Origin of the sequence: Pseudomonas sp. B7, from assembly GCF_016735645.1 — a bacterium.
Lineage (GTDB): Bacteria > Pseudomonadota > Gammaproteobacteria > Pseudomonadales > Pseudomonadaceae > Aquipseudomonas > Aquipseudomonas glycinae.
The window spans coordinates 287323-344993 of record NZ_JAERRE010000008.1 but is presented as its reverse complement, the minus strand read 5'-3'; the positions used below and the strand labels follow the sequence as shown (position 1 = coordinate 344993).

Below are 57671 nucleotides of genomic sequence, written 5' to 3'. Positions count from 1 at the left end.
ATTTGCCGGAACCCGACGGGCCGCACAGCACGATACGCTCACCCTGACGCACGTTGAGGTTGATGTCTTTCAGCACGTGGAACTGGCCGTACCACTTGTTCACGCCCTGCATCTGAATGATGCCTTCAGGGCCCACTGGCTTTTTGATTGCTTCGCTCATCGAAAAAACTCCTAACGCTTGTGGCCAGTGTCGAGCTTGCGTTCCAGGTGCATGGAATAGCGCGACATACCAAAACAGAAAATCCAGAACACCAGGGCGGCGAACACGTAGCCTTCGGTGGCCATGCCCAGCCATTTCGGATCGGCAGCGGCTTGCTTGACGCTGTTGAGCAGGTCAAAGAGGCCGATGATGATCACCAGGCTGGTGTCCTTGAACAGCGCGATGAAGGTGTTGACGATGCCGGGAATCACCAGCTTCAGGGCTTGCGGCAGAATCACCAGGCCCATGGCGCGCCAGTAACCGAGGCCCATCGCGGCCGCGGCTTCGTACTGGCCTTTGGGGATCGCTTGCAGACCGCCGCGCACCACCTCGGCGACGTACGCCGACTGGAACAGGATCACGCCGATCAGCGCCCGCAGCAGCTTGTCGAAGTTCATGCCTTCGGGCAGGAACAGCGGCAGCATCACCGAGGACATGAACAGCACCGTGATCAACGGCACGCCGCGCCAGAACTCGATGAAGGTCACGCAGACCACACGAATCGCCGGCATGTTCGAACGCCGGCCCAGCGCCAGGACAATCCCCAGCGGCAACGCACCGGCGATGCCGACAGTGGCGATCACAAGGGTCAGCATCAGACCGCCCCACTGGCTGGTCGCCACGGTGTCGAGGCCGAAGACGCCGCCATGCAGCAGGCACCAGGCAACAATCGGGTAGACCACCAGGAAGCTCAGGCCGTACACCGCCTTGTGCGCCACGCGCTTGATGAACAGTGGCGCCACGCCGATGACCGCCAGCCACACGGTCAGGTCCACGCGCCAGCGCAGTTCCGGCGGGTAGTAGCCGTACATGAACTGGCCGAAACGCTGCTGGATGAAGACCCAGCAGGCGCCTTCCTTGGTGCAGTCGGCGCGGGTGGTGCCGACCCAGTTGGCATCGAGGATCGCCCAGCTGAGGATCGGCGGCACCACCAGGTAGATCAGGTAGAACGCAAACAGGGTCAGCAGCGTATTGAGCCAGCTGGAGAACATGTTCGCGCGGATCCACGCCATCGGGCCGAAGACCTTGGCCGGCGGTGGCATATCGGGTTTGAAAGTATGAGTACTCATGCGCTATTCCTTACCGCTCGATCAGCGCGATGCGCTTGTTGTACCAGTTCATCAGCAGGGAAATGCTGATACTGATCGCCAGGTACACGCTCATGGTGATGGCAATGACTTCGATCGCCTGACCGGTCTGGTTCAGCACGGTGCCGGCGAACAGCGAAACCATCTCCGGATAACCGATACCGGCCGCCAGCGAGGAGTTCTTCGCCAGGTTCAGGTATTGGCTGGTCAGCGGCGGGATGATGACCCGCAGCGCTTGCGGAATGATCACCTTGCGCAGGGTCGGGCCGTTGCGCAGGCCGAGCGAATGCGCCGCCTCGGTCTGGCCATGGCTGACCGACTTGATGCCCGAACGCACGATCTCGGCGATGAACGCTGCGGTGTACACCGTCAACGCCAGGGTCAAGGCCAGCAGTTCCGGAATCAGCACCCAGCCACCGACGAAGTTGAAGCCTTGCAGCTTCGGCATTTCCCAGTGCACAGGTGCACCGAAGATCAGCGCGCACAGCGCCGGGATCACCAGGAACAGCGCCAGGCCTGCCCAGAACTTGTGGAATGGCTCGCCAGTGGCCTCAAAGCGCTTGTTGGCCCAGCGGCTCATCAGCACGATGGCGACGATGGCCACCACGATGCTGACCACGAACGCCCAGAAGCCGTCGGCCATTTGCGCGGCCGGCATGTTCAGGCCACGGCTGCTGACGAAGAAGGTATCGCCGAAGTTGTGGCTGTTGCGCGGCCCCGGCATGGTCAGGAACACCGCGAAGTACCAGAACAGGATCTGCAGCAGTGGCGGGATGTTACGGAAAACCTCCACGTACACCGTTGCCAGTTTGGAAATGATCCAGTTCTTCGACAGACGTGCCACGCCGACGATGAAGCCGAGGATCGTGGCCAGGATCACACCGATGAACGTCACCAGCAGCGTGTTGAGCAGGCCGATGACGAAAACCCGGGCATAACTGTCCGCTTCGGTGTAGGAGATCAGGTGTTGAGCGATGCCGAACCCGGCACTGCGCTCGAGAAAGTCGAACCCCGAAGTGATACCCCGGTGTTGCAGGTTGGTCTGGGTGTTATCGAACAGATACCAGCCCAGGGAGACCACCGCCACGATGGTGATGATCTGAAATACCCACGCACGCACTCGTGGATCGCTGAGGCTGAGCCTCTGCTTTGGTGCGCCGATTGAATTTTGCATGAAGTGCCCCGGAAATAATGGAACAGAACGTCACCCGGCAGTTGGCCTGCCGGGTGACAGAACCATCAGCGCACTGGTGGTGCGTATTGAATGCCGCCGTTGTTCCACAGCGCGTTCAGGCCGCGGTCGATTTCCAGCGGAGTGCTCTTGCCGAGGTTTTTCTCGAAGATTTCGCCGTAGTTGCCGACTTGCTTGACGATCTGTACGACCCAGTCCTTCGGCAGTTTCAGGTCTTTGCCGTATTCGCCGTCTGCGCCGAGCATACGAGCGACATCCGGGTTCTTGGTGGATTTGGCTTCAGCTTCGACGTTCTTCGAAGAGATGCCGGCTTCTTCGGTGTTCAGCAGCGCGTAGCCAACCCAACGCACGATGGCCAGCCACTCGTCGTCGCCGTTACGCACGACCGGGCCCAGGGGTTCCTTGGAAATGGTTTCCGGCAGAACCACGTAGTCCTTCGGCGAAGCCAGCTTGCTGCGCTGGGCGAACAGCTGGGACTTGTCGGAGGTCAGCACGTCGCAACGACCGGATTCCAGCGACTTGGCGCTTTCATCGGAGGTGTCGAAAGTGATCGGGGTGTATTTCAGACCGTTGCCGCGGAAGTAGTCGGAAACGTTCAGCTCGGTGGTGGTACCGGCCTGGATGCAGATGGTTGCACCGTCCAGCTCTTTGGCACTCTTCACGCCCAGCTTGTTGTTTACCAGGAAGCCAATGCCGTCGTAGTAGGTAATGAAGCCCGGGAATTTCAGGCCCATGCCCGCGTCACGGGAGCTGGTCATGGTGGTGTTGCGCGACAGAATGTCGATCTCGCCCGACTGCAGCGCGGTGAAACGCTCCTTGGCGTTCAGCTGACTGAACTTGACCTTGGTCGCGTCGCCGAACACGGCAGCGGCCACGGCGCGGCAGACGTCAGCATCGATACCCACGATCTTGCCGGTGGAATCCGGAACCGAGAAGCCTGGCAAGCCATCGCTGACGCCGCACTGCACGAATCCTTTCTTCTTCACTGCATCCAGGGTTGCACCCGCCTGAGCGAACCCGCTGACACCCAGTACTGCAGCAGCAGTCACGATCGCCAGCGTGGATTTCAACATCTTCATTCAAACCTCCAGTTTTGCTCTTGTTGTGTCGGAGCTTGAGTCCAGTCGCACCCTTTTGAGGCGTTGTTGACCCGTGTTGGCTTTTTTTGGGGTCAACCGACGCAGGACCTTCGCTATGAGTCTAGTAGGAGACAATCCACATCATGGACAACTCACTTCTCACCAGTCGGCCGAACGGGCGGTAGCCCTTTCACGTTCGCTAAGCCCGTTGCGGCCATTGGCGAACATCCATCACCGGATTCTTTGCTATCCCGTCGCCAGGCGTTCACTGATAGTGTTACCGCCAGGCGCGAGATCGATTGCACGACTACCTCATAGCAAAGCCCGTACCACACCGGCTGCTGAAGCGATTGAGTGACAGGTCAATAGCAAAACTTGCAGCCTTGCGACATCTTCTTAACGGATCAACCGGGCGCGCACGCAAATCACGCACTCAATGAGAGCGCCCGCACACAATTGGAGCAGCCATGACCGAGCCCTTGATTCTTCAGCCTGTTAAGCCCGCAGACGCCTGCGTGATCTGGCTGCACGGCCTCGGCGCCGACCGCTACGACTTCCTGCCGGTGGCCGAAGCGCTTCAGGAAAGCCTGCTGAGCACGCGTTTCGTCCTGCCCCAGGCGCCGACCCGTCCGGTGACGATAAATGGCGGATATGCCATGCCGAGCTGGTACGACATCAAGGCGATGAGCCCGGCCCGGGCGATCGACCGCGATGAGCTGGAAGCGTCTGCCGATCGCATCATCGAATTGATCGAAGAACAGCGAAGCAGCGGAATAGACGCCTCGCGGATTTTCCTCGCCGGTTTTTCCCAGGGCGGCGCCGTGGTCTATCACACCGCATTCCTGAAGTGGCAAGGGCCATTGGGTGGGGTACTGGCACTATCGACATACGCGCCGACCTTCAGTGATGAACTGGAGTTGTCCGCCAGCCAGCAGCGGATTCCGGTGCTGGCGCTGCACGGCCAGTTCGACAACGTGGTGCAGAACTCGATGGGACGCACGGCTTATGAGTATCTCAAGGCCCATGGTGTCACCGTGACATGGCAGGAATACCCAATGGAGCACGAAGTGTTACCCGAAGAAATTCGCGACATCGGCACATGGTTGAGCGAACGCCTGCGCTGACAATTGCGACAGGGGTCGCCCTTTGATCATCCCACTACGCCGCGCCCGTTTCTTGCATTACACTGGCCGGCGTACATTCCTTAACCAATTGATGAGATGACCGTGCTCAAAGCACTCAAGAAAATGTTCGGTAAAAGCGAGGCTGAGCAGCTCGCGCCAGTCCCCACTGCGCCGTCGCACGCCGCCGGTCATCGCAACGATGCCAGCAAGGCCGACCGCCAGACGCCCGCCACGCCCCCAAAGCAAGAACCGAAACCCGCTCCAGCTGCCGCGCCCGCCACCGAGCCGGCCCGCAGCGAAACACCGAAACCGGCCAGACCACGTCGCGAACCCAAGCCCAAGGCGCCGGTGATTCCCTGGAAACTCGAAGACTTCGTCGTCGAGCCCCAGGAAGGCAAGACCCGCTTCCACGATTTCAAACTCGCCCCGGAACTGATGCACGCCATCCACGACCTGGGTTTCCCGTATTGCACACCGATCCAGGCCCAGGTGCTGGGTTATACCCTCGCCGGCAAAGACGCCATCGGCCGCGCACAGACCGGCACCGGCAAGACCGCCGCGTTCCTGATCTCGATCATCACCCAGCTGCTGCAGACCCCGCCGCCGAAAGAGCGCTACATGGGCGAACCACGGGCGCTGATCATCGCGCCGACCCGCGAGCTGGTGGTGCAGATCGCCAAGGACGCCGCCGACCTGACCAAGTACACCGGTCTCAATGTCATGACCTTCGTCGGCGGGATGGACTTCGACAAGCAGCTCAAGCACCTCGAAGCGCGCCATTGCGACATCCTCGTCGCGACCCCGGGCCGCCTGCTTGACTTCAACCAGCGCGGTGACGTGCACCTGGACATGGTCGAAGTGATGGTGCTGGACGAAGCCGACCGCATGCTCGACATGGGCTTCATCCCGCAGGTCCGGCAGATCATTCGCCAGACCCCGCCGAAAAGCGAACGCCAGACTCTGCTGTTCTCCGCGACCTTCACCGATGACGTGATGAACCTCGCCAAGCAGTGGACCACCGATCCTGCGATCGTCGAAATCGAAGTCACCAACGTGGCCAACGAAAACGTCGAGCAGCACATCTACGCGGTGGCCGGTGCCGACAAATACAAACTGCTGTTCAACCTGGTCAACGACAACGGCTGGGAGCGGGTCATCGTGTTCGCCAACCGCAAGGACGAAGTGCGCCGCATCGAGGAACGCCTGGTGCGTGACGGCATCAACGCCGCGCAACTGTCCGGCGACGTGCCGCAGCACAAGCGGATCAAGACGCTGGAAGGCTTCCGCGAAGGCAAGATCCGGGTGCTGGTCGCCACCGACGTGGCCGGTCGCGGTATCCACATCGACGGCATCAGCCACGTGATCAACTTCACTCTGCCGGAAGTCCCGGACGACTACGTGCACCGCATCGGCCGTACCGGTCGCGCTGGCGCCGACGGTGTGTCGATCAGCTTCGCCGGTGAGGACGACTCCTATCAGTTGCCGTCCATCGAAGAAAAACTCGGTCGCAAGATCAGCTGTGAAACACCGCCGACCCATCTATTGCGGGCGGTTGAGCGCAAGCGTCCACAGTAAGCGCCGCCAAAACTAGAAGCGCAGCCGGCAACGGACTGCGCTTTTTTTTCGCCCGGATATTGTTCAATAATACTAAAAGTCCATAATAGACAAATTAGTTTATAAACAGTCTTCGGAGTCCGGCATGTCCAGTACGCCTTACGTGATCGACCAAACCCAGGCCCGCGAGCTGTTGGCCCGGATCGATGTGCCGCAGATCCTGCGCAAGCTGTTCCGTGATCTGGCGGCCGGGCATGCGGTGCAACCGGCGCAGCAACTGGTGGAATTTCCTCAGGGTGCCGGGGACTTCATCAACTATCTGGGCGTGCTGGCGGAAGACGGCGTGTACGGGGTCAAGACTTCGCCTTACATCGTTCGCGAACAAGGCCCGCTGGTGACGGCGTGGACATTGCTGATGTCGATGCAGACCGGCCAGCCGTTGCTGCTCTGCGATGCCCGCGAACTGACCACCGCCCGAACCGCTGCGACCACGGCCGTGGCGGTCGATGCCCTCGCCCCGTTGAACGCCACGCGTCTGGCAATCATCGGCAGCGGCAAGGTCGCCCAGGCGCACCTGCATTACGTCAAGATGTTGCGCGACTGGCAGAACATCAGCGTGTACTCGCCTACCTTGAGCGAAGACCCGGCAACCATCCGCCAACTGCAAGCCCTCGATCCACGTGTGACCATTGCCGACAGCCGTGAAGCCGCCATCGCCGAGGCCGACGTGATCATGCTCTGCACCTCGTCCGCAGGGCCTGTGATCGACCCGGCAAACTTGAGCAAACCGGCGCTGATCACCTCGATCAGCACCAACGCACCGCGCGCCCATGAAGTGCCACCGCAAAGCCTCAACGACATGCAGGTGTTCTGCGACTATCGTCTGACCACCCCGGGCTCGGCCGGCGAGATGCTGATCGCCAGCGAGCGACATGACTGGGACAGCGGCGCGATCCTCGGTGACCTGGCGGATCTGCTCAGCGGAAAAGTGCAGCGCCCCGATTACCACCGCCACGTGTTTTTCCGCTCCATCGGTCTGGGCCTGGAAGACATCGCCCTGGCCAACGCCGTCTATCAATTGCAGCGCTGACACCGGAGATTTTCATGAGTCATGCAGATTTCATCATCATCGGCGGCGGGATTGCCGGTGCTTCCACCGGTTTCTGGCTGTCGCAGCACGGCAAGGTCGTGGTGCTGGAACGCGAGTCGCACCCGGCCTATCACTCGACCGGGCGCTCGGCTGCGCTGTTCACCGCTGCTTATGGCACAGCGCAGGTTCGGGCGCTGACCCAGGCCAGCCGGGAATTCTTCGACCATCCGCCCAGCGGCTTCTGCGAACACCCGCTGCTGACTCCACGCGGAGAAATGACTGTCGACTTCACGGGTGACGCCGCCGAGCTGAACAATCAGTACCTCAGCGCCAAAGCCACGGTGCCGGAAATGCAGCTTCTCAGCGCGGATGAAGCCTGCGCGCGGCTGCCGATCCTGCGCCGGGAAAAAGTCCATGGCGCGATCTACGACCCGACCGCCAGCGACATCGACACCGACGCCCTGCATCAGGGTTATCTGCGCGGCATCCGTCGCAACAACGGCCAGGTGCAGACCGATTGCGAAGTGCTCGGACTGAGCCGGGACGCCGACGGCATCTGGCACGTGCAGACCAACGGCCAGACCTTCAGCGCGCACATCGTGATCAACGCAGCAGGCGCCTGGGCCGACAAGATCGGTGCCCTCGCCGGCGCCAAGCCGCTGGGCCTGCAACCGAAACGCCGCGCGGCGTTCATCTTCGCCGGCCCGGAAGGCGTGGACATTCATCACTGGCCGATGCTGGTCAGCCTCGACGAATCCTTCTACATGAAGCCCGACGCCGGGATGTTCCTCGGCTCCCCGGCCAACGCCGACCCGGTGGAGCCCCACGACGTGCAGCCGGAAGAACTGGACATCGCCATGGGCATTTACCAGATCGAGGAAGCGACGACCGTGACCATCCGCCGCCCGACCCGCACCTGGGCCGGGCTGCGCAGTTTCGTCGCCGACGGTGATTTGCTGTCCGGGTTCGATCCGCAGGTGCCGGGGCTGTTCTGGGTCGCGGCCCAGGGCGGTTACGGTATCCAGACCTCACCGGCCATGGGCATGGCCAGCGCGGCGTTGGTGCGTGGCGAATCGCTGCCCGACCATCTCAAGCAGTTCGGCCTGACAGCCGCCATGCTCGCCCCTGCCCGCCTGGCCTGACCGTCCACCCGGATGACGCGCCCGACGGATTGCGGCACACTCGCAACGCCCCTGGATCACGGGGGCGTTGACGTTGCCTGGAGCTACACAGTTATGACCGCCCCCGAACACACGCCCGAGTTGCATGACGCCGCGCTGGATAACTACCACGCCATCGCCGATGCCATCGCTACGCTGTTCTTTCCCCACGCCGAAGTGGTGCTGCACGACCTGCGCACGCAGAAGGTCGACTACATCGCCAATAACCTGTCGAAACGGGTGATCGGCGATGAATCATCGCTGGAAGACATGCTCAGCGACGACGTCAGCGAACGGAACATCGGCCCGTACGAAAAGCTCAATTGGGACGGTCAGAAGATTCGCAGCCTGAGCACCGTGCTGCGCGACAGCGAAGGTCATCCGCTGGCGGTGCTGTGCATCAACCTGAATATTTCGCTGTTCGAGAATGCCAAGGCTGCGCTAGACCTGTTCCTCTCGCCGAGCAAACTGATCCCGCAACCGGACTCGCTGTTTCGCGATGACTGGCAGGAGCGCATCAACACTTTCCTGCACGCCTGGCTACGCGAGCGGCAACTGAGCCTGAACCTGCTGACCCGCGATCACAAACGCGAACTGGTATTGGCGCTGCACGCCGAGGGGGCGTTCAAGGGCAAGAGCGCCTCGAACTATGTGGCCAATGTACTGAACATGGGGCGGGCCACGGTGTACAAGCATTTGAAGGAATTGAAGGGCTGAAACCGTGCAGCCTGCGAAGGCTGCACGGTTTTCAGATTCAGTCGCCGTAGATATCGGACTTGAAGTACTTCTCGGAAATCTTCTGGTACTCGCCACTGGCGCGAATACCGTCGATGGCAGTGTTCAACTGGCTGACCAGTTCTGTGTTGCCCTTGCGCACCGCAATCCCCGCGCCCTCGCCCACGTACTTCGGATCCTTCAGCTCAGGCCCGACAAACGCGTAACCCTTGCCGCGCGGCATCGACAGGAAGTCGGTCAACGGGATGGTGTCGGCGAAGATCGCATCGAGACGCCCGGCCGCCAGGTCCATGTAGATTTCTTCGTTGTTGCCGTAACGCTTGACGTTGATGCCCTTGGGCTCGAACACCTCGGTGGCGTAACGGTCGGTGGTGGTCGCACGCTGCACGCCGACGGTTTTGCCCTTGAGGCTGGCGTACTGGTCATCGACGCTCGCGCCCTCCTTCATCACCAGCCGCGACGAGGTGAAATAGTACTTGTGGGTGAAGTCCACCGACTTCTTGCGGTCTTCATTGATGGTCATGGACGACAGCGCCATGTCGATTTTCTTCACTTTCAGGGAAGGAATCAGACCGTCGAACTCACCCTCGACCCACACGCACTTGACCTGCATTTGCGCGCACAGGGCATTGCCGATGTCGTAGTCAAAACCGACGATTTCACCCTTGTCGGTTTTCGAGGCGAAGGGCGGATACGCCGCTTCGATACCGATACGCAGGGTTTTCTCGGCGGCGAACGCGCTGCTGCACGCCAACAGGCTCAGCGCCAGACCGGTAATGAGGGGGAATTTCTTCATGTTCGTTCTCTCGCGGGTTGTTGTTGGTTTGGCAAGACAGAAGAAAAAGCTGAAACGGGAACAGGCCTTTTTTGTACTTGTAAATCCATACTGGACTTTTACGTACAAGCCGTCAATTGAACAAACACCATCGGCGTCAGCCGATGGTCGGGAGTCGAGGGGAGATTGATCGGGGGGAGGAATTACTGCTTCCAGCGATCCGCCGCCGCATGATCGCTGTCACGGCCTTCGACCCAGCGCGGGCCGTCGCTGGTGTTCTCTTTCTTCCAGAACGGCGCGCGGGTTTTCAGGTAATCCATGACGAAGGCGCAGGCGTCGAACGCCGCCTGGCGGTGGGCACTGGCGGCGGCGACAAACACGATCGGTTCACCCGGTTCCAGCGCGCCGATGCGGTGCAGCACTTCCAGCTTCAACAGCGGCCAGCGCTGCTCGGCCTCCAAGGCGATCTTGCCGAGGGCCTTTTCGGTCATGCCCGGATAGTGTTCGAGGAACATCCCGGCGACATCGAGGCCATCGTTGAAGTCGCGCACGTAGCCGACAAAACTCACCACCGCGCCGACGCCGACATTCGCCGCGTGCATCGCGTTGACTTCAGCGCCAGGATCGAACGGTTCGGACTGCACCCGAATGCCCATGGCTCAGCCTCCGGTCACGGTGGGAAAAAACGCCACTTCGTCGCCGTCCACCACCGGCTCGTCGAGCTGGCAGAGGTCTTCGTTGCGTGCGCACATCAGGTTCTGTTCGCTCAGCACCTCGGCGCCCTCACGCTGCGCCAGCAACGCACGAACATCATCGACGGTGGCGAAATCACCCTCGACCGTCACCGAATCCACGCCCAGCGCTTCGCGGTAACGGGCAAAAAACTTCACGGTCAGGTTCATGGCTGCTCCGCCTGGAAATGCCCGCTCTTGCCGCCGACTTTCTCCAGCAGGCGCACACTTTCGATGGTCATGCCGCGATCCACGGCCTTGCACATGTCGTAGATCGTCAGCGCGGCGACGCTGGCGGCGGTCAGCGCTTCCATCTCCACACCGGTCTGCCCGGACAATTTGCAGCGAGCCACGATGCGCACCGCGTCGTCACCTTCGGCACTGAGCTCGACCTTGACGCCGGTCAGCATCAACGGATGGCACAGGGGAATCAGGTCACTGGTTTTTTTCGCCGCCTGAATGCCGGCAATGCGCGCCACGGCGAACACGTCGCCCTTGGGATGGCCGCCGCTGACGATCATCTGCAGGGTGTCGGGCAGCATGCGCACCAGCGCTTGGGCCGTCGCTTCACGGAACGTCACGGCTTTTTCGGTGACGTCGACCATGTTGGCGCGACCTTGGGAATCGAGATGAGTCAGCACGGGATTACTCCTGATCAGGAGCACCGATTGTAAACCTGGGGGTCAGAATTGCGCACATAAAAAACCGGGCGACTTTGCAGTCGCCCGGTTCGGTTTGACGGTTACAGATGCGATTCGGCGTATTCGGCCAGGATCGAGCGAGGCACCCCTTGCAGGGTGATATGCACCCCGTTGGGGAAATCCTTGAAGCGTTCGGTCAGGTAGGTCAGCCCGGAGCTGGTCGCGGACAGGTAAGGGGTGTCGATCTGTGCCAGGTTGCCCAGGCACACCACTTTGGAACCGGCGCCGGCCCGGGTGATGATGGTTTTCATCTGGTGCGGCGTGAGGTTCTGGCATTCGTCGATCAGGATCAGGCTCTGCTGGAAGCTGCGACCGCGAATGTAGTTGAGCGATTTGAACTGCAACGGCACTTTGCTGAGGATGTAGTCGACGCTGCCATGGGTGTTTTCGTCATCCATGTGCAAGGCTTCGAGGTTGTCGGTGATGGCGCCCAGCCAAGGCTCCATTTTTTCCGCTTCGGTGCCGGGCAGGAAGCCGATTTCCTGGTCCAGGCCCTGCACGCTGCGGGTGGCGATGATGCGGCGATAACGCTTGCTGACCATGGTCTGCTCGATCGCAGCGGCCAGCGCCAGAATGGTTTTACCCGAGCCGGCGGCGCCGGACAGGTTGACCAGGTGAATGTCCGGATCCAGCAGCGCGTACAGCGCCAGGCTCTGATAGATGTCCCGTGGCTTGAGGCCCCAGGCTTCCTGATGCAACAGCGGTTCCTGGTGCAGGTCGAGGATCAGCAGCTTGTCTTCTTCGATTTCCTTGATCCAGCCGACGAAGCCCTGCTCATCAATGATGAACTCGTTGATGTGCACGGCGGGCAGGTTGTCGATCAGTTGGACCTGATGCCAGGTGCGGCCGTGGTCCTGACGGGTTTCGACCTTGCTCACACGGTCCCAGAAAGAGCCGGTCATGTTGTGATAGCCGTTGGGCAGCAGGGACACGTCGTCGACCAGTTGGTCGGTGCTGTAGTCCTCGGCGTCGATCCCGCAGGCGCGCGCCTTGAGGCGCATGTTGATGTCTTTGGTGACCAGCACCACCGGTTTGCTCGGTTCGCGGGTGTGCAGGTCGATCAGCTGGTTGATGATTTTGTTGTCGTTCAGATGCTCGGGCAGAATCAGGTTCGATTCGGCCTGCTTGCTCATCAGAATTGACAGCAAGCCCTTCGGGCCGCCCTTGCCGCGCTGGATCGGCACGCCCTGTTCGACATCATCGGGTGAGGCATCGCCCAGGGTCTTGTCGATCAGCCGGATAGCCTGACGGCATTCGGCGGCCACGCTGTGATGCCCGCTCTTGAGCTTGTCCAGCTCTTCAAGCACGGTCATCGGGATCGCGACGTGGTGTTCTTCGAAATTCAGCAGGGCGTTTGGATCGTGAATCAGTACGTTGGTATCGAGTACATAAAGGATTGGCTGGTTGGAGGAAGGGCTACGTCCGTGATCATCCATACTCGGTCACCTTTGTGGGAGCCATTCGACGCAATACCTCGGCGGTGCTGCGCCTCGAAGTGACTGCCGAATCCACCTGCACAGCTTTTGTCGGGATAGCAGGTGAACCGCACACAAAATGGGTCTTGGAAGACGCCACCTGTGTTGCAGGTTTCGGCGGTCTGACTTCGTAATACTCCAAAACCCGTGACAGAAAAAAGCACTTTGACGCTTTTTTGAAGTTTATTTTGCAAAGTGACGAAAAGCCCTTGGCGGACCGCCCTGCCCCCGTTAGAGTCGGAAGTCCGCCTGCATCAAATTCCGCAAAAAAATCACCCCAAGCCCAATGTTTCCGGGCTCTTGCCGTTTTTCAGCGAAACGCGTCCTGACAGTCTTCCCAGCCGATACCGCTTTGCGCGGTTTGTGTGATCAGCCACGGCAACGCGGTCTTCACTGCATCCTGTTTCATGTTGAAATTGATCACCCCGTGCCGCCACAGCAGCATCAGGGTCAGCACCCGCTGCGCGCTCGGAGCGCCCTTGAGCTTGCCGGCGCCGTCCTGGGCATCGATGTCCCACAGCGCCACTTGCAGGCCCTGACTGTTGAAGAAACTACGGGCATCGCTGCGTCGTTGGCCTTCCGGCGGACGGAACAGCGGCACGTAGTTTTCCGGCAGCTTGTTGCGGACCAGATCGGCACTGCGCCGCACCGAATCCTGCCAGTCCTGCCAGTGGCTGTGGGAGCGGAACTCCCAGCCCTGCACACCGACGCACTGCTGCGAAAACGCCGCTTGCAGACTGCTGACGGAACGATCGGCCAGCCGCGCCTGAACATCCTTGCCCAGCATGAAAAAGGTGCCGCTCAGGTTCGACTTGCGCAGGTACTCGGCGAGCCAGTCGGTGTTGTCCGGTTGCAGGTTGGCGGCACTGTCGAAACTCAGCAGAAACAAGCGATCGTGCATGTCGTCGCCGTTGCGCTCGTAGTCTCCGAAATGATCGAGTTCGCTGCTGGTCTGCGGCGACAGCGCAGCCTTGCGCATCAGCTCATCAAGGTATTGCAGGTGGAAGATCCGGCTCGGTTCGGCCCACCTGGTGTAATAGCTTTCGTCGCTGACCACGAATTTGGCAGCCTGCTCGCGCAGGGTCGGCAGGTCTTCGACGAGGAAGCAGAACGAGGCATCCTGATCGCAGCTTTGTTGGGCAAAGTTGTAGTTGGCGAGCAGACGCTGCCACAGGCGCTCGCGCAGGCTGTTGATGGCATCCAGATTGACCGTGCGCAGCCCCAGACGCTGGGCCAGCGCCGCTTCGTCCAGCGCTTCGGTACCGAGCAGGCCGCGGGCGAACATCAGGATTTCCGCCCGCGAGGCGACGTCGAACAGGGTCGGATTGTCGAGTTTTTCCGGCCAGGTGCTGCGATCCAGCGTCGCGATATCGCCCGGCGCCGCTACGGCACCGACGCTCAACAGCCACGCGGTGAAGAAAAGAACAATGCGCAAAGGGTGTCTCCATAACAAAACCCGCGCCGCACTATAGCCGATCCGGCTGGCAAACCGCCGATCACCTATGGACGCGATAGCTGGAGTCATCCGCCCCAACCCCCTAGAATCGCCCCCACGATTAAAGGAGACGACTTCATGCTGATGGTGATTTCCCCCGCCAAAACCCTCGATTACGAAACACCGCCGGCGACCCAGCGCTTCACCCAGCCGCAATACCTCGACCATTCCCAGGAACTGATCCAGCAACTGCGCGAACTGAGCCCGGCGCAGATCAGCGAACTGATGCACGTGTCCGACAAGATCGGCGGTCTCAACGCCGCGCGTTTCGGCAGCTGGACACCGGCGTTCACGCCGGAAAACGCCAAACAGGCACTGCTGGCCTTCAAGGGCGACGTCTACACCGGGCTCGATGCCCAGTCGTTCAGCGAAGCCGATTTCGACTACGCGCAACAGCACCTGCGCATGCTCTCCGGCCTTTACGGCCTGCTGCGGCCGCTCGACCTGATGCAGCCGTATCGCCTGGAGATGGGCACCAAACTGGCCAACGCCCGTGGCAAGGACTTGTACGCCTTCTGGGGCACGCGCATAAGCGAATGGCTGAATGAAGCGCTGGCCGACCAGGGCGACGACGTGCTGTTGAACCTGGCGTCCAACGAGTACTTCTCGGCGGTCAAGCGCACGGCCCTGAACGCGCGGATCATCAACACCGAATTCAAGGATCAGAAGAACGGCCAATACAAGATCATCAGCTTCTACGCGAAAAAGGCCCGAGGCCTGATGAGCCGTTTCGTGATCCAGGAAAAAATCAATGATCCGGCCCTGCTCAAACAGTTCGATGTGCAGGGTTATCGCTACAGCGCCGAGCAATCGAAACCGGATAATCTGGTTTTTCTACGCGATCACGCCCCCGAATAAAGCATGCCTAATGCACGACTCTTTATATGAAGAGTCGTGCAGCTCGCACGATGTCAAAAAACCCTCGCCACATTTCGCCATTTTACTGGCGCCAGAAAAACCTCCCTGTCTTTTCTAAGATTAGTTTCACTCGACACTGATCATTTTTTTCAGTAGTGGCACCTAAATTTTTTCACCGTAGTGGCACAAAACTATCTAACGTGATTTTTCGCCTGTTATTAAAGGTCGAAAACGAAATTGCTATCAAATTGATACTGGTGCCATCTCTGACAATATTTCAAGAAATTTCAGATTTCGCGATGAGCGGACAGGAACTTCGTCCGAATGCATAGCTCATACCACCGGTAACGATTCTCGCCGAGTTTGTACGAGATAACTTACGCGGAGCAGATAGCCATGTAACCAAGTTGTCACAGCAACTTGCCTAGATGACTAACTAGTCTCAAAACAGACGATGGACAGGAGATACGCACCATTAATATCCCCTACAAAGGCCATGGCCGCGCCCTTATAAACGTGCTCGCCTGAGCACCCAACCGCTTGATTTACGGGACTTTAATCCTGACATCGAGCGCGCAAGACGATTGCACAAGAGTCTTCTCCAAAGAAGATCGGCTGCATAACAGGGCACGTCATAATAACAAGGCCTGGTTACGCACATCTTGAGTGCACTTATTTAGACACTCGAAACTTAGTATGCCTGCACACGGCATTGTGGCGCCTGTATGCCGCACTTTCGAGTGCACTAATGAACGCTGAACACCATTAACTCCGGCCCTCTAAGGCCTGATATATACAGAGGTAATTGCGATGCGCATCAGCATATTTGGTTTGGGTTACGTTGGCGCAGTATGTGCCGGTTGCCTGTCTGCTCGGGGCCACGACGTGGTGGGCGTCGATGTTGCCAAAGACAAGATCGACATGATCAACGCTGGCAAATCTCCCATTGTTGAACCGGGCCTGGGTGAGTTGCTCGCACAAGGTATCCAGACCGGTCGTCTGCGCGGTACGACCAACTTCGCCGAAGCGATTCGCGACACCGACCTGTCGATGATCTGCGTCGGTACGCCGAGCAAGAAGAACGGCGACCTGGAACTGAACTACATCGAAGCGGTATGCCGCGAGATCGGTTTTGTCCTGCGTGAAAAGTCCACCCGTCACACCATCGTCGTGCGCAGCACCGTACTGCCGGGCACCGTGGCAAACGTTGTCATCCCGATTCTCGAAGACTGCTCCGGCAAGAAAGCCGGCGTCGATTTCGGCGTGGCGGTCAACCCAGAGTTCCTGCGTGAATCCACCGCGATCGCCGACTACGACCTGCCACCGATGACCGTCATCGGCGAGTTCGACAAGGCGTCGGGTGACGTTCTGCAATCGCTGTACGAAGAACTCGACGCACCGATCATCCGCAAGGACATCGCCGTCGCCGAGATGATCAAATACACCTGCAACGTCTGGCACGCCACCAAAGTGACCTTCGCCAACGAGATCGGCAACATCGCCAAAGCAGTGGGCGTCGATGGCCGCGAAGTGATGGACGTGGTCTGCCAGGACAAGACCCTCAACCTGTCCCAGTACTACATGCGCCCGGGCTTCGCTTTCGGCGGTTCGTGCCTGCCCAAAGACGTGCGCGCCCTGACCTACCGTGCCGGCTCGCTGGACGTGGAAGCGCCGCTGCTCAACTCGCTGATGCGCAGCAACGAATCGCAAGTACAGAACGCCTTCGACATCGTTGAAAGCCACGACAAACGCAAAGTCGCCCTGCTCGGCCTGAGCTTCAAGGCCGGCACCGACGACCTGCGCGAAAGTCCGTTGGTGGAACTGGCCGAGATGCTGATCGGCAAGGGTTACGACCTGAGCATCTACGACAGCAACGTCCAGTACGCCCGTGTCCACGGCGCGAACAAGGACTACATCGAGTCGAAGATCCCGCACGTATCGTCCCTGCTCAATTCGGACTTCGATTCGGTGATCGACAACTCCGACGTGATCATCCTCGGCAACCGCGACGAGAAGTTCCGCGCCCTCGCCGAAGAAGCGCCGCAGGGCAAGCAGGTGATCGACCTGGTGGGCTTCATGTCCAAGGCCACCAGTGCCGGTAGCCGCACCGAAGGGATCTGCTGGTAACGCAGCAGCAAGCCTCGAGCTTCAGGCCGCACGCCGTGAATCGGCGGGCGGCTTGAAGCCCCCATCACCTTCGGATGACGGTCATGTCCAAGCTCAAACATTTTTTTCTGCAATCCGCCGGCTGGCTTTTGTTTCTGAGCCTGCTGATGGGCCTGGCCCTGATGCTGCCCACGTCCACATTCGACTCTGAGTCGAAGGACTTCATTTTCCTGATTGGCGCCGTGGGTATCTGGCGCTATTCGATGGGTGCCACGCACTTTGTGCGCGGCATGATTTTTCTCTACATCGTCTACCCGCACCTGCGCCGCAAGGTTCGCAAGCTGGGTAAGGCGGCGGATCCGTCCCATGTGTTTCTGATGGTCACCAGCTTCCGCATCGACGCGTTGACCACCGCGCAGGTCTACAGCTCGGTGATCCGCGAAGCCATCGACTGCGAACTGCCGACCACCGTGGTCTGCTCCATCGTCGAAATGTCCGATGAGCTGCTGGTCAAGGCACTGTGGGCGCGGATGAATCCGCCAGACCGGGTGAAACTCGACTTCGTGCGCATTCCCGGCACCGGCAAGCGCGATGGCCTGGCGTTTGGTTTCCGCGCGATCTCCCGTCACCTGCCGGACGACCGCGCCGTGGTGGCCGTGATCGATGGCGACACCGTGCTCGGCGAAGGCGTCGTGCGCAAAACCGTGCCATGGTTCCAGATGTTCGGCAACGTCGGCGGCCTGACCACCAACGAGTTCTGCGAAGTGCGCGGCGGCTACATCATGAGCGAATGGCACAAGCTGCGTTTCGCCCAGCGCCACATCAACATGTGCTCGATGGCCCTGTCCAAGCGCGTGCTGACCATGACCGGGCGCATGTCGGTGTTCCGCGCCACCGTGGTCACCAACCCGGAATTCATCGCCGACGTCGAAAGCGACTCGCTGCAACACTGGCGTCTGGGTCGTTTCAAGTTCCTGACCGGCGACGACAAGTCGAGCTGGTTCAGCCTGATGCGTCTGGGCTACGACACCTTCTACGTGCCGGACGCGGCGATCAACACCGTTGAACACCCGCCGGAAAAGAGCTTCATCAAGGCCAGCCGCAAACTGATGTTCCGCTGGTACGGCAACAACCTGCGCCAGAACTCGCGAGCGCTGGGCCTGGGTGTGAAACGCCTCGGCGCCTTCACCTCGGTGGTGCTGTTCGACCAGCGCGTATCGATGTGGACCTCGCTGCTCGGCCTGACCGTGGCCATCATCGCCAGCTTCAAGTACGGCACCGCGTTCATCCTGGTTTACCTGCTGTGGATCGGCATCACCCGTCTGATCCTGACGCTGCTGCTGTCCTGCTCGGGCCACCGGATCGGCCCGGCCTACCCGGCGATTCTCTATTACAACCAGATCGTCGGTGCGCTGGTGAAGATCTACGTGTTCTTCCGCCTCGATCAACAATCCTGGACTCGCCAACCCACTTCCCTGACCCGTGATCTCGCCAGCTTTCAACGTTGGTTCAACACCTGGTCGTCTCGGACCATGACCTTCTCCGCCGGCAGCATTTTCGTCGCCGTGCTGCTGATGATGGTCTGACCTGCCCCTATTGAATTAACAAGGAAATCGCCCCCATGAATACCGCCGTCAACGTCAACGTAGTGCATGAATCCGAAGCCCAGCGTCAGCACGCCCGGGTCAAAATCCCGGCCAAGCTGCGTTTCTTCGGCCCCGACCGGACTCCGGTTGAAGCGCGGGTCCTCGACCTGTCCGCCGGTGGTCTGGCGTTCAACGCCGGACAACTGCCGCTGACCGTCGGCGAGGTGTACAAGGCGCGTCTGCAGTTCGTCATCGACAACCTCGGCCTGGCCATGGACGTTGAACTGCAAGTGCGCTCCTACGACCGCCAGACGGGTCGTGCTGGCTGCCAGTTCCAGAACCTCGAGCCGCAGGACATTTCGACCCTGCGCCACCTGATCACTTCGCACCTGGCCGGCGACATCGTCAGCATCGGCGAAGTGCTGGCAACCCTGCAGCGCGACAACTTCACCAAAGCGCGCAAGGTCAAGGACGGCGACTCCGGCATGACCCCGTTCGGGCGCCTGAAAGCCGTGACCTTCAGCGCCGGTATCTTCGCGGTCGGCCTGGTGGCGGCGGGTTTCATTTTCAAATCGGTGTACAGCATGTACTTCGTCAGCCATGCGCAGGCCGGTCTGGTCAGCGTGCCGGGGATGAACATCACCATGCCGCGCGACGGTACCGTACAAAGCCTGGTGAAGTCCGACGGCGTCGCCGCCAAAGGCGCTCCACTGGCAACGTTCAGTACCAGCATGCTCGACGTACTCAAAGGTCACCTGGAAGAAGATCAACTGTCTCCGGCCAAGGTTGAAGAACTGTTCGGCAAGCAAATGACCGGCACCCTGACCTCGCCGTGCGATTGCACCGTGGCCCAGCAACTGGTGGCCGACGGTCAGTACGCGAGCAAGGGCGACGTGATCTTCCAACTGGTGCCGCGCAACACCCAGGCCACCGTCGATGCGCGCTTCTCCTATCGCCAGTTCGGCGACGTGCGTCCGGGCACCCCGGTGAGCTTCCAGATCGCCGGCGAAGACAAGACCCGCACCGGCAAGATTGTCAGCAGCACCAGCCTGAAAAGCGCTGACCTGTCCTCCGACATCCGCGTGCAGATCCAGCCTGACGAGCCGCTGGACAGCCGCTTCGCCGGCCGCCCGGTGGAGGTGAACAGCGACCGCGGTCCGAACCTGAACTGGCTGATCGACAAAGCCATGGCAGCCGGTCTTTAAGTCGAGGACATGCCCGTGACGAGCCCTATCAGAATCCTGCCGGTCCCGCTGACCCTGGCCATGGCAATCGCCCTGGCCGGTTGCGCCGGCCTGCCCGACCAGCGTCTGGCCAACGAAGCGCTCAAGCGCGGTGACACCGCAACCGCCGCGCAAAACTACCGTGCGCTGGCCGATCTGGGTTACAGCGAAGCCCAAGTGGGTCTCGCCGATATTCAGGTCGACAGCCGCGACCCGGAACAGATGAAACAGGCCGAAGCCACCTACCGCGCCGCTGCCAGTGTTTCGCCGCGTGCCCAGGCCCGACTCGGTCGTTTGCTGGTGGCCAAGCCCGGCTCCACCGAAGCTGAGCATCAGGAAGCCGAAAGCCTGCTGAAGAAAGCCGCCGCCAGTGGCGAAGGCAACACGCTGATCCCGCTAGCGATGCTGTACCTGCAATACCCGCACAGCTTCCCGAACATCAATGCCCAGCAGCAGATCGACCAGTGGCGCAAATCCGGTTACCCGGAAGCCGGTCTCGCGCAGGTGCTGCTGTATCGCACCCAGGGCACTTACGACCAGCATCTGGATGACGTGGAAAATATCTGCAAGGCCGCGCTCAACACCACCGACATCTGCTACGTCGAACTGGCCACGGTCTATCAGAAACGTGGCGCGCCGGAGCAGCAGGCCGAGCTGATCAAGCAACTGCAGGCCGGTTACAGCCGCGGCACCGTCAGTGCTCAACGGGTGGATTCCGTAGCCCGTGTGCTGGCCGATTCGACCCTGGGCAAGACCGACGAAAAAACCGCGCAGTCGCTGCTCGAACCGATCGCTCCGGGCTACCCGGCGTCGTGGGTCACCCTTGCGCAACTGCTATATGACTTCCCGGAACTGGGCGACATCGATCAGATGATGAAGTACCTGGACAACGGTCGCGCCGCCGACCAGCCGCGCGCCGAACTGTTGCTGGGCAAGCTCTACTACGAAGGCAAACTGGTCCCGGCCGACGCGAAAGTCGCCGAGGAACATTTCCAGAAAGCCGTCGGCCGCGAAGTCGCCGCCGATTACTACCTCGGCCAGATCTATCGCCGTGGCTACCTGGGCAAGGTCTATCCGCAGAAGGCCCTCGACCATCTGCTGACCGCTGCGCGCAACGGCCAGAACAGCGCCGACTTCGCCATCGCCCAGCTGTTTTCCCAAGGCAAGGGCACCAAGCCCGACCCGGTCAACGCCTACGTGTTCAGCCAGTTGGCCAAAGCACAAAACACCCCGCAAGCCGATGAGCTGGCGACCACCCTCGCCGCCCAGCTGCCGCCCGAGCGCCTGGCCGAAGCCCAGCGCCTGCTGCAACAGGAACAGGCGACCCGTGGCGCCCTGAGCCAGAACACGCTGCAACTGCACGCCCTGCAAGAAGAAGACGGCGAGGAAAAATTATGAAATTGAATCCCTTTGTGAAGGCCGGCATTGGCCTCACGTTCGCGTTGATCTGGTCTTGCCCGACCCTGGCCGCGATGACTGAATCGAAAAACTTCGGCCTCGAAGTGAAAATCACCGGTCAGTCCGAAGACGACCGCGACCTCGGCACCGCCAGCGGCGGCGACGTCAACGGCCTCGGCCTCGACCTGCGCCCGTGGGTCTACGGCGAAAGCGGCGCGTGGAGCGCCTATGCCATGGGCCAGGCCGTGACCTCGACTGACATCATCGAGACCGACACCCTGCAGCAGTCCGACGGTGAACAAACCACCGACAACGGCGACCGCAAGACCAAGAAAAACTACCTGGCGATGCGCGAGTTCTGGGTCGGCTACAGCGGCCTGACACCCTACCCCGGCGAGATCCTCAAGTTCGGTCGCCAGCGCCTGCGCAACGACGACGGCCAGTGGCGCGACACCAACATCGAAGCCTTGAACTGGACTTTCGACACCACCCTGCTGCGGGCCAACGCCGGTGTCGCCGAACGCTTCAGCGAATACCGCACCGACTTGAAAGAGCTGGCGCCGAAAGACAAGGATCGCCTGCACGCCTACGCCGATGCCGCTTACCAGTGGACACCGGGCAACTGGGTCGGGATTCGCGGCCACCACACCCATGACAACGGCAAGCTCGACTATCCGGAGCCGGGCGTGGCCGGCGACTCGCTGGACAAGAAAGAAAACGGCGACATCAGCTGGCTCGGCCTGACCGCCGACAGCGACGCCTACAACTGGCGCAACACCAACACCGTCAACTACTGGGGCAGCATCACCGGCATGAGCGGCGACCGCGACACGGTCAACGCCCTCAACGCCGATGGCACTCGTCCGGCGCAAGCCAAGCGCAGTGACAACGCCGACGGCTGGGCCACCGACATCGGTGTGCGTCTGCGCCTCGATCCGCAATGGCAGGTCGGTGCGGCATATGCCCGTGCCAGCGCCGATTACGAACAGAACGGCCTGGAAAGCAACCGCTCGAACTACACCGGTACTCGCTCCCGCGTTCACCGTTTCGGCGAGGCCTTCCGTGGCGAAATGAACAACATGCAGACCGCCACCCTGTTCGGTTCCTGGATGCTCAACGACCAGTACGACGCCAGCCTGATCTACCACAAGTTCTGGCGCGTGGACGGCAACAAGCCGGTTGGCAGCAACGGCATCAACGCCGTGGAAAACAACACCGACGACGTCACCGGCGCGATCCTCTCCAGCACCTCGCTGCCACTGCAGGACGGCAACAAGGATCTGGGCCAGGAAATGGATCTGGTGGTCACCAAGTACTTCAAGCAAGGCTTGCTGCCGGCGGCGCTGAGCCAGTCGATCGACGAGCCGTCGGCGCTGGTACGTTTCCGTGGCGGTGTGTTCAAGCCGGGTGATGCCTACGGCAGCCAGGTTGATTCTTACATGCACCGCGCGTTCATCGACGTGATCTGGCGCTTCTGATGCTGACCGCCAAGGGAGTGCCCGACATGAACAGTGCCCGCAAAGGCTCACTCAGCCTGCTGGCCGGCGCTATGCTGCTGGCCTCGGCCGGCGCCTTCGCCAGTGTGGAACCGGCCAAACCCGTGACCACCGCCAAGGAGCTGCAACAGGCCAAAACCTACACCGTCAGCAGCGCGCCGACCGAAGCGCTGGAACTGGCCAAGCCGAAATTGCCCGACCTCTCCGGCTACACCGCCGAAGCCGCCGCCGCGAAAATCGTGCGCAGCAAACCGGGCAAGATCAGCGTGCGCCGGATGATGCAGGAAGACGCCCTGAAGGACTTCATCGGCGGCGACAACAAGATGGCCGAATGGGTGGTGCGTCAGCACGGCATACCGCAGGCGATCTTCGTCGACGACGGCTACATGAACCTGAAAGAACTGGCGCAGAAACTGCCCAAGCAGTACTTCAGCGAAACCTCGCCGGGCGTCTACCTGGCGAAGTTGCCGATCGTGGTCGGCCGTAAAGGCATCCTCGAAATCGACGGCCAGACCCAGGAGCTGCGTCTCTCGCAAGAGGCTGGTTCGTTCCTGGTCAACGACGGCCAGCTGTTCGTGCGTGACACCAAAGTCACCGGCTGGCGCGAGAAGGAAAACGGCCCGGCGACGTTCCGTTCGCCGAAGGAATTCCGTCCGTTCCTGCTGGCCTGGGGCGGCACCGAGACCTACATCGTCAACAGCAAGATGGCCAGCTTCGGCTACGCCAACAGTAAGTCCTACGGCGTGAGTATTTCCCAGTACACGCCGAACATGGCCAAGGTGCTCAAGCGTCCCGAGCCGACCGGCTGGATCGTCGGTTCCGAGTTCTCGGACATGTGGTACGGCTTCTACTGCTACGAGACCCGCGACTTCGTGGTCAAGGGCAACACCTACAAGGACAACATCGTCTACGGCATCGACCCGCACGACCGTTCCCACGGTCTGATCATTGCCGAGAACACGGTGTACGGCACGAAGAAGAAGCACGGGATCATCATTTCCCGTGAGGTGAACGACAGCTTCATCTTCAACAACAAAAGCTACGACAACCACCTCTCGGGGCTGGTGATCGACCGTAACAGCGTCAACAACATCATTGCCTACAACGAGATCTACAAGAACCACACCGACGGCATCACCCTCTACGAGTCTGCCGACAACCTGCTGTGGGGCAACAAGGTCATCAGCAACAAGCGCCACGGCATCCGTATTCGTAACAGCGTGAACATCCGCCTCTACGAAAACGTCGCCATGGCCAACGGCCTGACCGGCGTCTACGGGCACATCAAGGACCTGACCGACACCGACCGTGACATCAAGCTCGACCCGTTCGACGCCCAGGTCTCGCTGATCGTGGTCGGCGGTGAACTGGCGGCCAACGGCAGCGGCCCGCTGTCGATCGATTCGCCCCTGAGTGTCGAGCTGTATCGCGTGTCGATGCTGGCGCCGACCAAATCCAGCGGCATCAGCTTCAACGGCATCCTCGGCGAGCGCCAGGATGAAATTCTCGACCTGCTGGTGCGCCAGCAGAAAGCCGTGCTGATCGACCCTGTCGAACGCCAGACCGAATTGCAGGACTGAGGATAATTTTATGCACCCACACCTGATCAAATTACTCAGCCTGTCGGCCCTGACCGTGGGCATCCTGGCGGCCAGCAACGGCGCCCGCGCAGATGAAGTCCAGCCGCCGAAATTCACGGCCGAGCCTTGCTGCAGCCTGTGCCCGGCCGCCCACGACGCGAAGAACTACACCACTCGCTACCAGCAGAACTTCACCACTCTGGTACAGGCCCAGGGCGACTGGCTGTTCCGGACCCAGGAAGATTTGCGCACCGAGTTCAACACCACCCCGGCCGGCTACAAACGCCTGCAACAGCTGCACGATGCGTTCAAGGCCAAAGGCGTTGAACTGGTGATCGTCTACCAGCCGACCCGAGGTCTGGTGAACCGCAACAAGCTCAACCCGGCGGAAAAAGCCGCGTTCGATTACGAGAAAGCGCTGGGCAACTACAAGACCATGCTCGGCCGTTTCGCCAAGATGGGTTACGTGGTGCCGGACCTGTCGCCGCTGACCAACGAATCGCTGCCGGAGACCCTGCCCGCCCACGACTTCTACTTCCGCGGTGACCAGCACTGGACGCCTTACGGCGCCCAGCGCACGGCGAAAATCGTCGCCGAGAAGGTCAAGCAGATTCCGGCCTTCGCCGACATTCCCAAGCGTGAATTCGAAACCAAACGCTCCGGGCGCATGGGCAAGACCGGCACCCTGCACAACATGGCCGGGCAACTGTGCGGCACCAGTTACGCGATCCAGTACATGGACCAGTTCACCACCGAGCCGAAAGGCGAGGCTGGCGACGGCGACCTGTTCGGTGATTCCGGCAATCCGCAGATCACACTCGTGGGTACTTCGCACAGCGGCAAGAACTACAACTTCGCCGGCTTCCTCGAAGAAGCCATCGGCGCCGACATTCTCAACGTCGCGTTCCCCGGCGGCGGTCTGGAAGGTTCGATGCTGCAGTACCTGGGCAGCGACGAATTCCAGAAGACGCCGCCGAAAATCCTTATCTGGGAATTCTCGCCGCTGTACCGCCTCGACCAGGAAACCATCTATCGCCAGATGATGGCGCTGCTGGACAACGGCTGCGAAGGCAAAGAGGCGCAAATGTCCGCCAGCACCACGCTCAAGCCGGGCGGCAAACAAGAACTGCTGGTCAACAGCAAGAACCTGAACCTGCAGAACAGCAGCCATCAGGTCGACATCCGCTTCGCCGACACCTCGGTGAAAACCCTGCAAGCCACCCTCTGGTACATGAACGGTCGCCACGAGGACATCAAGATCGAGAAACCGGAAACCTCCGACACCGACGGTCGTTTCGCCTTTGAGTTGCGCACGGACGAAGACTGGGCCTCGCAAAACCTGCTGGCGGTCGAAGTCCAGGGTCCGGAAGCGGGCACCGCGCCACAGAAAGTCGAAGCGAAAATCTGCAAACGCAACGTATTCCCGGGCGCTGGGCAACAAACCGCTCAGGTCGGGCAATGAGGTCTGCTATGCGAAATCCGAAACTGAAAACTCTTTTGGCGCCGACACTGCTCGGGCTGGCGATCTTCGCCGGCACCGCGCAGGCCGCCGCACCACTGCGTCCGCCACAGGGCTATTTTGCGCCGGTGGATAAATTCAAGACCGGCGACAAGAGCGAAGGCTGCGATGCAATGCCGACGCCCTACACCGGGCCGCTGCAATTTCGCAGCAAATACGAAGGCTCGGACAAGGCCCGCGCAACGCTGAACGTGCAGTCGGAAAAAGCCTTTCGCGACACCACCAAAGACATCACCACACTTGAGCGCGGCACTGCCAAGCGGGTGATGCAGTTCATGCGCGACGGCCGTCCGGAACAACTGGATTGCACGCTGAATTGGTTGACCGCCTGGGCCAAGGCCGATGCGTTGATGTCGAAGGATTTCAACCACACCGGCAAGTCGATGCGCAAATGGGCGCTGGGCAGCATGGCCTCTTCGTACATTCGCCTGAAGTTCTCCGACTCTCATCCGCTGGCCCAGCACCAGCAGGAAGCCCAGGTGATCGAAGCCTGGTTCAGCAAAATGGCCGATCAGGTGGTCAGCGACTGGGACAACCTGCCGCTGGAAAAAACCAACAACCATTCGTACTGGGCAGCCTGGTCGGTGATGGCGACAGCGGTCGCCACCAACCGCCGCGACCTGTTCGATTGGGCAGTCAAGGAATACAAGGTCGGCGTCAATCAGATCGATGCCGACGGCTATCTGCCGAACGAACTCAAGCGCCAGCAACGCGCCCTCGCCTACCACAACTACGCCCTGCCACCGCTGGCGATGATCGCCAGTTTCGCCCAGGTCAACGGTGTGGATCTGCGTCAGGAAAACAACGGCGCGCTGAAACGTCTGGGTGACCGGGTGTTGGCCGGGGTGAAAGACCCGGATCAGTTCGAGAAGAAGAACGGCAAAGAGCAGGACATGACCGACCTGAAACAGGACATGAAATTCGCCTGGCTTGAACCGTTCTGCACCCTCTACACCTGCTCGCCGGATGTGATCGAGAAGAAGCACGGCATGCAGCCGTTCAAGACCTTCCGCCTCGGCGGCGACCTGACCAAGGTCTACGACCCGTCCCATGAAAAGGGCAACAAGGGATCGTAAGGCAGAACACAAAACCCTGTGGGAGCTGCCTTGCCAGCGATTGCAATCCGACATTCAACACTGATGTCGACTGACCCGACGCTATCGCTGGCAAGCCAGTTCCCACAAGAGTTGTGGTGAATCTGGATGCAATACATCCCCCGGACTTTTCATGGGGGGTTTGGGGGGGCTTTGGCCCTTGACTGTTGGTTCAAACATGGAGAGATCGGGATGGTATTTTCATCCAACGTGTTCCTGTTTCTGTTCTTGCCGATCTTTCTCGGCTTGTACTACCTGAGCGGGCAACGCTATCGCAACCTGCTGCTGTTGATCGCCAGCTACGTGTTCTACGCGTGGTGGCGGGTGGACTTCCTGGCGCTGTTCGCCGGCGTCACCCTGTGGAACTACTGGATCGGCCTGAAAGTCGGCGCGGCCGGCGTGCGCAGCAAACCGGCCCAGCGCTGGCTGCTGCTCGGCGTGGCGGTCGACCTGTGCATCCTCGGCTACTTCAAGTACGCCAATTTCGGCGTCGACAGCATCAACGCGATCATGACCTCGATGGGGCTCGAGCCGTTCATCCTGACCCACGTGCTGCTGCCGATCGGTATCTCGTTCTACATCTTCGAGTCGATCAGCTACATCATCGACGTCTACCGCGGCGACACTCCGGCCACCCGCAACCTGATCGACTTTGCAGCGTTCGTGGCGATCTTCCCGCACCTGATCGCAGGTCCCGTGCTGCGTTTCCGTGACCTGGCCGACCAGTTCAACAACCGCACCCACACCCTCGACAAGTTCTCCGAGGGCTGCACGCGGTTCATGCAGGGTTTCATCAAGAAGGTATTCATCGCCGACACCCTCGCCGTGGTGGCCGACCATTGCTTCGCCCTGCAAAACCCGACCACGGGCGATGCCTGGCTCGGCGCGCTGGCCTATACCGCGCAGCTGTATTTCGACTTCTCCGGTTACAGCGACATGGCCATCGGCCTGGGCCTGATGATGGGTTTCCGCTTCATGGAAAACTTCAAGCAGCCGTACATCAGCCAGTCGATCACCGAGTTCTGGCGCCGCTGGCACATCAGCCTGTCGACCTGGCTGCGTGACTACCTGTACATCACGCTTGGCGGCAACCGCAAAGGCACGCTGATGACCTATCGCAACCTGTTCCTGACCATGCTGCTCGGTGGTCTGTGGCACGGCGCGAACATCACCTACATCGTCTGGGGTGCGTGGCACGGCATGTGGCTGGCGATCGAAAAAATGCTCGGCCTCAACACCGCGCCACGCAGCCTCAATCCGATCCGCTGGGCGCTGACCTTCCTGCTGGTGGTCATGGGCTGGGTGATCTTCCGTGCCGAAAACCTGCACGTTGCCGGCCGCATGTACGGCGCGATGTTCAGCTTCGGCGACTGGTCGCTGTCGGAACTCAATCAGGCCAGCCTCACCGGCCTGCAAGTGGCGACCCTCGTTGTGGCTTACGTGACCCTGGCGTTCTTCGGCCTGCGTGATCTGTACACAAACCAGCCGCCAGCCAAGAGCAAACCTGAGGTCAACGTCGAGGCCAACGGCCCGGCCACGGCGACGCCGGGAATGATCAAGGCAGCCCCGGGCGAAAACCCGGCGAGCATCCACGAGCCTGGCTACACCGTCGGCGTCGAGGCCCAGGTGCAACCGGCCTACTGGACCGCGGACTGGTCGCGCTACGTGATGCGCGGGTTGATCCTGCTGCTGTTCATCGCCTCGATTCTCAAACTCTCGGCGCAAAGCTTCTCGCCGTTCCTTTACTTCCAGTTCTGAGGGATCTGACATGACCCGCTCATTACGCATCTTCTACATCGCGCTGTTTCTGGTGACCCTGCTGGTGCTCGGTCTGTGGTCGGTGCGCAGCTTCTTCGGCTTCAGCACCAACGCCGACGCGACGGTGCTCAACGGCCGCTGGACCAAAGCCGTGGAAACCCACTACGACGATGAATTCCCGATCAAGCGCCTGGGCACCAACCTCTGGGCCGCGCTGGATTTCAAACTGTTCAACGAAGGTCGTCCGGGCGTGGTGCTCGGTCGCGATCAGTGGTTGTACAGCGATGAGGAATTCAACCCGATCGTCAACGAAGAGCTGAACCTGCAAGGCAACTATGCGCTGGTCGAAGGCGTGCGCCAGACCCTGAAAGAGAAAGGCGTGAAACTGGTGATGGCGATCGTGCCGGCCAAGGCTCGCCTGTACCCGGAACACCTGGGTGAAGTGAAACCGGCGAGCATCCACGCCAATCTCTATCAGGACTTCCATGCCCGTGTCGCGGCGGACAAGATCCTCGCCCCCGACCTGCTCGGCCCGCTGCAAAAGGCCAAGCAGAACGGTCAGCAAGTGTTCCTGCGCACCGACACTCACTGGACACCTGAAGGCGCGGAAATCGCCGCCAACACCCTGGCCAGGACCATCTCCGACAAATTCCCGCTCAGCGGCGAGCCGCAAAACTTTGTCACCACACCGGCGGAGAAAGTCACGCACAAGGGCGACCTGCGTCTGTTCCTGCCGCTGGATCCGCTGTTCGAAAACCTGATGCCGGCCAAGGAACCGCTGCAAAAGCGCAACACCGTGGCCGTCGAGCAACCTGCCGGGGACGACGCGCTGTTCGCCAACAGCGAAGTGCCGGTGGCCCTGATCGGCACCAGCTACAGCGCCAACCCGAACTGGAACTTCGTCGGGGCGCTCAAGCAAGCGCTGCACAGCGACGTGGTCAATTACGCCGAAGACGGCCACGGCCCGATCCTGCCGATGCTCAGCTACCTGAAAAGCGATGACTTCAAGAACAGCCCGCCACAGGTGCTGATCTGGGAGTTTCCTGAACGATATCTGCCTGTGAACAACGAAATCGGCGACGCCGACCCGCAGTGGGTCGCAGAGCTTAAACAAGCCGGTGCTCGCCAACAAAACGTAGCCATCAACACTAAATCCGAGACGCCCGATCGGGCGCAAAACTGAAAGAGAGGTAACACCATGACTTTCACTACTACTCCTCGTCGTCTCGCCAAACGCTTCGCTCTGGTTGCGGGTCTGAGCGTGCTGTCGGTCCAGGCCTTCGCCGGTGGCGACGCTGCGCTGTACGGCCCGACTGCACCGAAAGGCTCGACCTTCGTACGGGTCTACAACGCCAGCAACGCTGAAGTCAGCGCCACCGTCGGCAGCACCAATCTGAGCGACGTCGCGCCGCTGGCCAGCAGCGACTTCAGCTTCATGCCGGGCGGTGACTACAGCGCCAAGGTCGGCAGCCAGACCCTGCCGGTCAAACTCGCCGGTGACCATTACTACACCCTGGTCAACAACGCCTCCGGCGCGCCGCAACTGATCGAAGAACCGCCGTTCAAGAACAAGCAGAAATCCCTGGTGCGCGTACAGAACCTCAGCGACAAACCGCTGACCCTGAAGACCGCCGACGGCAAGACCGAGGTGGTGCCGAACGTCGCCGCCAAGGGCCGTGGCGAGCGTGAAATCAACCCGGTGAAAGTCAGCCTGGCGCTGTACGAAGGCGACAAGAAAGTCGGCGACGTGAAACCGGTCGCCCTGGAGCGCGGTGAGGCAGCGGTGCTGTACGTCACCGGCAACGGCAGCAACCTGTCGCCAGTCTGGGTGAAACGCCCGGTGTCGACCCGCTAAGCACATGAAACCGGGCAGCCGTCGCTGCCCGGTACGGAACAACAACAAGAGTGAAACGACACAACGTTCGTGGCTCTGACCCAATCGATTTTATGGAGTAAACAATATGATTCCGGTGATCTTGTCAGGTGGTAGCGGCTCACGTCTTTGGCCGCTTTCGCGCAAGCAGTTTCCCAAGCAGTTCCTCGCCCTGACCGGCGAACACACACTGTTCCAGCAAACCCTCGAGCGTCTGGTGTTCGAAGGCATGGACACCCCGATCGTGGTCTGCAACAAGGATCACCGCTTCATCGTCAACGAGCAGTTGGCCAGCCGCAATCTGGAATGCCAACGCATCCTGATGGAACCGTTCGGGCGCAATACCGCGCCGGCCGTGGCGCTGACCGCGATGATGCTGGTCAATGAAGGTCGCGACGAACTGATGCTGGTGCTGCCGGCCGACCACGTTCTGGAGGACCAGAAAGCCCTGCAACGCGCCCTGGCCCTGGCCACCGTCGCCGCCGAAAACGGCGAGATGGTGCTGTTCGGCGTACCGGCCACCAAACCGGAAACCGGTTACGGCTACATCAAGTCCACCGGTGATTCGCTGCTGCCGGAAGGCGTCAGCCGTGTTTCGCACTTCGTGGAAAAACCCGACGTCAAACGCGCCACCGAGTACGTTGAGTCCGGCGGTTACTACTGGAACAGCGGCATGTTCCTGTTCCGCGCCAGCCGCTTCCTCGAAGAGCTGAAAAAGCACGATCCGGACATCTACGACACCTGCCTGCTGACCCTCGAGCGCAGCCAGCAGGATGCCGACACCGTCACCCTGGACGAAGCCACCTTCGCCTGCTGCCCGGACAACTCCATCGACTATTCCGTGATGGAAAAAACCCAGCGCGCCTGCGTGGTACCGCTGACCGCCGGCTGGAGCGATGTCGGTTGCTGGTCGTCGCTGTGGGAGGTCAACGAAAAGGACGCCAACGGCAACGTCAGCAAGGGCGACGTGGTGATCCAGGACAGCAAGAACTGCATGATCCACGGCAACGGCAAACTGGTGTCGGTGATCGGTCTGGAAAACATCGTCGTCGTCGAAACCAAGGACGCCATGATGATCGCCCACAAGGACAAGGTTCAGGGCGTGAAGCAGATGGTCAACACCCTCAACGCCCAGGGCCGCAGCGAAACCCAGAACCACTGCGAGGTGTACCGTCCGTGGGGCTCGTACGACTCGGTGGACATGGGCGGCCGCTTCCAGGTCAAGCACATCTCGGTCAAGCCGGGCGCGTGCCTGTCACTGCAGATGCACCACCACCGCGCCGAACACTGGATCGTGGTCAGCGGCACCGCCGAAGTGACCTGCGACGAGAACGTGTTTCTGCTCACTGAAAACCAGTCGACCTACATCCCGATCGCCTCGGTGCATCGCCTGCGCAACCCGGGCAAGATCCCGCTGGAAATCATCGAAGTGCAGTCGGGCTCGTACCTGGGTGAAGACGACATCGAGCGCTTCGAAGATATCTACGGGCGCTCGACCCCGATCGAACGCGGCGTGTCGGTGAAAACCATCGCGCAGTAAGCGTTCCGTAAAACAAGAAGCCCCCGTCCAGCCCGCTGTGTCCCCTATCCGCAGCGGGTTGGGCGGGGGCTTTTTTTACTTCAGCCAAACGACTGCTGCCTGGAAGGGGAAGACTTCGCTCCCGCCCCTCGTTTGAGCGAGTGCCGTTTGCCGGCATAGGGCGTCGGCGCAACCAGCGCGATGAAGTCCTGATTCCTGTTCAGCGCCTGAACAACGACCGGAGTTTGCGCCGACAGCTCGGAAACCTTTTCGAAGACCTCCGCCGTTGCATCATCGGATACCGCCACTTCGTCCTTGATCGCCTGTGTTCTGAATTCCAGCATGTCGATCACCGCTAGCGTATGTTCGTGGGCTTCACTCAGTGTCTCTGCATCCAATCCTTGCGAGGCATGGTAGAACTCAATCCCCGTTCTTATAAAGCCCGGCGCCTCCGAGCCCAGCTTGCCACCCACCTTGTCAATGGCTTTATCGACCACCACTCTCGCAAGTCGGGCGCGTCCTTCGGGTGTACGAGGATCCGATGCCGCGAGCTCGAATCCCAGCGTTGCCAGGCCCGGCCTCTTTTTCGGCTCGACGCTTTCGATGAAAGCCTTGGGATTCATTTCATTGCCTTTGAAATTGATCGCGCGATCCAGTTGATAGGCGTCCACCACTTTAGACACAAGGCGGTCTGCTGCCATTGACGCAGCCTTTTCCCCGGCAGCGGCACCCAATTTCGCACCACCCGGACCCAACAACCCGCCAATGCCGCCCCCAGCTGCGGAGCCTGCCGCGCTGGCGCCGGCGCTGAATGCGGAACTGCCCAACTGCGTGATGATGCGCCTGCCCAGTGCCTGAAAACGTTGACGGGCATACAGGTGATTCATGATGGAGTTGCGGGTGTTCGCAGCGGCCGATGAGACTGCTGACAACAAGGCCTGCTGTTTGTCCACGCTATTGTTCAATTCAGCGGCTTCGGTTTTGCCTCCACCGTCGCTGTCGAAAAATGTGACCGGTGAATTGGCGACCATACAGTACAGATTGAGCCCATCGATCATGCCTTTAGGGTCCGGATTCAACCAATGCTGCAACCACGGGATGTAGTAACGCAGATCAAAGTAGTCAAGCCCGGTCGCATCACGCTCCTTGCCTGAGTAACGGATGTATTTGTAGCTGAATTCGCCGTCCTGCCAGGCACTGGTACCGAAAGGGTGAAACGTTTCCCGGCTGATCATCGCACCGTCATCGGCGGTTTCCAGACTGACCGAGCCCAGGTGATCGACATGCTGGTATCGATATTGAATGTTGACTCCCCAGGGCGGTGGGCTTTCCCAACGCAGTACCCGAATACCGTCGGCCGTGATGACCTGCAACCGTTCGCCGGTGCCGTTGTCGGTGCGCAACTCCAGTCCAGGCAAATAGCGCACATCGGCAACCAGGGTCCGGGCATTGGTTAACAAGGAGCGGATCTTGCGTACCCGCTGACTGCTGCCATCGTAGAGATAGGTCTCGCTGTCATTGATACCGGAAACACGCTCCACCGGGCTGACCGATTGCAGTTGATTACGCAGGTTCCAGCTCAACAACCACCCCGGTTCCAGCTGCAGCAAGTTGCCTCTTCGATCGTATGCAGCTTCGATTTGTGCATCGGTAGGCGGCGTGACTTTGTATGGCAGACTGCGGTTGCTGTAGCTCGCCGGTCGCAGTTTGCGCCCATGATCTTGTGGGCCAAGGTGAATCAATTCGCACAGATTGCCGTCGGCGTCATATTTGTAAGTCTGCTGATAGTTGCTGATCGCCGCAGGATCGACTCGCCCCATGGATTGCGGGCCCTGACTGGCAGTGCCGGCTTCCCAGCCGCAAGCCTTGGTCAATCGGTAAAGACTGTCGTAGAAAAAGCGACTGACCGGCTCGATGCGCTGATTGGCGAAATAACGGGTCGGCAATGCCCTGTCTTCGATACTCAGGACATTGCCCGTGCTGTCGTATCCATACATCAGATGTTGCAGCACTCCACCGTCAGCATCTTCGGTTCGGCGGTCCAGCAGGCGACCGTCTTCAGGGCGGTACGTCCGGGTGGTTTGCACACCGTTGCCGGCGGTTTCCCGCGTGACACTGCCTTGCGCGTTGTAGCGGATGTCAGTGACCAGGGTTTGCTCAGGCTCATCCTTCAACTGCAAACGGCGCTCGCGCAAACGGCCATCAACGGTCAGCTCGAACGTATGCCGGTTGTCCCGGGCATCCGTCTGTTGCAGTACATCCCCCAGCGCACCATGGCGCCACCGCGATGTCGCACCAACACCAGGCTCCAGCAGCCGAAGACGATCCGCCTCCCGCTCCGGCCAGTCAGGTGCCAGCAGTTCCAGCGTGAAGTGGCGGGTGTCTTCGGTGCATGCGCCGATGATTGCAAACGCGGTGAACAGCACGCTGCCCGCCGGATGATCATGACGAATCAGCTGCCCGAACTGGTTTCGCGACTGATCCCCGCTGCCGGGATGACCGTAGGTCAGGCGCTCGACACAACGCCGAGGCACGCCTGTTCCTTCTTCGAATATCGCCACGGGGCGCAGCAAATTGTCGTGCTCGATCTCGCGCCGCGTCTGACGGCTGTCCCAACTGAACAGCGTTTGTGCAGCGAGTCCCTTCAGTTCGATTTGCGTACCGGCATCGACGCTGTCCGAGCGAATCACCGTGGCGTCCAGAGCAAACACCTGCGTCAGATTGGCCGGCGTCAGCCGGTCGTCGGCCTGCGACAGCCAAAGTCGCGGGTCCCACTGTTTCATCGCACGCCCGGCAGCGTCATGCAGGGTGCGGTTGATCCGGGACTCGACCGGTCCGTCCTCGATGTCTCGGCAATAGTCGACCGTGCGCACCGGCAAGCCGCGCGGGTCGAACACAGACATCCTCGGCGTATTGATGTGCACACTCATGGAGCCCGTTCCCCGCGCGACCGGCATTTCTTGCCTCGGGTAGCGGAGCATGCGCGGCGCTCGTGCGGCTACTGTCAGAAATTACAGTCCCGACCAACGGCACCTGCGCGCAATCCGTGAATGTCCATTCCCGCGCCCCTTCGGTAGGATGGTCATCACGAGTTCAAGGAGTGTTAGAACATGTTTATCGGCGTCTTGCTGGTCATCACCTGGCTGATCCTGCTGTTGCGCTACCCGGCCAAGGCCTTGCCGGTGTCGATGGCTGCCGCTGTCGGCCTGGGGCTGGTGGCGATGTGGGTGGTGTGGCTGGACAACCGCGAGGTCAAGCAACTGGCGCGCCTCGAACTGCGCATCGTTTATGCCCCCGAACACTGCCCCGCCGACCGTCCGCTGTTGCTCAAGTTGAGCAATGGCAACGACGTGCCGCTGACCGAACTGCGCTGGCGCATTGCCGCGTACGCGCCGGGCGATACCGTGAACCTGGCCGACAATCAATACGCCGCCCCACGCTATCGCGGCCCAGGCGAATTGCAGGCGGGCGGCAACTGGGAAGACTGCCTGCCGATGCCGCCGTTGCGCCCCGGTTATCGCCCGCAAACCCTGGAGTTTCGCGCCGAGCGCTTGCAGGGCAGTTTCTCCGACTGATCCCCTCTCCCACTGTTTTGCACAAGGAATGCGCCATGCCCGTTGCGTTGATTACCGGTTGTTCCAGCGGCATCGGCCGCGCCCTCGCCGATGCCTTCAAAAATGCCGGCTACGAGGTCTGGGCCAGTGCACGCAAAGTTGAAGATGTCGCGACACTCGGCGCTGCCGGATTTACCGCCGTGCAGCTCGACGTCAATGACAATGCCGCGCTGGAACAGCTCGCCGAGCGAATCAATCAGCAACACGGCGGCCTCGATGTGCTGATCAACAATGCCGGTTACGGCGCCATGGGGCCGCTGCTCGACGGCGGTGTTTCAGCCATGCAGCGCCAGTTCGAAACCAACGTGTTTTCGATTGTCGGCGTGACCCGTGCGCTGTTCCCGGTGCTGCGCCGGGCCAAAGGCCTGGTGGTGAATGTCGGCAGTGTTTCCGGGGTGCTGGTCACGCCATTTGCCGGCGCCTATTGCGCCTCGAAAGCGGCGGTGCATGCGTTGAGCGATGCGTTGCGCATGGAGCTGGCGCCGTTCGGAATTCGCGTGATGGAAGTGCAGCCGGGGGCGATTCAGTCCAGCTTCGCCAAGAATGCCGGGCATGAGGCCGAACAACTGATCAACGAACAATCGCCGTGGTTTCCGTTGCGCGAAGGCATCCGGGCGCGGGCCAAAGCGTCCCAGGACAAACCGACGCCAGCCAGCGAATTTGCCGCCGAATTGCTCAAGGCTGTGCAGCAGAGCAAGCCACCGCGACTGATCCGCATCGGCAATGGCAGCCGGGCGTTGCCGTTGCTGGCGACGTTACTGCCGAAGGGGTTGCTGGAGTCGACATTGATGAAGCGCTTCGGCTTGCGCCGGCAACTCTGAGACAGAGTCAGCGCCGGCCCTTCATGAAATCAATGAACGCCCGCACCTTCAGTGGCAGGTGCCGGGTGTCCGGGTAAAGCGCATAAACCCCTTGCTGAGCGAAGCGGTAATCCGGCAGCAAGCGCTGCAATCGCCCGGCATCCAGGTCTTCCTGAATCAGCCACTGCGGCAGAATCGCGACGCCTTGCCCGGTCAGCGCAAAGGCGCGCAGGGTCGCCGAGTTGTCGGCGACGATGGCGGTGGTTCCCGGTTTTGGCTGGTAGATATGCTCGGTGCCGGCCGGGTCGCTGACCGTCATTTCCGGCACTCGACCATGCCCCAGCGTCGGCATCGACTCCAGCACCGCCAGCGTATCGACCGGCGCAAAACGCTCGATCAGTCCCGGCGCCGCCACGGCAAACACCTCGAATGTCGACAACTGCACCGCGCGCAGATTGGAGTCGAGCATGCGTCCCAAACGGATCGCCAGGTCGAACCGTTCGGAGATCAGATCGGCGTGGGTCGAGGATGTGGATAAGTGAATATTCAGTTGCGGCTGCTGTTGTCGAAACACTTCCAGCGCCGGCACCACCTGCGCCAGCGCAAACTCCACGGTCGTGGTGATGCGCAGGGTGCCTTTGAGTTGTGAGTGTTCCGAGCGCGCTTCCTCGACGGCCAGCCGTGCTTCGTCCAGCGTGCGCAGGCAGCGCCGATAAAAACGCTCTCCGGCATCGGTCAGGGCCAGTTGCCGGGTGTTGCGGGTGAGCAAGGTGACGCCCAGCTCCTCTTCCAAGCGCTTGAGGTTGAAGCTCACCACCGCCCGCGTTTGCCCCAGCGTGTCAGCGGCTGCGGTCAGCGAGCCGGCCTCGACCACGGCTTTGAAGGTATCGAATCGATCCAGGCTGACCATGTTCGCAGCGCTCCGGTGTCAAAATAATTTTGACAAACTAGCAGCCAAACCAGCGTATTTCTATTACCGCCAGCGCCCTACCCTGCACGCCTCATCACAGGGAAGCTGCCATGGCCTATCGCTCGAAAGTCGCGCTGGTGTATCTGTTGGGGTTCGCCCTCGACCTGCTGAACATGTTCGCCGCGAGCATCGCCTACCCGGACATCGCCGCGCAGTTGCGCGCTTCGGTGACGCAACTGGCGTGGATCACCAACGCCTACATGCTCGGGCTGACGCTGATCATTCCGATGAGCGTTTGGCTCGCGGCAAAGGTTGGCGAGCGGCGGCTGATCCTCGGTTCGCTGCTGGTGTTCGGGATTGCCTCCGGGCTTATCGCTCAGGCGAGCTCGATTGAAAGTCTGATCGGCTGGCGACTGCTGCAAGGGCTGGGTGGCGGGTTGCTGCTTCCGGTTGGTCAGGCGCTGGCCTATCGAGAGTTTCCGGCGACACAACGCGCGCACTTCACCGGTGTGGTGTTGCTGGTGGCGCTGATGGTGCCGGCGCTGTCGCCGGCGGCTGGAGGCTTGATCGTTGAGGCATTGTCGTGGCGCTGGATTTTCCTTCTGAACATGCCGGTGGCGCTTTTCGCTTTCGGTCTGGGCCTGCGCTGGTTGAAAGCGGATCAGGCTGCGAGTGAACGCCCGAAACTGGACGCTCGCGGCCTGCTGCTGGCGGTGGCCGCGCTGAGTCTGTTGCTGATGGCCGTCAGTCTGGCGAGCGCCCCCGCAACCCGACATCTCGCCGGCGGTGTCCTGCTGCTCAGCGTCATCACCTTGTGGATCTACCTGCGCGATGGCTGGAACAAACCGGGTGCAGTCCTTGATCTGCAACTGATCAAGAACCCGTCATTGCGCCTGGCGATGCTGATCTACCTGTTCGTGCCCGGCATCTTTACCGGCACCAACATGATTGCCGTGTTGTACCTGCACGATCTCGGTTTCGGCGCAGCACAAACCGGGGCGCTGATGCTGGCCTGGGCGGCGGCCTCGGGCGTGGCGATCATGCTGGGCAAACGCAGCTTCAACCGGATCGGCCCCAAGCCATTGCTGATCGCCGGCATGTTGCTGCAATGCCTTGGCATCGTCGTGCTGATGCAGATCGATCAACCCGCCAGCGGCCCGTTGATCCTCGCCTATGCCCTGATGGGGTTGGGCGGCAGCCTGTGCAGCGTCACCGCGCAGACCCTGGCATTTGTCGGCATCACGCCGGAAAAAATGGGTCACTCCAGCGCTCTGTGGAATATCAATCGCCAACTCGGTTTCTGCCTCGGCGCGGCACTGCTCAGCTCCCTGTTGGACGCTTTGGGCGCCAACGGATTCAAATACTGCTTTCTCGCCGCTGCACTGCTCACGCTGTTGCCGATGGCCGCCGTGTTGCGTTTCGACTCGACAAAAGTGCTAGCCCTTCTGCGCTCAACTCACCTTCAGGAAAAATCCACATGACTGACTACGCCGACTATTTTGACGAAGTGATCCAGGCCCATGAGGCCATCGAACGATGGTTTGCCGTTGACGAGGAAGAGGCAGCGCTTGAACGATTGCTGGCGCGTTTTTCGTCACGGTTTTCCATGGTGACGCCGCTGGGGCGTGTGCTGGATTTCGAGGCCTTGCGTGCGCTGTTTCAAATGGCGGGCGGCAAGAAGAGCGGGTTCAGGATCGAGCTCGGCGAGCTTCAAGGGATTGCCTTGCATGAGCACGGCGCGACAGTGAGTTATCGCGAGCAGCAGACCGATGCGAGCGGCTTGCACACGGATCGACGTTCAACCGTGGTGTTCGAAAAAGCCGAATCCGGACGGGTGATCTGGCGGCATTTGCACGAAACGTTTTGCCAGGGCTGACACCCTCCGGTTCTGGCGAGGGAGCCTGCTCCCTCGCCATCGGATTACTCGACAACGTCCTGCTTCACAACAACGGTGCAGGTAATCCCCGCCGCCAGCAACACACCCTCCGGCACTTCATCGATGTGAATCCGCACCGGCACCCGTTGCGCCAGGCGCACCCAATTGAAGGTCGGGTTCACATCGGCAATCAGCTCGCGGCTTTCCGGGTTGTCACGGTCGTAGATACCACGGGAAATACTTTCCACATGGCCCTTGAGGACTTCGCCGCTCATCAGTTGCATATCCGCTTTATCGCCGACCCGCACGTGAGGCAGTTTGGTTTCTTCGAAGAAGCCATAGACCCAGAACGAGTTCATGTCGACCACGGCCATTTTCGCTTCGCCAATACGAGCGTAATCGCCGCGATGGACGTTGAGGTTGGTCACGTAGCCGTCCACCGCCGCGCGCACTTCGGTGCGTTTGAGGTTGAGTTCGGCCGCTTCCAGTTGCGCCTGGGCCTGTTGGTAATCGGCCAGTGCGGAGTCGGCGATGTTGCTGGCGTCGTCGCGGTTTTCCTTGGAGATCACCAGGTTATCGAGGTCGGCGCGGCGATGGGCGTTGACCTTGCGCATCTCCCACGTGGCCTTGCGCGAAGCGACCAGCGACTGCGCCTGTTTCACCGCCAGGCGGTAGTGCTCGGGGTCGATCTGCATCAGCAGATCACCTTTCTTCACCAACTGGTTGTCGCGGACCGGCACGTCGACCACTTCACCGGTGACGTCGGCGGCAACATTGATGATGTCGGCGCGCACCCGGCCGTCGCGGGTCCACGGGGTGTTCATGTAGTGCTCCCACAACGTGCGGCCGATCCACAGCGCCAGGGCCAGCACCAGCAGGGTCGCGAGCAGGCTGAAAAACTTTTTCATCAGAATGTTCTCAACGGTAGACAGTCAGCGCCATCGCGCCGAACAGACAGGTAAACAGGCTCAGGCGCAGCAGCGCCGGGTGCCAGAAGAAGCGGTACAGATCGAACCCCGAGAGGAACCGGTCCAGCGCCCAGGCCAGTGCCGCGGCGACGAAAAACATCAGTGTCATGGTCGGCATGTACACGCCGTGGAAGGCGATTTCACGAGGCATGGGCAAGTCCTTCGGGCTTGGCGATGGCGTAGGCAGCAAGGGGCGATTGCGGGTCGAGCAACGAGGTGCGAATGAAGTGCAGGTAGCTTTTCACCCGCCGCAGCGCCGAGGTATCGAAGTGCGGTGCAAACGGCTCGTCAGTGGCGGCAACCCGGCTGATCGCGTGATCGACCGCGACCAGTGCACGTTCCAGATTGCTCGAATTCGGTTGCAGGAACAGTCGCACCAGCGAACGCCCCATGACCCGGATCGCCTGACGCCATGGCTGCGATTCGGCATACGCCGGATGCACCGGCAGGATCGCCTGTTCCTTGCGCAGCTCGATGATCGCGTGGCCGACTTCCAGCACCACGAACATCCAGCGCAGCAGGTTTTTCTGCACCAGCGGCTGACCGGCCGCCAGGCCATAAGCCTGATGCATCAGGTCGCGGGTACGGCTTTCGAAACTCGACGCCAGCCCCTTGAGCTTGCCGCTGATGGCGTACACCACTTGCCCGCGCAGGTCCTGCTCCAGGCGCTGCCACAACCAGCGGCTGTTCGGCGGCAGAATGATCGCCCCCGCCGCCGCGCAGACCAGCATGCCCATGACCATGGCGATGTAGTCGTTGATGAAGGTGTAGGGGTTGTAGATCGTCAGGTTGTCCGGCACCGAACCGGTGCTGAAAAAGATCAGCAGGCCGAGACCGACACCGGCGTATTGCGGCCGCGAGGTGAGGAACGAGCCGAGCACGATCACCGGCGCGAGCATCACGCACAACAGTGGAAAACCGTCGATCCACGGGAAGATGAAAAACATCTCGACGAAGCCGATCAGCGCTCCGAGGAACGTGCCGCAGGCCATCTGGAACGCCATGCGTTTCGGGTTCGGCGTCGCCGCCGACAGGCCCACGGTGGCGGCGGCGATCAGGGTCATGGTCGCGCCGCTCGGCCACGCGGTGGCGACCCAGTAACTGCCGAGCACGATCAGGATGAATGACGCGCGAATCCCCGAAGCCGCTGCGGCCCACCAACTGGTTTGCGGGGTGAACGGCTCGTCCCAGCGCTCGCGTTCGTGGTGGTGATCGGCCAGCGACGCGTGGGTCTGTGCATAACTGTGCAGGTCATCGACGAAGCGATAGAGCAGTTCATACGCGGTGTGGAAATCCAGTTGCTCGGCGTCGCTCGGCTCGCTCTCCTGAAAGATCGCCCGCAGGCTGCGCACCCGCGCCGGCAAGGCTTCCTTGTAGACAGCGAGCGCCTGCACCAGACGCGCCGCGTCCGGGCTGGTCAGGGCGCGGCCGCTGAAGCCGTCGAGCACTTCGGCCAGATCCTGCAGACCCGGTTTGATCGCCGCTTCCACATGGTCGGCACCGTTGCGGCGCAGGCGCTCGAGCAACTGATGCAAGGCGTTGAACCGGGTGGTAATGCCCATGAACTCGCTGTTCAGGCGACTGAGGCGACCGTTGCGCCGGCGCATGTGCGGGTCTTCGAACACGGTCACGCTGCGCAGCCCTTCCAGCCCGACCGCTTCGGCGATGAAGCGCACGTTGCTGGCCTCGAACGCCTCCGGCTTGCTGCGTCCGCGCAGGCCATCGGTGACGAACAACGCGAACACACCAAAGCGCTGATACAAGGCGTTGCGCATCGCGGCGCTGGCGGTTTGCGGCAGGATCGCGGCGCTGACCAGGGTCGAGCAGAGAATCCCCAGCGAAATTTCCAGCACCCGCCACACCGCCGCCATGAACGCACCGTCGGGATGGGCGAGCGCCGGCAAACCGACCATCGCCGCCGTGTAGCCGGCCAGCACAAAACCGTAGGCGCGGAAGTTGCGGCAACGGGCGGCGCCGGCCGAGCAGATGCCGACCCAGATCGCCAGCGAGCCGAGGAACAGTTCAGTGTTCTGGGCGAACAGCGAAATCAGCGTGACCATCATCGCCGACCCGGCCAGGGTGCCGAGGAAGCGATAGAAGCTCTTGGCGAACACCTGGCCGCTCTGCGGCTGCATGACGATGAACACGGTGATCATCGCCGTGCGCGGTTGCGGCAGTTCCAGGCGCATCGCCAGCCACAGGGTCAGGAATGCGGCAATCAACACCTTGAAGATGTAGACCCAGGTCACGCCGTCGCTGCGCGCCCAGTCGAAGAAACCCCGGCGCCATTCCAGGGAGTAGAGCCAGCGCAAAGGTGCGGGCAAGGGAGTCATTAAGGCTTGCTCAGTGGTCGAGGGCTTGAAGAAGGGCCGGGGTTTTCGGGGCGGCGGTCTGCTCAGAAGTCGGCACGTCTTTACCCGCACCAAGGCCACCGCCCAATGCCGTCACCAGTTCCGCGTGGGCACTCAACCGCGCCGCCTGCACCTGCTGTTGAACCTGCTGCTGTTTGAACAGCAGGGTCTGGGCGTTGAGCACGTTGAGGTAATCGGTGAGCCCGCGCTGGTAGGCGATCATCGCGATGTCGTAGGTCTTCTGCGCCGTGGCCACGGATTCGGCGGCGAATGTCTGCTGCTTGTCCATCGACTCGCGGCGGATCAACTGATCCGAGATGTTCTTCAGCGCATTGACCAGGGTCTGGTTGTAATGCGCGACGGCAATGTCATAACCCGCCGAGGCTTCACCCAATTCGGCGCGCAGTCGCCCGCCGTCGAAGATCGGCAGCGAGATCGCCGGCCCGACGTTGTAGTTGAGCTTCTTGCCGGTCAGGAACTCCAGCGCCCCGCCGCCGGTGGCCATGTAGCCGAGGCTGCCGACCAGATCGACGTTGGGGTAGAACCCGGCATGCGCGACATCGATCCCGCGCGCCTGCGCCGCCACTTGCCAGCGACTGGCGACCACGTCGGGACGCTGGCCGAGCAATTCGGCGGGCAATGCCGACGGCAGTTTCAGCGCCGCACCAAGCGACAAGGACGGCCGCTGCAATTGCGCGCCGGCACCCGGGCCTTTACCGGCCAGTGCGGCAATCTGGTTGCGGCTCAGGGCGATCTCTTCGTCCAGTGCATCCAGTTGCCGATGGGTTTCCGGCAGCGGGGTTTCGGCCTGGCTGACTTCAAAGTGGGTGCCGATCCCGCCGTCCAGGCGTTTCTGCGCCAGCTCAAGAATCTGCTGTTGCTGCTTGAGCGTCGCCGCGACGATGTCGCGCTGAGCGTAATGCAGCGACAGCTCGATGTAGGCGCGCACGATGTTGTTCTGCAATTCGAGCTGCGCCTGACGCGCCTCGGCCGCGCTCATGTGTGCCATATCGACGGCTCGCTCAGTGCTGTTGCTTTCACGGCCCCAAAGGTCGAGGGCGTAACTGAAACCCAGCGCGGCGTTGTTGTCCCAGGTGGTGCTGTTGGCCAGCTCACCGGGGCCGTAGAACGGGTCGGTCGGCCAGTTGTGGCGCTTGAGGGTCGACTCGCCATTGATCTGCAACGACTCGGCGGCTTCGGCGACACCGGCCAGTGACCGGGCCTGACGCACGCGTGCGGCGGCCATGGCCAGGGTCGGGCTGCCTTGCACGGCGAGGTCGATCCAATGGTTGAGTTGCGGGTCACCGTAGGCTTGCCACCATTGGGCGGTGGGCCAGTTTGCGTCACGGGCGGCGTGGGCGATGGCCTCGTCGGTGGCCAGTTCATTAGCCTCCAGAGCCTTGCCCTGCGGGGCAATTCCTCCGGTTCCAATGCAGCCGCCGAGACCTAACGAAAGAGCCAGAACACTGAGCGGCAAAAGCGCTCTGTTGATGCGACGCGGCACTGCTGCGAATTCCTGAGGTGGGAGATGTTTCGAGGTGGGCGCAATTCTAGGGGGGCGTCATTACGGCGATAAGCTGGGAATCCTGTGAATCTTTGTTACCGTTAACGAGATAATCCCTTGGTCGGGGGTCTCAGCCCCTGAAACTTCGTGTCACAATTTGCCATCTCCCTTGAGAGCACCCCATGGACACTTTGCAAAACATGCGCGCCTTCAGTTGTGTAGCGGAAGCCGGCAGCTTCACCGCCGCTGCCGTGCAGCTCGACACCACCACCGCCAACGTCTCGCGCGCGGTCTCCAACCTTGAGGCCCACCTGCAAACCCGCCTGCTGAATCGCACGACCCGCCGCATCGCGCTCACCGAAGCCGGCAAGCGCTACCTGCTGCGCTGCGAGCAGATCCTCGCCTACGTCGAAGAGGCCGAAGCCGAAGCCAGCGAAGCCCACGCGCGCCCGGCCGGACAATTGAAAGTGCACACCATGACCGGCATCGGCCAGCACTTCGTGATCGACGCCATCGCCCGTTATCGCAAGACCCACCCGGACGTGACCTTCGACCTGACCATGGCCAACCGCGTGCCGGACCTGCTCGACGAAGGCTACGACGTGTCCATCGTCCTGGCCCGCGAATTGCCGGACTCGGGCTTCGTCTCGCAACGTCTGGGCATCACCTACAGCATCGTCTGCGCCTCCCCGGCCTACGTAAAAGCCAACGGCTGCGCACAAAAACCCAGCGACCTGCTGAACCACGCCTGCCTGCGCCTGGTGAGCCCGGTGATCCCCCTGGAAAAATGGGCCTTCGACGGCCCTGACGGCCAGGAAATGGTCACCATCAACAGCTCGCCTTTCCTGGTGAACTCCGCCGACGCGATGAAAAGCGCGATCACCAGTGGCATGGGCGTCGGCGTTTTGCCGGTGTACGCCGCGATTGAAGGCTTGCGCAACGGCTCGTTGGTGCGGGTCATGCCGAACTATCGCTCGCAGGAACTGAACCTGTACGCGATCTATCCGTCGCGGCAGTATCTGGATGCGAAGATCAAGACCTGGGTTGAATACCTGCGTGGGTCGTTGCCGGAGATATTGGCGGGGCATCAGGCGGAGTTGGCGGCTTATGAGCTGAGTGGGAGCCTGGCGGGGGTGCGAGTGGCGAATTGAGTTGGCCGGTCTGAAAAATGGGGGAATACGGAGGGCGCCAACCCCTCACCCTAGCCCTCTCCCAAGGGAGAGGGGACCGACCGAGTTGTTTGGGAGAGGTACGCCGACGTGAAATACCGAGGTGAACTCAGGTTCTAAAACGCACATAACTCCGCTTCCGCGTCCCCCACTCAACACAATGAGCGTTAGCTCGAGTACCGCTTTTGACGTGCCGGCCCCTTCGGCAGGCTGAGTGGAGGGATTCATCCGGGGGGTGGGAGCGCAGCGACCGTGCGGCGCAGCCGCATGCATCGAGAGGAGGTGCAGCGAAGCAAACCGTAGGCGATGCCCCCGGATGAATTCCGGAACGAAGGAACACCGAGCCAAAGCGAGGTGCCGAACGCCGGGGCCCAGCGTTTTTGGTTACTTTTTTGGCGTTTGAAAAAAGTGACTCGCCGTAAGGGCGAAACCCTAAGAAGCCGTTACCGCAGCAACAGATATTCACCCAAAACCCCAAGAGCCTGGTCGGCCCAGAGGCCGCCAAGACAACCTCAAACAGAAAATGTTAGCTTGCTTGGCAATCACATCAGCCGCCAAGCCCGAGCCCAATGCCAATGAAAAAAACAGTCCTGGCCTTCAGCCGCATCACCCCGCCCATGATCGAACGCCTGCAACAGGACTTCGACGTCATCGTCCCCAACCCGAAAAACGGCGACATCAACGCCCAGTTCAACGAAGCCCTGCCCCACGCCCACGGCCTGATCGGCGTCGGTCGCAAACTCGGCAAGGCCCAACTGGAAAACGCCGCGAAACTCGAAGTGGTCTCCAGCGTCTCCGTCGGCTACGACAACTACGACCTCGCCTACTTCAACGAACGCGGGATCATGCTCACCAACACCCCGGACGTCCTGACCGAAAGCACCGCTGACCTGGCCTTCGCCCTGATCATGAGCAGCGCCCGCCGCGTCGCCGAACTGGACGCCTGGACCAAGGCCGGCCAATGGCAGGCCAGCGTCGGCGCACCACTGTTCGGTTGCGACGTACACGGCAAGACCCTGGGCATCGTCGGCATGGGCAACATCGGCGCCGCCGTCGCCCGTCGCGGACGTTTCGGTTTCAACATGCCGATTATCTACAGCGGCAACAGCCGCAAGACCGAACTGGAACAGGAACTCGGCGCGCAATTTCGCAGCCTTGACCAACTGCTGGCCGAAGCCGATTTCGTCTGCCTGGTGGTGCCGCTCAGCGACAAGACCCGCCACCTGATCAGCCATCGCGAACTGGCGCTGATGAAACCTGACGCGATTCTGGTGAACATCTCCCGTGGCCCGGTAGTCGACGAGCCGGCACTGATCGAAGCCCTGCAAAACAACCGCATTCGCGGTGCCGGCCTCGACGTCTACGAGAAAGAACCGCTGGCCGAGTCGCCGCTGTTTCAGTTGAAAAACGCTGTCACCCTGCCACACATCGGCTCGGCGACGAATGAAACCCGCGAAGCCATGGCCAACCGCGCACTGGCCAACCTGCGCAGCGCGCTGCTCGGCGAACGGCCGCAGGATCTGGTCAATCCACAAGTCTGGCGCGGATAAAAAAGTACGGGCAAGTGCATGACTGCACTTGCCCGTTAGTTACGCCATACACAAATTGAAATTGAACAGCAAACCAATTCAAACAACAGCATTATAAGCTCTCCCTGGCTGCCGAATTATCGACAAACGCTATGGAGAACTTAAATCTTGAACATCCTGACGACCGACAAAATCATCCGCTACAGCAAAGTCATATTAATGGCTTACATCAGTTTCTTTGGCGTACTGGTGATGATCCACAATTTCACCGACTATGACTCAAACTACACTTACGTTTCCCATATCCTGAGCATGGACACGACCACCAGCAGTGAAAACATCAAGTATCGAGCCATTGACTCGCCAATGATTCACCACCGGATCTACTGGTTCATCATCACGATGGAAGTCACCTATACGGTGCTGTGCCTGATAGGCACCTATCAGCTATATCGAAACATCAACGCCTCGGCAGAGTTATTTCACGAGGCAAAAAGTTTCTCGATCATGGGAATACTGGCCGCAATATTCATTTACTACGTCTGCCTGCAAACTGTAGGTGTGGAATGGTTTGACATGGACACCTCTCAATCCTGGAATGCCAAGGACTGGGCACGGCATATTGTTGACTTTATATTCCCGGTGATGATTTACATCACATTGAAAGTCGAGCGCTGAAGTTCAGCGCTCGTTTATCTCACGCCAACTTTCCTTGTACCGGCGACACTAGCGCCTTCGGTTTACGAAACACCAACACATTGCCCAGCATCACCAGCACCAGTCCCGCCAACGCCGGCGCCGTCCATTGATAGCCTTCGGCAAAGGCCGATACGTTCAGCGCCACCACCGGAAACAGCACCGTGCAATAAGCCGCGCGCTCTGGTCCCATACGACCGACCAGTGTCAGGTACGCGGTGAAGCCGATCACCGACCCGGGAATGACCAGGTACAGCAAGGCGCCGATGTAGCGCGACGTCCATTCCATCTCGAACGGAATGCCCTTGACCAGGCACCACACCGACAGCATCGCTGCACCGTAAGCCATACCCCACGCATTGGTCGTCAGCGGCTTGAGGCCAGCCTTCTGTTGCAGGCTCGAGAGCATGTTGCCCGCCGAGAAACACAAGGTGCCGCAGAGTGCCAGGCCAAGGCCGAGCAGAGTTTGCGGACTGGCGTGATGCCCGGCCAGCTCAGGCCAGAACAACAGGCCCAGACCGCCAAGTCCCAGCGCCCCGCCCATCAGCACATTACGCGCGATACGCTGGCCGAAGAACACTCGCGCATTCAGCGCATTCCACAAGGTCGCAGTAGAGAACACCACCGCCACCAGACCGCTGGGAATCCATTGGCTGGCAGTCAGAAAGCACATGAAATTGACGCAGAACAGGCACAAGCCCTGCGCGACACAGATCAGATGCCCGCGCCGGTTCATCGGTTGCAGGCGCCGGCTGATCAGCAACAGCGCAAACAGCACCAGCGCGGCGAGACCGAAGCGATAGACGATCGACACCGGAATCGCCACCACGCCCAGCTGCCACTTCAAGGCGATCCAGGTGGTGCCCCAGATCAGCACGGTCAACAAATACAACGACAGGTTCATGGCAGACACTCCTCGATTGGGTTTCAGTGTCTGCTGAGGACGACCTTTCACGCTTGCAAAAAATTGCTCTTTTTAACTACCCGCACTGCACGAAGTATTCAAGACTGCGGGGATGTGAGAACAGGCGGTGAGTCTCAACGAGAACATCACCAGAAAGCCCGGTACCAATACAATTTGCGCAACAACGTTGCAGACCGACTGGATCTGCAACGTTCTGGGCCATCCGAAAAACTATACTTTCCACGTATAACCTTCAAAACCATCGACAGTGGGGCCGGAATAATCGAGTGTGTAAAACATAGACAACCAACCAATGCTGTCCCACTGACTATCACGAATTGAGTAGTCGAACTGACCGTCACTCACGTTGATTTCATCCACAAATCGACCATCCTGATTGAAAATCTGGACAACTGCGTTGAACGTGGAAATCAATTTGCATCTGATGCGCAGAATTCGCTCCTCCGATTTCAGGGTAACCTTCATTTGTGCGCGCACACCTTCGGACATGGGGTCACCAGAAAACTCAAGCACATTGCCTAGGAATCCAGCGGCAGTTTCCGTCGGTGTAGCATTACGACAGTTCAATGGAACATCTGCAGCTCCCCATGTCGTTTTTAGTTCAATATCAAAATGGGCAAGCTTGAGGATCTGATGCCGGCCTGGAGTCACGCCTTCAAATCCTTCCTCCCACAATTTTTCTTCCGCCATGATGTTTCACCTTTTAGACCTGGATCGTGAACCCACATCTAATGCTTATTCACCGCATCTACCAACTGTCAGTTCTGACAGTCTTAAAGTACTAAACGCACTAAAAAACCAACCGTTGATACTTTTTTCATGACTTGCGAAAACTTGCGGTTTTTAAGAGGCACAGGCTGGCAGCGCAGAATCTACGGAGTAGGATGCAAGGCGTTGAAGAGAACCGACTATGGCCGCCATCGATACCCTGCAAGTCTTTCAAGCCCTCAACAATTCGCTCAATGCACGCCTGGTGCACAGCGCCGAGTTGGGTGACGGCCTGTCTGCAGCTTTGTGGACCAATCACCACGACGCCCAGGAATACGAAGCGCCGAGCCATCACACCCTCTCCTGCTACATCGCCGGCGGCACCGGCACCTTCCGTCGTGGCGAACCCGGCCACAAGGGCGGCCCGGACAAGCTGTGCATCCTGCCGGCCGACCACGAATCGGGTTGGGTCATTAACGGCGACATTCGTCTGGCTCACCTGTATTTCAGCGCCGAACAATTTGCCCTGGGGTGCGTCACGCTGCTGGATCGCGAGCCCCGGGAAATGCAGCTTCGCGAACAGACGTTTCTGGAAGATCCACAACAGGCCCAACGGTTTCGCCAGTTACTGACCTTGAACTGGGACGAACCCGGCGAACGTCTGCTGACCAGCAGCCTGGCCCACGAACTGATCAGCCATACCCTGTTGAGTCAGGTCGGGGTACGTCAGGGCTTGCGTCTCAAGGGTGGACTGGCGCCGCATCAACGTCGGCAACTGGTGGAATTCATCGACAGCCAACTGGCCGAGCCGATCAGCCTCGGGCAACTGGCCGGGTTGTGTGCGTTGTCGGAATACCACTTTGCGCGGATGTTCCGGGTGAGCTTCGGTCTACCGCCGCATCAGTATGTGTTGGCACGGCGTTTGAGCCGGGCCCGGGAGTTGTTGCGCGGGACAGCGTTGCCGTTGGGCGAGATTGCCCTGGCGTGCGGATTTGCCAGTGCCAGCCATTTCACCAACCGCTTTCGCCAGGTGCTGGGTGGAACGCCCGGCGAGTATCGCCAGGCGTTTTTGCGCTGATCAGAACTCCAGCGTGCTCGACAACGAAATCTGCCGCGAGTCGCCCATCGACACAAAGAACCGGCTCGCCGCCGAGGTGTAGTAGGTGCGGTCGAACAGGTTCTTCACGTTGAGCTGGAACTTGACCTTCTGCCCCTCAACCTTGGTGTCGTAGGTGGCGAACGCATCGGCCACGGTGTAGCTCGGCAGATCGAAATCATTCACTGCGTTACCCGCTCGTTCACCGACATAGCGCGCACCGGCGCCGACCCGAAGTTGATCGCCACCGATCACGCTGCCGAAGTCGTAGACCGCCGACAGCGAGCCGGTATTTTTCGCCACGTTCTGCAGCCTGTTGCCTTTGTAGTCCGGATCTTCCGTAACCTCGGCGTCGGTGTAGGCGTAACTGCCGATCATGCTCCAGCGGTCGCTGAGCTGGCCGGTCAGATCCACTTCCAGGCCACGGGAGCGCACTTCACCGGCGGCGCTGTAGATCGTGGTCGGGCCTTCGGCGTTGGCCACCAGCACGTTGCGTTTCTTGATGTCGAACAGCGCGATGTTGCCGGTGATGCGACCCGGCATGTCGAGGCGTGCGCCCAGCTCCCAGGACTTGGCCTCTTCCGGCGCAATGCTGCCGTCGAGCACGGTGCTGCTACCACTCAACGGAGCGATGGTCGAGTTCGGTTTGAACGATTCGGTGTAGCTGCCGTAGAACGACAGTTCGTCGGTGTAGCGATACACCAGACCCGCGCGCGGCACCCACTTCTGGCCGTTGCTGTCGGTGTTGGCCTTGAACGGCACGCCTTTTCCGGCGTACTGGTCGTACTCCTGGAAGCGCCCGCCGGCCACCAGAATCCACTGGTCATTGAGGTGGATCGAGTCCTGCAGGAACACCGAATCACTGCGCAGCAGATCGGTTTGCGCACTGTCCGCCGGGCTGACGGTGGTGCCTTCGACTTCGCGGCCGTAGACCGGATTGACGTAGCTGAAGGTGCTCAGGCTTTTCTGGCGGATCAGGTCGGCGCGGTAGATCTTGCGGTATTCGTCGTCGACGCCGAACACCAGGTCATGCTGCATGCCCAGCACGTTGACCTTGCCTTCGAGGCTGGCGGTGGTGAAGCGGTCGGTGCTGATCGCGCCCTGGGTGCCGTCCATGCTGCGGGTCAAGGTGCCTTTTTTGGTGTCGATCGCGGTTACGCGGACTTGGCTGGCATCGTAGGTTTCGCGGTTCCAGCTGTAGCCGAAATGGGCTTTCCAGTCGTCGTTGAGTTCGTGGTCGGCCTCGAAGTGATATAGATCCGAACGCCCTTCCATGTCGTTGAATTTTTCGTCGAGACGTTCGTTGCGCGAGATATCCAGCGGATGGTTGGTGCGCGGATCGATCAGGGTTCCACGATCGAATGGGGTCAGGAATTCGCGGTGCTCGTAGGCAAACAACAGCTTGGTGCGCTCGCCATACCAGGCCAGCGACGGCGCAATCAGCGATTCACGGTGAGTACCGAAGTTGCGCCAGTAATCTTCGTCTTCGTGGTCCAGCACCATGCGATACGCGAGACCGGAATCCCCCAGCGCACCGGTGCTGTCGAAGGAGCCGCCGCTGCCATTCTTGCCGTCACCGTAGGTCGAGCCGCGCAGGGTCAGCGCGTTGTACTGAGTCAGCTCAGGCTTCTTGCTGACCATGTTGACCACGCCGCCCGGGTCCTGAATCCCGTAAAGCAGCGAGGCCGGGCCCTTGAGCACTTCGACGCGATCCACGGTCGCGTTCATGCCACGGCCCTGCACCACCGGCATGCCGTCGCGCATGATCGAGCCGTTGCGGTTGTCGCCGAAGCCGCGGGTCATCACCGAATCCTGGGTGCTACCCAAGGTGTTGCCCTGGGTGATGCCGCTGACGTTGGCCAGTGCATCATCGAGATTACGCGGAGCCTGATCGCGAATGACCTGGGCCGGAATCACGTTGACGGTCTGGGGGATTTCCTGAAGCGAAGCGGAAGAGCGCATCACCGAACTGGTTTCCGGTGGCTGGTAGCTCATCGGCTGGTTGGCCACCGAGGTGATGGTGGTCGCACCGAGGTTCAATGCGCCAGCGGTCGGTTGCGGCTCAAGCGCCAGGGTGTGGCTGTCGGTGCGGCGGAAGGTCAGGCCAGAGCCGGTGAGCAGACGTTGCAGCGCCTGTTCGGCACTCATCTGGCCGTTGATCGGCGGTGCGGTCAGGCCGTAAGGGGCTTCATCGGTGTAGACCACGCTCTGCCCGGTCACGCGACTGAAGTCGCTCAGGGCTTGCGGCAGCGGTTTGGCAGCCAGAGAAAAACTGAATTGCTTTTGCAGCTGACTGCTGACGGATTCAGCGGCCAGCGCCACGCTCAGCGGCAACGGGGCCAATGCCGAAAAACTCAAGGCCGAAACGCCTAACCACTGTTTGACCGAACCCGATTTTGCCCTGGACTTCATTGCTCATGACCTGTGTAGAACCGCAACGGATGCGAATGACTCGCAGTTTCAGTCACTACACGGATGGCGTCGGGATTTACCTCACCACAAATTTGAAAATATTTTCAGCGCAGGATGATCAGCTTGCCCAACACCTGATGCTGCTCGAATCCCAGAACCCCCTGCAGCGAATTCAGCACGGCTTGCGGATCCTTGCTCGGAAAGCTGCCGCTGACCTTGCGCGCGCCCAGTTCGTCGTTGAGCAACACGATGCGCCCGGGGTAATAACGCCGCAGATCCTGCACCACATCGGCCAGTGTCGACTTGTAGTAAGTCAGCCAGCCCTGACGCCATGCCAGTTGCGCTTCACTGTCCACGGCGTGGAGTTTTTCCGCGGTGCCTGCGCCGTACGCCACTTGCTGGCCAGCGGTCAGAACCTGCTGTTGGCCATCGCGGGATGGCGTCACGCCGACGCGTCCGGACAGCACTGTCACTTGGGCACCTTGCGGTTGCAGGCGCACTTCGAACTGCGTGCCCAACACTCGCGCCTGGCCTTTCTCGGCCTCCACCACAAAAGGATCGCCCGTGTGAGTCACGCTGAAAAATCCGGCGCCCCGGCGCAGTTGCACATGCCGCTCGCCGTGACTGAAATCCACGGCGATGGCGCTGTCGGCGTCCAGCGTCACCTGCGATTGATCGGCGAGGATCACGGTGCGGATCTCGCCCGGTGCCGACACGTAATCGGCGCCCAGATCATCGATCCAGCGCTGCGGCTGCCAACCTGTGCCGAGGCTGATCATCAACAACAGACAGGCCGCCATGGCCAGCGCGCCGGCCCAGCGTCGAACCGGTACACGGCGCGGTTGGTCCATCGCATTGAGCAAACCCTGCAACGCCAGCGCGTCTTCATCGGCCAGAGTGCGCGCCGGCCCTTCGCTCAATTCCCAAACCACCTGCGCCTGGGCGTAGGCCTCGGCGTGAGCCGGGTCAGCGTGCAGCCACTGGCTGAAGGTCAGTTGATCACCGGTGCTCGGGCGGTCGTGCAGCAGGCTCAGCCAGGCAAAAGCGGCCTGTTCCTGCGCGGGCGTCGGTACGACGCGTTCGGTGTTGTTCACGGTGCTTTCCCTGGCATGCGTGGCGCGGGTTCGCGCAGGCTGGCCTTGCAGGCCTCGAGGGCGCGCATCATATGTTTTTCCACAGCGCTTTGGGACAGGCCCATGGCCTTGGCGATCTCGGCGTACTTGCGCCCGTGGATGCGATTGAGCAAAAAGATCTGCCGCGTGCGCTCGGGCAGCGCGCGCAACGCCGCCTCGACGTGGCGCAAATCGTTGCCCGCTTCGAGCGCCGCCTGCGGTTCGCTGGCGCTGCTGTCCGGCTCGTCCGGTTGCCAGCCTTCGGTGACTCGAACTCGCGCGCCTTCGCTGCGCAAATGGTCGATGGCGATATTGCCGGCGCAGCGCAAAAGATAAGTGCTGAGTTCTTCGACCTGCACCAGCGGCCGACGCCAGAAACGCAGGAACAGGTCCTGCACCAGATCCGCCGCGGTCGCCCGGCAACCGACGCGCCGGCTCACCAGCGCTTCCATCTGCGAACGCTGGGACAGGAACACCTGAAGAAAATGCGCACGGGCGCCATGGGGCTCGTCGTCACGGTGTTCGGGAGGATGGCCGATCAGCATGTCACCACCACGCCCATGCGGCGACGGGCGCAGCCAACAGGCTCAACGCCGCCAGCGACAATGCCAGTTTTGGTCGGTACGGCATCAGCAGCACCAGCAACAATGCGCTGAACATCGACACGGCGAACCAGTCGACCAGACCAAATCCCCAGTCTTTGGCAGCCACGGCGGCCCAGAGTGAAAGGCACAGCAGCAACCAACCGGCGAGCTTCAGATTTCTAACTCGTCGGGATGAGGGCTTGCGACCCAGCAGCTCATCGTGATGCCGTGGCATCGACAGGCACAACGCTGTGAATCCGACGTAACACAGCAACAGCGCCAGCAACATCAGCGCGTCCCCTGCTCAAGCGTGATCGGCCGGGTCGTTTCACGACGTGTTTTTTCCACTCGGACGGTGTGAGCGGCACGCTGCATTTTCCAGGCAGCCCACGCCAGAAGCAGACCGGCAGCAAGACAGGTCAGGTCGAAACCGGCCAATGCCCAGTCCTTCTGCGCCAGCGTGACGCCGAGGTGATGCGCAGTGGTCAACGCGTTGAGCAACGGCACCGTGGTGAACAGCAGCGCTGCCAGCGTCAATTGTTCGACCCAGGCTTTGCGACCGGGCCGGAGCAACGCATGCACCAGGCTCAATGTCCAAGCGATGAAGAATGTGTTCACTTCCCAGTTGGCTCGGCCGTCGAGACTCAGTGGCAACAGACGGTTGGCCCAGAAGAACGCCGCCACCGCACCGATCAGCCCGGCCATGCTGGCGATGTTCAGCACTTCGACCAGCCGCAGTTCGAACGGCATCACCCCGGTTTTGGCGTGTTTGAGCTGACGCTTGCCGAGCCAGATCACCAGTCCGGTGCCGATCATTGCCGTGCCGGCCAGGCCGCAGATGAAATACAGCCAGCGCAGCACCGGGCCGGCGAAGTGGCCGATGTGCAGACCATAAAAACTGCCGGCAATCGCCATCGGCAGCGGCTTGGCCGGAGTCGCATCGAGGATTTGCCCGCTCACTCCATTGAAGGTCACGTCGTTACCGTATTCGTAGGTGATCCTGTCGGAGCTGGCACGCGCCACCTGCACGGAGGCATTGGCGTCGCCGGGGTTGATCACGGTCACCCGCGCAACATTACCACCGCCCAATTGTTCGCTCGCACGCGCCAGCAGCGGCGCCATTGCAGGTAATGTGGCGGGTATGCCTGCGCGCTCCGGTGTGGGCGCTTCGGGAAACACTTCGTCGTAAAACGCACTGCGATCGCTGCCATAGGACACCAGGAGGCTCGCCGGCATCACCATCGCCATGAAGATCACCAGACTGCTGTAGGTGATCATCAGGTGAAAAGGCAGCACCAGCACGCCCACCGCGTTATGTCCGTCGAGCCAGGAGCGCTGGCCTTTGCGCGGACGGAAGGTAAAGAAGTCCTTGAAGATTTTCTTGTGGGTAATGATGCCGGTGATCAGTGCGATGAACATCACCATCGCAGCGCTGGTCGCCAGCCAGCGACCCCACGGATAAGGCATTTGCAGCTGGAAGTGAAAGCGGTAGAAGAACTCGCCGCCAAAGCTTTTGCGCACGGGCACTTCGGCACCGGTCTGAGCGTCGAGGATCTTTTCGGTGAATCTGCCGCGCTCGCCGGGTCTGGCCGGGGCTTGCTGCCAACTTACAGATATTCCGGGATCGCGCGCATCGGGAAGCGTGATCTGCCAGCTCGGCGCGTCGGGTGCACGCTGCTGCAGATAGGTTTGAGCAAGCGTCAGGCTCGCGGCGGCATCGAGCGGGCGTGACGGGATTTCCGGCTGCATCCAGTGATTGATCTCGTCCTTGAAATAGGCCAGCGTCCCGGTCAGGAAAATCGCGAACAACAGCCAGCCGAAGACCAGCCCGGTCCATGTATGCAGCCAGGCCATCGCCTGCCGAAAACCCTCTTTCATGCCAGACCCAGACCGCGCGCAGCCCCGGAAACAGTCGCCAGAATCACGCTCGGCACCAGCAGACCGACCCACGCCGACCACGCCGTGCGACAGGCGAAACACCAGAGCACCGCCACCAGATAGACCAGAAACGAAACGGTCATGCCGGTCACCACCGCCTCGGCACGGTTCAGCGGCAGCCACAGCGTCAGCGTGACACTGGCCAGCGCCGCGACCAGATAGCCGCCAAACACCGCCGCGAGCACCCGCGAAGTGACGGCCAGACGATAGGACATGGGGAGTGCGGCGAGTTTGGCTTTCATGTTTCGACCCTGAAACGATTAACGTCCGACCAAGACGCCGAACGACAGGTGAGCAATATTAATGATAAATATTCTCATACGCAAAAGAGTCTGATTGCCGGGCATCCCTGACAGCCCTACAATGCGAACCATTCTTGTTCTCTAACGCATCCCGCATGCGCCCGGAGTGATGCCGTTGTCGTCCGCCCATCCTGTCGAATCGCTCTACCAGGCCCACCACAGCTGGCTCACCGGCTGGCTGCGGCGCAGACTCGGCTGCCCGGACAGCGCCGCCGACCTGGCCCAGGACACCTTCATTCGGCTGCTGACCGCCCGCGAGCCGGCGGTGATCATCGAGCCGCGCGCATTCCTCACCACCTTGGCCAAGCGCGTGCTGTTCAACCATTACCGCCGCCAGGACCTGGAGCGCGCCTATCTCGACACCCTCGCGCAGATGCCGGAAATGGTCGCGCCTTCAGAAGAAGAGAAAGCGATCATCCTGCAAACCCTGATGGAGCTGGATCAGTTGCTCGATGGTCTGCCGCGCGCCGTCAAACGCGCATTTCTGATGGCGCAGGTCGATGGCCTGACCTATCCGCAGATCGCCACCGAACTGGGCATTTCCGTCGCCACGGTCAAACGTCATCTGAATAAAGCGGCGATGCGCTGCTACTTCGCCCTGTGAACCCGCCGATGGATTTTTCCGCGCAGGTCGCCGAACAGGCGGTGCACTGGTTGCTGGAAATGCAGCAGGGCCCCTTGAACCCGCGTCAGCAACAAGCCTGGCAGCAATGGATCGACGCCCACAGCGAACACCGCCGCGCTTGGGAGCACATTCAGCGAGTCAATT

At 60.8% G+C, this 57671-nt stretch carries 52 protein-coding genes (2 of these 52 only partly in view); 28 read left to right on the top strand and 24 right to left on the bottom strand.

Annotated features, from left to right (window positions below):
• The 4 genes from JKA62_RS19675 to JKA62_RS19660 form a co-directional block, all read right to left on the bottom strand.
• A protein-coding gene (locus JKA62_RS19675; RefSeq protein ID WP_007957337.1) for an amino acid ABC transporter ATP-binding protein crosses the window boundary here: on the bottom strand, window positions 1-160 show its 5' end (the start). Its footprint begins 605 nt before the window's first position; only the first 160 of its 765 coding nucleotides appear in the window; it begins with the start codon at window positions 158-160; its stop codon lies beyond the left edge, outside the window.
• Between the two features lie 11 nt (window positions 161-171).
• Window positions 172-1269: an amino acid ABC transporter permease gene (locus JKA62_RS19670; RefSeq protein ID WP_011332573.1), complete on the bottom strand. Its 1098-nt coding sequence runs from the start codon at window positions 1267-1269 to the stop codon at window positions 172-174.
• Between the two features lie 10 nt (window positions 1270-1279).
• Window positions 1280-2461 carry an amino acid ABC transporter permease gene (locus tag JKA62_RS19665; RefSeq protein ID WP_011332572.1) on the bottom strand — a complete coding sequence of 394 codons (1182 nt, stop codon included), beginning with the start codon at window positions 2459-2461 and terminating at the stop codon, window positions 1280-1282.
• 65 nt (window positions 2462-2526) lie between these two features.
• Window positions 2527-3558, bottom strand: coding sequence for an amino acid ABC transporter substrate-binding protein (locus tag JKA62_RS19660; RefSeq protein ID WP_011332571.1), 1032 nt, complete (start codon window positions 3556-3558; stop codon window positions 2527-2529).
• 467 nt (window positions 3559-4025) lie between these two features.
• Between JKA62_RS19660 and JKA62_RS19655 the strand changes: the two genes are divergently transcribed.
• The 5 genes from JKA62_RS19655 (at window position 4026) to JKA62_RS19635 (ending at window position 9203) form a co-directional block, all read left to right on the top strand.
• Window positions 4026-4682, top strand: a complete 657-nt coding sequence (locus JKA62_RS19655) for an alpha/beta hydrolase (RefSeq protein ID WP_039769482.1) — start codon at window positions 4026-4028, stop codon at window positions 4680-4682.
• A 96-nt stretch (window positions 4683-4778) separates the two neighbouring features.
• Window positions 4779-6257 (top strand): ATP-dependent RNA helicase RhlB, encoded by a 1479-nt coding sequence (rhlB, locus tag JKA62_RS19650; RefSeq protein ID WP_011332569.1) that lies wholly within the window; start codon window positions 4779-4781, stop codon window positions 6255-6257.
• Between the two features lie 124 nt (window positions 6258-6381).
• Window positions 6382-7326 carry an ornithine cyclodeaminase family protein gene (locus JKA62_RS19645; protein ID WP_011332568.1) on the top strand — a complete coding sequence of 315 codons (945 nt, stop codon included), beginning with the start codon at window positions 6382-6384 and terminating at the stop codon, window positions 7324-7326.
• 14 nt (window positions 7327-7340) lie between these two features.
• Window positions 7341-8468 (top strand): NAD(P)/FAD-dependent oxidoreductase, encoded by a 1128-nt coding sequence (locus tag JKA62_RS19640; RefSeq protein ID WP_201819107.1) that lies wholly within the window; start codon window positions 7341-7343, stop codon window positions 8466-8468.
• Between the two features lie 93 nt (window positions 8469-8561).
• Window positions 8562-9203: a helix-turn-helix transcriptional regulator gene (locus tag JKA62_RS19635; protein WP_007957327.1), complete on the top strand. Its 642-nt coding sequence runs from the start codon at window positions 8562-8564 to the stop codon at window positions 9201-9203.
• 37 nt (window positions 9204-9240) lie between these two features.
• On the opposite strand, the gene JKA62_RS19630 is transcribed toward JKA62_RS19635, so the two are convergent.
• From JKA62_RS19630 to JKA62_RS19605, 6 genes are all read right to left on the bottom strand, one after another.
• The gene (locus JKA62_RS19630) at window positions 9241-10017 is read right to left on the bottom strand and encodes an ABC transporter substrate-binding protein (protein WP_011332566.1); all 777 of its coding nucleotides are present in this window, start codon (window positions 10015-10017) and stop codon (window positions 9241-9243) included.
• 182 nt (window positions 10018-10199) lie between these two features.
• The gene (moaE, locus tag JKA62_RS19625) at window positions 10200-10652 is read right to left on the bottom strand and encodes a molybdopterin synthase catalytic subunit MoaE (protein ID WP_011332565.1); all 453 of its coding nucleotides are present in this window, start codon (window positions 10650-10652) and stop codon (window positions 10200-10202) included.
• A gap of 3 nt (window positions 10653-10655) precedes the next feature.
• The gene (locus JKA62_RS19620) at window positions 10656-10898 is read right to left on the bottom strand and encodes a MoaD/ThiS family protein (protein ID WP_011332564.1); all 243 of its coding nucleotides are present in this window, start codon (window positions 10896-10898) and stop codon (window positions 10656-10658) included.
• The gene (gene moaC / locus JKA62_RS19615) at window positions 10895-11368 is read right to left on the bottom strand and encodes a cyclic pyranopterin monophosphate synthase MoaC (RefSeq protein ID WP_007957321.1); all 474 of its coding nucleotides are present in this window, start codon (window positions 11366-11368) and stop codon (window positions 10895-10897) included. Before moaC ends, JKA62_RS19620 begins: the two co-directional genes overlap by 4 nt.
• Before the next feature lie 101 nt (window positions 11369-11469).
• The gene (locus JKA62_RS19610) at window positions 11470-12864 is read right to left on the bottom strand and encodes a PhoH family protein (RefSeq protein WP_011332563.1); all 1395 of its coding nucleotides are present in this window, start codon (window positions 12862-12864) and stop codon (window positions 11470-11472) included.
• Window positions 12865-13213: 349 nt separating this feature from the next.
• Window positions 13214-14338, bottom strand: a complete 1125-nt coding sequence (locus JKA62_RS19605; RefSeq protein ID WP_201819105.1) for a polysaccharide deacetylase family protein — start codon at window positions 14336-14338, stop codon at window positions 13214-13216.
• A gap of 138 nt (window positions 14339-14476) precedes the next feature.
• On the opposite strand from JKA62_RS19605, the gene yaaA reads away from it, so the two are divergent.
• The 13 genes from yaaA (at window position 14477) to JKA62_RS19540 (ending at window position 32429) form a co-directional block, all read left to right on the top strand.
• Window positions 14477-15256 carry a peroxide stress protein YaaA gene (gene yaaA / locus JKA62_RS19600; protein WP_201819103.1) on the top strand — a complete coding sequence of 260 codons (780 nt, stop codon included), beginning with the start codon at window positions 14477-14479 and terminating at the stop codon, window positions 15254-15256.
• An 810-nt stretch (window positions 15257-16066) separates the two neighbouring features.
• A complete protein-coding gene (locus JKA62_RS19595; RefSeq protein ID WP_011332560.1) occupies window positions 16067-17383 on the top strand; it encodes a nucleotide sugar dehydrogenase in 1317 nt (438 codons plus the stop codon).
• Window positions 17384-17466: 83 nt separating this feature from the next.
• Complete coding sequence (gene alg8, locus JKA62_RS19590; RefSeq protein ID WP_176247718.1) at window positions 17467-18948, top strand: mannuronan synthase; 1482 nt, start codon at window positions 17467-17469, stop codon at window positions 18946-18948.
• A 35-nt stretch (window positions 18949-18983) separates the two neighbouring features.
• Window positions 18984-20153: an alginate biosynthesis protein Alg44 gene (locus tag JKA62_RS19585; RefSeq protein ID WP_011332558.1), complete on the top strand. Its 1170-nt coding sequence runs from the start codon at window positions 18984-18986 to the stop codon at window positions 20151-20153.
• Window positions 20154-20162: 9 nt separating this feature from the next.
• Window positions 20163-21569, top strand: coding sequence for an alginate biosynthesis TPR repeat lipoprotein AlgK (algK, locus tag JKA62_RS19580; protein ID WP_201819100.1), 1407 nt, complete (start codon window positions 20163-20165; stop codon window positions 21567-21569).
• Entirely contained in the window at window positions 21566-23047 is a 1482-nt protein-coding gene (locus tag JKA62_RS19575; protein ID WP_201819094.1) for an alginate export family protein, read from the top strand. The genes algK and JKA62_RS19575 overlap by 4 nt, the downstream gene beginning before the upstream one ends.
• Before the next feature lie 26 nt (window positions 23048-23073).
• Window positions 23074-24645, top strand: coding sequence for a mannuronan 5-epimerase AlgG (algG, locus tag JKA62_RS19570; RefSeq protein WP_201819093.1), 1572 nt, complete (start codon window positions 23074-23076; stop codon window positions 24643-24645).
• Window positions 24646-24655: 10 nt separating this feature from the next.
• Window positions 24656-26107 (top strand): alginate O-acetyltransferase, encoded by a 1452-nt coding sequence (locus tag JKA62_RS19565; protein WP_085647738.1) that lies wholly within the window; start codon window positions 24656-24658, stop codon window positions 26105-26107.
• An 8-nt stretch (window positions 26108-26115) separates the two neighbouring features.
• Entirely contained in the window at window positions 26116-27240 is a 1125-nt protein-coding gene (locus JKA62_RS19560) for a mannuronate-specific alginate lyase (protein WP_201819092.1), read from the top strand.
• A 210-nt stretch (window positions 27241-27450) separates the two neighbouring features.
• The gene (locus JKA62_RS19555) at window positions 27451-29016 is read left to right on the top strand and encodes an MBOAT family O-acyltransferase (protein WP_011332552.1); all 1566 of its coding nucleotides are present in this window, start codon (window positions 27451-27453) and stop codon (window positions 29014-29016) included.
• 10 nt (window positions 29017-29026) lie between these two features.
• On the top strand, window positions 29027-30199 hold the full coding sequence (locus JKA62_RS19550; RefSeq protein ID WP_011332551.1) for an alginate O-acetyltransferase: 1173 nt from the start codon (window positions 29027-29029) through the stop codon (window positions 30197-30199).
• A gap of 15 nt (window positions 30200-30214) precedes the next feature.
• A complete protein-coding gene (locus JKA62_RS19545; protein ID WP_011332550.1) occupies window positions 30215-30871 on the top strand; it encodes an alginate O-acetyltransferase AlgF in 657 nt (218 codons plus the stop codon).
• 106 nt (window positions 30872-30977) lie between these two features.
• Window positions 30978-32429 (top strand): mannose-1-phosphate guanylyltransferase/mannose-6-phosphate isomerase, encoded by a 1452-nt coding sequence (locus JKA62_RS19540; protein ID WP_011332549.1) that lies wholly within the window; start codon window positions 30978-30980, stop codon window positions 32427-32429.
• An 80-nt stretch (window positions 32430-32509) separates the two neighbouring features.
• Here JKA62_RS19540 and JKA62_RS19535 read toward each other — a convergent pair whose 3' ends face one another.
• A complete protein-coding gene (locus JKA62_RS19535; RefSeq protein ID WP_011332548.1) occupies window positions 32510-35338 on the bottom strand; it encodes an RHS repeat domain-containing protein in 2829 nt (942 codons plus the stop codon).
• Between the two features lie 180 nt (window positions 35339-35518).
• Here JKA62_RS19535 and JKA62_RS19530 point away from each other — a divergent pair, with 180 nt between their 5' ends.
• Together JKA62_RS19530 and JKA62_RS19525 are read left to right on the top strand one after the other, a co-directional pair.
• Complete coding sequence (locus JKA62_RS19530) at window positions 35519-35983, top strand: hypothetical protein (protein WP_011332546.1); 465 nt, start codon at window positions 35519-35521, stop codon at window positions 35981-35983.
• Between the two features lie 35 nt (window positions 35984-36018).
• Entirely contained in the window at window positions 36019-36843 is an 825-nt protein-coding gene (locus tag JKA62_RS19525) for an SDR family oxidoreductase (RefSeq protein WP_011332545.1), read from the top strand.
• A 7-nt stretch (window positions 36844-36850) separates the two neighbouring features.
• Here JKA62_RS19525 and JKA62_RS19520 read toward each other — a convergent pair whose 3' ends face one another.
• A complete protein-coding gene (locus tag JKA62_RS19520) occupies window positions 36851-37732 on the bottom strand; it encodes a LysR family transcriptional regulator (RefSeq protein WP_011332544.1) in 882 nt (293 codons plus the stop codon).
• A gap of 110 nt (window positions 37733-37842) precedes the next feature.
• Between JKA62_RS19520 and JKA62_RS19515 the strand changes: the two genes are divergently transcribed.
• Window positions 37843-39213 (top strand): MFS transporter, encoded by a 1371-nt coding sequence (locus tag JKA62_RS19515; RefSeq protein WP_011332543.1) that lies wholly within the window; start codon window positions 37843-37845, stop codon window positions 39211-39213.
• Window positions 39210-39608: a DUF4440 domain-containing protein gene (locus JKA62_RS19510; protein ID WP_011332542.1), complete on the top strand. Its 399-nt coding sequence runs from the start codon at window positions 39210-39212 to the stop codon at window positions 39606-39608. Before JKA62_RS19515 ends, JKA62_RS19510 begins: the two co-directional genes overlap by 4 nt.
• Window positions 39609-39652: 44 nt before the next feature.
• Here the strand turns inward: JKA62_RS19510 and JKA62_RS19505 are convergent, their stop codons facing one another.
• The 4 genes from JKA62_RS19505 to JKA62_RS19490 are packed head-to-tail and all read right to left on the bottom strand — an operon-like array spanning window position 39653 to window position 44431.
• Window positions 39653-40516 (bottom strand): efflux RND transporter periplasmic adaptor subunit, encoded by an 864-nt coding sequence (locus JKA62_RS19505; RefSeq protein WP_011332541.1) that lies wholly within the window; start codon window positions 40514-40516, stop codon window positions 39653-39655.
• A 10-nt stretch (window positions 40517-40526) separates the two neighbouring features.
• A complete protein-coding gene (locus JKA62_RS19500; protein ID WP_003221811.1) occupies window positions 40527-40727 on the bottom strand; it encodes a DUF1656 domain-containing protein in 201 nt (66 codons plus the stop codon).
• Window positions 40717-42909 carry an FUSC family protein gene (locus JKA62_RS19495; RefSeq protein ID WP_201819091.1) on the bottom strand — a complete coding sequence of 731 codons (2193 nt, stop codon included), beginning with the start codon at window positions 42907-42909 and terminating at the stop codon, window positions 40717-40719. Before JKA62_RS19495 ends, JKA62_RS19500 begins: the two co-directional genes overlap by 11 nt.
• Before the next feature lie 10 nt (window positions 42910-42919).
• The gene (locus JKA62_RS19490; protein ID WP_201819089.1) at window positions 42920-44431 is read right to left on the bottom strand and encodes an efflux transporter outer membrane subunit; all 1512 of its coding nucleotides are present in this window, start codon (window positions 44429-44431) and stop codon (window positions 42920-42922) included.
• A 182-nt stretch (window positions 44432-44613) separates the two neighbouring features.
• Between JKA62_RS19490 and JKA62_RS19485 the strand changes: the two genes are divergently transcribed.
• From JKA62_RS19485 to JKA62_RS19475, 3 genes are all read left to right on the top strand, one after another.
• Window positions 44614-45582, top strand: a complete 969-nt coding sequence (locus tag JKA62_RS19485) for a LysR family transcriptional regulator (RefSeq protein ID WP_011332538.1) — start codon at window positions 44614-44616, stop codon at window positions 45580-45582.
• A 593-nt stretch (window positions 45583-46175) separates the two neighbouring features.
• Window positions 46176-47150, top strand: a complete 975-nt coding sequence (locus tag JKA62_RS19480) for a 2-hydroxyacid dehydrogenase (RefSeq protein WP_201819087.1) — start codon at window positions 46176-46178, stop codon at window positions 47148-47150.
• A gap of 147 nt (window positions 47151-47297) precedes the next feature.
• Entirely contained in the window at window positions 47298-47807 is a 510-nt protein-coding gene (locus JKA62_RS19475) for a DUF2165 family protein (protein WP_011332536.1), read from the top strand.
• 19 nt (window positions 47808-47826) lie between these two features.
• On the opposite strand, the gene JKA62_RS19470 is transcribed toward JKA62_RS19475, so the two are convergent.
• Both JKA62_RS19470 and JKA62_RS19465 read right to left on the bottom strand, forming a co-directional pair.
• Window positions 47827-48729 carry a DMT family transporter gene (locus JKA62_RS19470; RefSeq protein WP_011332535.1) on the bottom strand — a complete coding sequence of 301 codons (903 nt, stop codon included), beginning with the start codon at window positions 48727-48729 and terminating at the stop codon, window positions 47827-47829.
• A 231-nt stretch (window positions 48730-48960) separates the two neighbouring features.
• Complete coding sequence (locus tag JKA62_RS19465; RefSeq protein WP_041475143.1) at window positions 48961-49440, bottom strand: hypothetical protein; 480 nt, start codon at window positions 49438-49440, stop codon at window positions 48961-48963.
• Between the two features lie 220 nt (window positions 49441-49660).
• Here JKA62_RS19465 and JKA62_RS19460 point away from each other — a divergent pair, with 220 nt between their 5' ends.
• On the top strand, window positions 49661-50536 hold the full coding sequence (locus JKA62_RS19460) for an AraC family transcriptional regulator (RefSeq protein ID WP_011332533.1): 876 nt from the start codon (window positions 49661-49663) through the stop codon (window positions 50534-50536).
• Here the strand turns inward: JKA62_RS19460 and JKA62_RS19455 are convergent, their stop codons facing one another.
• The 6 genes from JKA62_RS19455 to JKA62_RS19430 all read right to left on the bottom strand — a co-directional run bounded on the left by JKA62_RS19455 (window position 50537) and on the right by JKA62_RS19430 (window position 56842).
• Entirely contained in the window at window positions 50537-52966 is a 2430-nt protein-coding gene (locus JKA62_RS19455; protein WP_201819084.1) for a TonB-dependent siderophore receptor, read from the bottom strand.
• 104 nt (window positions 52967-53070) lie between these two features.
• A complete protein-coding gene (locus JKA62_RS19450; protein WP_201819083.1) occupies window positions 53071-54060 on the bottom strand; it encodes a FecR family protein in 990 nt (329 codons plus the stop codon).
• Window positions 54057-54623, bottom strand: coding sequence for an RNA polymerase sigma factor (locus tag JKA62_RS19445; protein ID WP_011332530.1), 567 nt, complete (start codon window positions 54621-54623; stop codon window positions 54057-54059). Before JKA62_RS19445 ends, JKA62_RS19450 begins: the two co-directional genes overlap by 4 nt.
• Before the next feature lies 1 nt (window position 54624).
• Window positions 54625-54951 carry a DUF3325 domain-containing protein gene (locus JKA62_RS19440; protein WP_011332529.1) on the bottom strand — a complete coding sequence of 109 codons (327 nt, stop codon included), beginning with the start codon at window positions 54949-54951 and terminating at the stop codon, window positions 54625-54627.
• The gene (locus tag JKA62_RS19435) at window positions 54951-56540 is read right to left on the bottom strand and encodes a PepSY-associated TM helix domain-containing protein (protein WP_201819081.1); all 1590 of its coding nucleotides are present in this window, start codon (window positions 56538-56540) and stop codon (window positions 54951-54953) included. Before JKA62_RS19435 ends, JKA62_RS19440 begins: the two co-directional genes overlap by 1 nt.
• On the bottom strand, window positions 56537-56842 hold the full coding sequence (locus JKA62_RS19430; RefSeq protein ID WP_007957267.1) for a DUF3649 domain-containing protein: 306 nt from the start codon (window positions 56840-56842) through the stop codon (window positions 56537-56539). The genes JKA62_RS19435 and JKA62_RS19430 overlap by 4 nt, the downstream gene beginning before the upstream one ends.
• Before the next feature lie 175 nt (window positions 56843-57017).
• Here JKA62_RS19430 and JKA62_RS19425 point away from each other — a divergent pair, with 175 nt between their 5' ends.
• Together JKA62_RS19425 and JKA62_RS19420 are read left to right on the top strand one after the other, a co-directional pair.
• A complete protein-coding gene (locus JKA62_RS19425) occupies window positions 57018-57506 on the top strand; it encodes a sigma-70 family RNA polymerase sigma factor (RefSeq protein ID WP_041475505.1) in 489 nt (162 codons plus the stop codon).
• Window positions 57503-57671, top strand: the 5' end (the start) of a protein-coding gene (locus JKA62_RS19420; protein WP_201819079.1) for a DUF4880 domain-containing protein. 761 nt of this gene lie beyond the right edge of the window; only the first 169 of its 930 coding nucleotides appear in the window; the start codon lies at window positions 57503-57505; its stop codon lies off the right edge, out of view. The genes JKA62_RS19425 and JKA62_RS19420 overlap by 4 nt, the downstream gene beginning before the upstream one ends.

Coding starts and splice junctions, on each gene's coding strand:
- JKA62_RS19670 (WP_011332573.1), bottom strand. CDS start 1,269: ATGAGTACTCATACTTTCAAACCCGATATGCCACCGCCGGCCAAGGTC.
- JKA62_RS19665 (WP_011332572.1), bottom strand. CDS start 2,461: ATGCAAAATTCAATCGGCGCACCAAAGCAGAGGCTCAGCCTCAGCGAT.
- JKA62_RS19660 (WP_011332571.1), bottom strand. CDS start 3,558: ATGAAGATGTTGAAATCCACGCTGGCGATCGTGACTGCTGCTGCAGTA.
- JKA62_RS19655 (WP_039769482.1), top strand. CDS start 4,026: ATGACCGAGCCCTTGATTCTTCAGCCTGTTAAGCCCGCAGACGCCTGC.
- rhlB (WP_011332569.1), top strand. CDS start 4,779: ATGACCGTGCTCAAAGCACTCAAGAAAATGTTCGGTAAAAGCGAGGCT.
- JKA62_RS19645 (WP_011332568.1), top strand. CDS start 6,382: ATGTCCAGTACGCCTTACGTGATCGACCAAACCCAGGCCCGCGAGCTG.
- JKA62_RS19640 (WP_201819107.1), top strand. CDS start 7,341: ATGAGTCATGCAGATTTCATCATCATCGGCGGCGGGATTGCCGGTGCT.
- JKA62_RS19635 (WP_007957327.1), top strand. CDS start 8,562: ATGACCGCCCCCGAACACACGCCCGAGTTGCATGACGCCGCGCTGGAT.
- JKA62_RS19630 (WP_011332566.1), bottom strand. CDS start 10,017: ATGAAGAAATTCCCCCTCATTACCGGTCTGGCGCTGAGCCTGTTGGCG.
- moaE (WP_011332565.1), bottom strand. CDS start 10,652: ATGGGCATTCGGGTGCAGTCCGAACCGTTCGATCCTGGCGCTGAAGTC.
- JKA62_RS19620 (WP_011332564.1), bottom strand. CDS start 10,898: ATGAACCTGACCGTGAAGTTTTTTGCCCGTTACCGCGAAGCGCTGGGC.
- JKA62_RS19610 (WP_011332563.1), bottom strand. CDS start 12,864: ATGGATGATCACGGACGTAGCCCTTCCTCCAACCAGCCAATCCTTTAT.
- yaaA (WP_201819103.1), top strand. CDS start 14,477: ATGCTGATGGTGATTTCCCCCGCCAAAACCCTCGATTACGAAACACCG.
- JKA62_RS19595 (WP_011332560.1), top strand. CDS start 16,067: ATGCGCATCAGCATATTTGGTTTGGGTTACGTTGGCGCAGTATGTGCC.
- alg8 (WP_176247718.1), top strand. CDS start 17,467: ATGTCCAAGCTCAAACATTTTTTTCTGCAATCCGCCGGCTGGCTTTTG.
- JKA62_RS19585 (WP_011332558.1), top strand. CDS start 18,984: ATGAATACCGCCGTCAACGTCAACGTAGTGCATGAATCCGAAGCCCAG.
- algK (WP_201819100.1), top strand. CDS start 20,163: ATGCCCGTGACGAGCCCTATCAGAATCCTGCCGGTCCCGCTGACCCTG.
- JKA62_RS19575 (WP_201819094.1), top strand. CDS start 21,566: ATGAAATTGAATCCCTTTGTGAAGGCCGGCATTGGCCTCACGTTCGCG.
- algG (WP_201819093.1), top strand. CDS start 23,074: ATGAACAGTGCCCGCAAAGGCTCACTCAGCCTGCTGGCCGGCGCTATG.
- JKA62_RS19565 (WP_085647738.1), top strand. CDS start 24,656: ATGCACCCACACCTGATCAAATTACTCAGCCTGTCGGCCCTGACCGTG.
- JKA62_RS19560 (WP_201819092.1), top strand. CDS start 26,116: ATGCGAAATCCGAAACTGAAAACTCTTTTGGCGCCGACACTGCTCGGG.
- JKA62_RS19555 (WP_011332552.1), top strand. CDS start 27,451: ATGGTATTTTCATCCAACGTGTTCCTGTTTCTGTTCTTGCCGATCTTT.
- JKA62_RS19550 (WP_011332551.1), top strand. CDS start 29,027: ATGACCCGCTCATTACGCATCTTCTACATCGCGCTGTTTCTGGTGACC.
- JKA62_RS19545 (WP_011332550.1), top strand. CDS start 30,215: ATGACTTTCACTACTACTCCTCGTCGTCTCGCCAAACGCTTCGCTCTG.
- JKA62_RS19540 (WP_011332549.1), top strand. CDS start 30,978: ATGATTCCGGTGATCTTGTCAGGTGGTAGCGGCTCACGTCTTTGGCCG.
- JKA62_RS19535 (WP_011332548.1), bottom strand. CDS start 35,338: ATGAGTGTGCACATCAATACGCCGAGGATGTCTGTGTTCGACCCGCGC.
- JKA62_RS19530 (WP_011332546.1), top strand. CDS start 35,519: ATGTTTATCGGCGTCTTGCTGGTCATCACCTGGCTGATCCTGCTGTTG.
- JKA62_RS19525 (WP_011332545.1), top strand. CDS start 36,019: ATGCCCGTTGCGTTGATTACCGGTTGTTCCAGCGGCATCGGCCGCGCC.
- JKA62_RS19520 (WP_011332544.1), bottom strand. CDS start 37,732: ATGGTCAGCCTGGATCGATTCGATACCTTCAAAGCCGTGGTCGAGGCC.
- JKA62_RS19515 (WP_011332543.1), top strand. CDS start 37,843: ATGGCCTATCGCTCGAAAGTCGCGCTGGTGTATCTGTTGGGGTTCGCC.
- JKA62_RS19510 (WP_011332542.1), top strand. CDS start 39,210: ATGACTGACTACGCCGACTATTTTGACGAAGTGATCCAGGCCCATGAG.
- JKA62_RS19505 (WP_011332541.1), bottom strand. CDS start 40,516: ATGAAAAAGTTTTTCAGCCTGCTCGCGACCCTGCTGGTGCTGGCCCTG.
- JKA62_RS19500 (WP_003221811.1), bottom strand. CDS start 40,727: ATGCCTCGTGAAATCGCCTTCCACGGCGTGTACATGCCGACCATGACA.
- JKA62_RS19495 (WP_201819091.1), bottom strand. CDS start 42,909: ATGACTCCCTTGCCCGCACCTTTGCGCTGGCTCTACTCCCTGGAATGG.
- JKA62_RS19485 (WP_011332538.1), top strand. CDS start 44,614: ATGGACACTTTGCAAAACATGCGCGCCTTCAGTTGTGTAGCGGAAGCC.
- JKA62_RS19480 (WP_201819087.1), top strand. CDS start 46,176: ATGAAAAAAACAGTCCTGGCCTTCAGCCGCATCACCCCGCCCATGATC.
- JKA62_RS19470 (WP_011332535.1), bottom strand. CDS start 48,729: ATGAACCTGTCGTTGTATTTGTTGACCGTGCTGATCTGGGGCACCACC.
- JKA62_RS19465 (WP_041475143.1), bottom strand. CDS start 49,440: ATGGCGGAAGAAAAATTGTGGGAGGAAGGATTTGAAGGCGTGACTCCA.
- JKA62_RS19460 (WP_011332533.1), top strand. CDS start 49,661: ATGGCCGCCATCGATACCCTGCAAGTCTTTCAAGCCCTCAACAATTCG.
- JKA62_RS19455 (WP_201819084.1), bottom strand. CDS start 52,966: ATGAAGTCCAGGGCAAAATCGGGTTCGGTCAAACAGTGGTTAGGCGTT.
- JKA62_RS19445 (WP_011332530.1), bottom strand. CDS start 54,623: ATGCTGATCGGCCATCCTCCCGAACACCGTGACGACGAGCCCCATGGC.
- JKA62_RS19440 (WP_011332529.1), bottom strand. CDS start 54,951: ATGTTGCTGGCGCTGTTGCTGTGTTACGTCGGATTCACAGCGTTGTGC.
- JKA62_RS19435 (WP_201819081.1), bottom strand. CDS start 56,540: ATGAAAGAGGGTTTTCGGCAGGCGATGGCCTGGCTGCATACATGGACC.
- JKA62_RS19430 (WP_007957267.1), bottom strand. CDS start 56,842: ATGAAAGCCAAACTCGCCGCACTCCCCATGTCCTATCGTCTGGCCGTC.